The organism is Pseudochrobactrum sp. Wa41.01b-1, from assembly GCF_019464455.1.
In the GTDB taxonomy this organism is placed as follows: Bacteria; Pseudomonadota; Alphaproteobacteria; order Rhizobiales; family Rhizobiaceae; genus Pseudochrobactrum; species Pseudochrobactrum saccharolyticum.
The window spans coordinates 2,350,336-2,408,006 of sequence record NZ_CP080493.1 but is presented as its reverse complement, the minus strand read 5'-3'; the positions used below and the strand labels follow the sequence as shown (position 1 = coordinate 2,408,006).

General features: G+C 50.5%; 47 protein-coding genes, 1 tRNA gene and 1 other annotated feature (1 of these 49 running past the window's edge). Of the genes, 22 read left to right on the top strand and 26 right to left on the bottom strand.

What is annotated here, in order from left to right:
- Window positions 1–388: the 3' portion of an aconitate hydratase AcnA gene (gene acnA, locus K1X45_RS11255; RefSeq protein ID WP_370627033.1), read on the top strand. Its footprint begins 2,303 nt before the window's first position; only the last 388 of its 2,691 coding nucleotides appear in the window; its start codon lies off the left edge, out of view; its stop codon occupies window positions 386–388.
- 282 nt (window positions 389–670) lie between these two features.
- Window positions 671–3,346, top strand: a complete 2,676-nt coding sequence (locus K1X45_RS11250) for an autotransporter outer membrane beta-barrel domain-containing protein (RefSeq protein WP_220158855.1) — start codon at window positions 671–673, stop codon at window positions 3,344–3,346.
- A 66-nt stretch (window positions 3,347–3,412) separates the two neighbouring features.
- Here the strand turns inward: K1X45_RS11250 and K1X45_RS11245 are convergent, their stop codons facing one another.
- The 3 genes from K1X45_RS11245 to K1X45_RS11235 form a co-directional block, all read right to left on the bottom strand.
- The gene (locus K1X45_RS11245) at window positions 3,413–4,144 is read right to left on the bottom strand and encodes a Bax inhibitor-1/YccA family protein (RefSeq protein ID WP_075654041.1); all 732 of its coding nucleotides are present in this window, start codon (window positions 4,142–4,144) and stop codon (window positions 3,413–3,415) included.
- A gap of 209 nt (window positions 4,145–4,353) precedes the next feature.
- Window positions 4,354–6,948 carry an ABC transporter permease gene (locus K1X45_RS11240; protein ID WP_255560398.1) on the bottom strand — a complete coding sequence of 865 codons (2,595 nt, stop codon included), beginning with the start codon at window positions 6,946–6,948 and terminating at the stop codon, window positions 4,354–4,356.
- Window positions 6,945–7,682, bottom strand: coding sequence for an ABC transporter ATP-binding protein (locus tag K1X45_RS11235; protein WP_220160474.1), 738 nt, complete (start codon window positions 7,680–7,682; stop codon window positions 6,945–6,947). Before K1X45_RS11235 ends, K1X45_RS11240 begins: the two co-directional genes overlap by 4 nt.
- A gap of 188 nt (window positions 7,683–7,870) precedes the next feature.
- On the opposite strand from K1X45_RS11235, the gene K1X45_RS11230 reads away from it, so the two are divergent.
- Both K1X45_RS11230 and thpR read left to right on the top strand, forming a co-directional pair.
- Window positions 7,871–8,536 (top strand): arylesterase, encoded by a 666-nt coding sequence (locus tag K1X45_RS11230; RefSeq protein WP_213596100.1) that lies wholly within the window; start codon window positions 7,871–7,873, stop codon window positions 8,534–8,536.
- A 302-nt stretch (window positions 8,537–8,838) separates the two neighbouring features.
- A complete protein-coding gene (gene thpR, locus K1X45_RS11225) occupies window positions 8,839–9,459 on the top strand; it encodes an RNA 2',3'-cyclic phosphodiesterase (protein ID WP_116086219.1) in 621 nt (206 codons plus the stop codon).
- Between the two features lie 135 nt (window positions 9,460–9,594).
- Here the strand turns inward: thpR and K1X45_RS11220 are convergent, their stop codons facing one another.
- The gene (locus tag K1X45_RS11220) at window positions 9,595–10,083 is read right to left on the bottom strand and encodes a low molecular weight protein-tyrosine-phosphatase (RefSeq protein WP_220158854.1); all 489 of its coding nucleotides are present in this window, start codon (window positions 10,081–10,083) and stop codon (window positions 9,595–9,597) included.
- A gap of 239 nt (window positions 10,084–10,322) precedes the next feature.
- On the opposite strand from K1X45_RS11220, the gene K1X45_RS11215 reads away from it, so the two are divergent.
- The 6 genes from K1X45_RS11215 to K1X45_RS11190 all read left to right on the top strand — a co-directional run bounded on the left by K1X45_RS11215 (window position 10,323) and on the right by K1X45_RS11190 (window position 14,606).
- On the top strand, window positions 10,323–10,616 hold the full coding sequence (locus K1X45_RS11215) for a 4a-hydroxytetrahydrobiopterin dehydratase (RefSeq protein ID WP_022710202.1): 294 nt from the start codon (window positions 10,323–10,325) through the stop codon (window positions 10,614–10,616).
- Window positions 10,617–10,698: 82 nt separating this feature from the next.
- Window positions 10,699–11,091 carry a YkvA family protein gene (locus K1X45_RS11210; protein ID WP_022710203.1) on the top strand — a complete coding sequence of 131 codons (393 nt, stop codon included), beginning with the start codon at window positions 10,699–10,701 and terminating at the stop codon, window positions 11,089–11,091.
- A 278-nt stretch (window positions 11,092–11,369) separates the two neighbouring features.
- Window positions 11,370–11,873, top strand: coding sequence for an invasion associated locus B family protein (locus K1X45_RS11205; RefSeq protein ID WP_022710204.1), 504 nt, complete (start codon window positions 11,370–11,372; stop codon window positions 11,871–11,873).
- A gap of 326 nt (window positions 11,874–12,199) precedes the next feature.
- Window positions 12,200–13,438, top strand: a complete 1,239-nt coding sequence (gene rlmN / locus K1X45_RS11200; RefSeq protein ID WP_116086213.1) for a 23S rRNA (adenine(2503)-C(2))-methyltransferase RlmN — start codon at window positions 12,200–12,202, stop codon at window positions 13,436–13,438.
- A gap of 196 nt (window positions 13,439–13,634) precedes the next feature.
- Window positions 13,635–14,078, top strand: a complete 444-nt coding sequence (locus K1X45_RS11195; protein WP_220158853.1) for a hypothetical protein — start codon at window positions 13,635–13,637, stop codon at window positions 14,076–14,078.
- A 57-nt stretch (window positions 14,079–14,135) separates the two neighbouring features.
- Window positions 14,136–14,606, top strand: a complete 471-nt coding sequence (locus tag K1X45_RS11190; protein WP_220158852.1) for a hypothetical protein — start codon at window positions 14,136–14,138, stop codon at window positions 14,604–14,606.
- Between the two features lie 64 nt (window positions 14,607–14,670).
- Here K1X45_RS11190 and K1X45_RS11185 read toward each other — a convergent pair whose 3' ends face one another.
- Window positions 14,671–15,330, bottom strand: coding sequence for a LysE family translocator (locus tag K1X45_RS11185; protein ID WP_220158851.1), 660 nt, complete (start codon window positions 15,328–15,330; stop codon window positions 14,671–14,673).
- A 219-nt stretch (window positions 15,331–15,549) separates the two neighbouring features.
- Between K1X45_RS11185 and K1X45_RS11180 the strand changes: the two genes are divergently transcribed.
- A complete protein-coding gene (locus K1X45_RS11180) occupies window positions 15,550–16,770 on the top strand; it encodes an argininosuccinate synthase (protein WP_116087138.1) in 1,221 nt (406 codons plus the stop codon).
- A 212-nt stretch (window positions 16,771–16,982) separates the two neighbouring features.
- Here K1X45_RS11180 and K1X45_RS11175 read toward each other — a convergent pair whose 3' ends face one another.
- The 8 genes from K1X45_RS11175 to K1X45_RS11140 form a co-directional block, all read right to left on the bottom strand.
- Window positions 16,983–17,642: a hemolysin III family protein gene (locus tag K1X45_RS11175; protein ID WP_022710209.1), complete on the bottom strand. Its 660-nt coding sequence runs from the start codon at window positions 17,640–17,642 to the stop codon at window positions 16,983–16,985.
- Window positions 17,643–17,829: 187 nt separating this feature from the next.
- Window positions 17,830–18,861, bottom strand: coding sequence for a lytic transglycosylase domain-containing protein (locus K1X45_RS11170; protein WP_220158850.1), 1,032 nt, complete (start codon window positions 18,859–18,861; stop codon window positions 17,830–17,832).
- Window positions 18,861–19,049 carry a hypothetical protein gene (locus K1X45_RS11165; protein WP_028233459.1) on the bottom strand — a complete coding sequence of 63 codons (189 nt, stop codon included), beginning with the start codon at window positions 19,047–19,049 and terminating at the stop codon, window positions 18,861–18,863. The genes K1X45_RS11170 and K1X45_RS11165 overlap by 1 nt, the downstream gene beginning before the upstream one ends.
- A 234-nt stretch (window positions 19,050–19,283) precedes the next feature.
- Complete coding sequence (locus K1X45_RS11160) at window positions 19,284–19,976, bottom strand: fumarylacetoacetate hydrolase family protein (RefSeq protein WP_220158849.1); 693 nt, start codon at window positions 19,974–19,976, stop codon at window positions 19,284–19,286.
- Between the two features lie 66 nt (window positions 19,977–20,042).
- Window positions 20,043–20,687: a nucleoside/nucleotide kinase family protein gene (locus tag K1X45_RS11155; RefSeq protein ID WP_220158848.1), complete on the bottom strand. Its 645-nt coding sequence runs from the start codon at window positions 20,685–20,687 to the stop codon at window positions 20,043–20,045.
- A complete protein-coding gene (locus tag K1X45_RS11150; RefSeq protein ID WP_022710214.1) occupies window positions 20,684–21,472 on the bottom strand; it encodes an ATP-binding cassette domain-containing protein in 789 nt (262 codons plus the stop codon). The genes K1X45_RS11155 and K1X45_RS11150 overlap by 4 nt, the downstream gene beginning before the upstream one ends.
- Window positions 21,469–22,566, bottom strand: a complete 1,098-nt coding sequence (locus K1X45_RS11145; protein ID WP_220158847.1) for an ABC transporter permease — start codon at window positions 22,564–22,566, stop codon at window positions 21,469–21,471. The genes K1X45_RS11150 and K1X45_RS11145 overlap by 4 nt, the downstream gene beginning before the upstream one ends.
- Before the next feature lie 82 nt (window positions 22,567–22,648).
- Window positions 22,649–23,671 carry a substrate-binding domain-containing protein gene (locus tag K1X45_RS11140; RefSeq protein ID WP_220158846.1) on the bottom strand — a complete coding sequence of 341 codons (1,023 nt, stop codon included), beginning with the start codon at window positions 23,669–23,671 and terminating at the stop codon, window positions 22,649–22,651.
- Window positions 23,672–23,981: 310 nt separating this feature from the next.
- Between K1X45_RS11140 and K1X45_RS11135 the strand changes: the two genes are divergently transcribed.
- Together K1X45_RS11135 and K1X45_RS11130 are read left to right on the top strand one after the other, a co-directional pair.
- Window positions 23,982–25,241 (top strand): ROK family transcriptional regulator, encoded by a 1,260-nt coding sequence (locus K1X45_RS11135; protein WP_220158845.1) that lies wholly within the window; start codon window positions 23,982–23,984, stop codon window positions 25,239–25,241.
- A gap of 159 nt (window positions 25,242–25,400) precedes the next feature.
- Window positions 25,401–27,032, top strand: coding sequence for an alpha-D-glucose phosphate-specific phosphoglucomutase (locus K1X45_RS11130; protein ID WP_220158844.1), 1,632 nt, complete (start codon window positions 25,401–25,403; stop codon window positions 27,030–27,032).
- A gap of 49 nt (window positions 27,033–27,081) precedes the next feature.
- On the opposite strand, the gene K1X45_RS11125 is transcribed toward K1X45_RS11130, so the two are convergent.
- Window positions 27,082–28,239, bottom strand: a complete 1,158-nt coding sequence (locus K1X45_RS11125) for an Mrp/NBP35 family ATP-binding protein (protein WP_151158745.1) — start codon at window positions 28,237–28,239, stop codon at window positions 27,082–27,084.
- A 251-nt stretch (window positions 28,240–28,490) separates the two neighbouring features.
- On the opposite strand from K1X45_RS11125, the gene K1X45_RS11120 reads away from it, so the two are divergent.
- The 4 genes from K1X45_RS11120 to K1X45_RS11105 all read left to right on the top strand — a co-directional run bounded on the left by K1X45_RS11120 (window position 28,491) and on the right by K1X45_RS11105 (window position 31,408).
- Window positions 28,491–28,922, top strand: a complete 432-nt coding sequence (locus tag K1X45_RS11120) for a hypothetical protein (protein ID WP_220158843.1) — start codon at window positions 28,491–28,493, stop codon at window positions 28,920–28,922.
- A 119-nt stretch (window positions 28,923–29,041) separates the two neighbouring features.
- Entirely contained in the window at window positions 29,042–30,043 is a 1,002-nt protein-coding gene (locus tag K1X45_RS11115) for a DUF1775 domain-containing protein (RefSeq protein ID WP_220158842.1), read from the top strand.
- 560 nt (window positions 30,044–30,603) lie between these two features.
- Complete coding sequence (locus K1X45_RS11110) at window positions 30,604–31,110, top strand: hypothetical protein (protein WP_220158841.1); 507 nt, start codon at window positions 30,604–30,606, stop codon at window positions 31,108–31,110.
- Between the two features lie 103 nt (window positions 31,111–31,213).
- Window positions 31,214–31,408, top strand: coding sequence for a hypothetical protein (locus tag K1X45_RS11105; protein WP_022710224.1), 195 nt, complete (start codon window positions 31,214–31,216; stop codon window positions 31,406–31,408).
- Window positions 31,409–31,598: 190 nt separating this feature from the next.
- Here K1X45_RS11105 and K1X45_RS11100 read toward each other — a convergent pair whose 3' ends face one another.
- From K1X45_RS11100 to K1X45_RS11055, 10 genes are all read right to left on the bottom strand, one after another.
- Entirely contained in the window at window positions 31,599–32,312 is a 714-nt protein-coding gene (locus tag K1X45_RS11100) for a L,D-transpeptidase (protein WP_022710225.1), read from the bottom strand.
- 191 nt (window positions 32,313–32,503) lie between these two features.
- Complete coding sequence (locus K1X45_RS11095; protein ID WP_370627032.1) at window positions 32,504–37,273, bottom strand: translocation/assembly module TamB domain-containing protein; 4,770 nt, start codon at window positions 37,271–37,273, stop codon at window positions 32,504–32,506.
- Window positions 37,270–39,165, bottom strand: coding sequence for an autotransporter assembly complex family protein (locus tag K1X45_RS11090; protein ID WP_220158840.1), 1,896 nt, complete (start codon window positions 39,163–39,165; stop codon window positions 37,270–37,272). The genes K1X45_RS11095 and K1X45_RS11090 overlap by 4 nt, the downstream gene beginning before the upstream one ends.
- 559 nt (window positions 39,166–39,724) lie before the next feature.
- Window positions 39,725–40,243 carry an SH3 domain-containing protein gene (locus tag K1X45_RS11085; RefSeq protein WP_220158839.1) on the bottom strand — a complete coding sequence of 173 codons (519 nt, stop codon included), beginning with the start codon at window positions 40,241–40,243 and terminating at the stop codon, window positions 39,725–39,727.
- Between the two features lie 213 nt (window positions 40,244–40,456).
- Window positions 40,457–40,810: a cytochrome o ubiquinol oxidase subunit IV gene (gene cyoD, locus K1X45_RS11080; RefSeq protein WP_022710229.1), complete on the bottom strand. Its 354-nt coding sequence runs from the start codon at window positions 40,808–40,810 to the stop codon at window positions 40,457–40,459.
- A complete protein-coding gene (gene cyoC / locus K1X45_RS11075; protein ID WP_220158838.1) occupies window positions 40,807–41,433 on the bottom strand; it encodes a cytochrome o ubiquinol oxidase subunit III in 627 nt (208 codons plus the stop codon). Before cyoC ends, cyoD begins: the two co-directional genes overlap by 4 nt.
- Window positions 41,430–43,415 carry a cytochrome o ubiquinol oxidase subunit I gene (gene cyoB / locus K1X45_RS11070; protein ID WP_022710231.1) on the bottom strand — a complete coding sequence of 662 codons (1,986 nt, stop codon included), beginning with the start codon at window positions 43,413–43,415 and terminating at the stop codon, window positions 41,430–41,432. The genes cyoC and cyoB overlap by 4 nt, the downstream gene beginning before the upstream one ends.
- A gap of 76 nt (window positions 43,416–43,491) precedes the next feature.
- A complete protein-coding gene (gene cyoA / locus K1X45_RS11065) occupies window positions 43,492–44,436 on the bottom strand; it encodes a ubiquinol oxidase subunit II (protein ID WP_022710232.1) in 945 nt (314 codons plus the stop codon).
- A gap of 896 nt (window positions 44,437–45,332) precedes the next feature.
- Window positions 45,333–45,551 (bottom strand): hypothetical protein, encoded by a 219-nt coding sequence (locus K1X45_RS11060; protein ID WP_022710234.1) that lies wholly within the window; start codon window positions 45,549–45,551, stop codon window positions 45,333–45,335.
- 281 nt (window positions 45,552–45,832) lie between these two features.
- Entirely contained in the window at window positions 45,833–49,105 is a 3,273-nt protein-coding gene (locus K1X45_RS11055) for a DNA translocase FtsK (protein WP_370627031.1), read from the bottom strand.
- Between the two features lie 531 nt (window positions 49,106–49,636).
- Here K1X45_RS11055 and K1X45_RS11050 point away from each other — a divergent pair.
- Complete coding sequence (locus K1X45_RS11050) at window positions 49,637–51,286, top strand: FMN-binding glutamate synthase family protein (RefSeq protein ID WP_116087131.1); 1,650 nt, start codon at window positions 49,637–49,639, stop codon at window positions 51,284–51,286.
- 44 nt (window positions 51,287–51,330) lie between these two features.
- On the opposite strand, the gene K1X45_RS11045 is transcribed toward K1X45_RS11050, so the two are convergent.
- The gene (locus K1X45_RS11045; RefSeq protein ID WP_220158837.1) at window positions 51,331–52,596 is read right to left on the bottom strand and encodes an NAD(P)/FAD-dependent oxidoreductase; all 1,266 of its coding nucleotides are present in this window, start codon (window positions 52,594–52,596) and stop codon (window positions 51,331–51,333) included.
- A 151-nt stretch (window positions 52,597–52,747) separates the two neighbouring features.
- Between K1X45_RS11045 and K1X45_RS11040 the strand changes: the two genes are divergently transcribed.
- On the top strand, window positions 52,748–52,960 hold the full coding sequence (locus tag K1X45_RS11040) for a hypothetical protein (protein ID WP_028233464.1): 213 nt from the start codon (window positions 52,748–52,750) through the stop codon (window positions 52,958–52,960).
- 153 nt (window positions 52,961–53,113) lie between these two features.
- On the opposite strand, the gene K1X45_RS11035 is transcribed toward K1X45_RS11040, so the two are convergent.
- A tRNA-Ala gene (locus K1X45_RS11035) sits at window positions 53,114–53,189 on the bottom strand.
- Window positions 53,190–53,239: 50 nt separating this feature from the next.
- Here K1X45_RS11035 and K1X45_RS11030 point away from each other — a divergent pair.
- From K1X45_RS11030 to K1X45_RS11020, 3 genes are all read left to right on the top strand, one after another.
- On the top strand, window positions 53,240–54,520 hold the full coding sequence (locus K1X45_RS11030) for a tyrosine-type recombinase/integrase (RefSeq protein ID WP_220158836.1): 1,281 nt from the start codon (window positions 53,240–53,242) through the stop codon (window positions 54,518–54,520).
- A 745-nt stretch (window positions 54,521–55,265) separates the two neighbouring features.
- Entirely contained in the window at window positions 55,266–55,937 is a 672-nt protein-coding gene (locus K1X45_RS11025; RefSeq protein ID WP_220158835.1) for a hypothetical protein, read from the top strand.
- Between the two features lie 43 nt (window positions 55,938–55,980).
- Window positions 55,981–56,036: a sequence feature (sul1 is cis-regulatory element that is thought to sense ions involved in sulfur or methionine metabolism; They are found in Alphaproteobacteria), on the top strand.
- 60 nt (window positions 56,037–56,096) lie between these two features.
- Window positions 56,097–57,584: a SulP family inorganic anion transporter gene (locus K1X45_RS11020; RefSeq protein ID WP_220158834.1), complete on the top strand. Its 1,488-nt coding sequence runs from the start codon at window positions 56,097–56,099 to the stop codon at window positions 57,582–57,584.
- Window positions 57,585–57,671: the final 87 nt, after the last annotated feature.

Below are 57,671 nucleotides of genomic sequence, written 5' to 3'. Positions count from 1 at the left end.
GGTTGTGTTTGCCGGCGTTGAATATGGTAACGGCTCGTCCCGTGACTGGGCTGCCAAGGGCACCAACCTGCTCGGCGTTAAAGCGGTGATCTCACAGTCTTTCGAGCGTATTCACCGTTCCAACCTCGTTGGTATGGGCATTGTGCCATTTGTGTTTGAAGAAGGCACAAGCTGGCAGTCCCTCGGCCTGAAGGGTGACGAAGTGGTGACCATTGAAGGTCTGGCAGACATTCGTCCTCGCCAGAAGACCAATGCAACCATCACTTTCGCTGACGGTTCAGTGAAGCAGGTTCCGCTGATCTGCCGTATCGATACGCTGGATGAGCTGGACTACATGAAGAATGGCGGCATTCTGCAGACCGTTCTGCGTGATTTGGCCAAAGCCTGATAGCTAGAGCATTTCACAGTCAAGTTGGATCAACTTGACGTCGAGATAATGCGACAGACTAAGGAATCTAGAGCGAACACTGCGATCTAACATGAACGCAAACCGTTCTAAGCGCTTATTATGAATAAAAACGCCGCTGAATTTCTTCAGCGGCGTTTTGCTATAAAAGTCACAGCGTAGATTTATAAACGTTAAATTATCATATAAATTAAAATCTTGTTAAATATAACAGCTGATATGAGTAAACATTAAACATATCAATTAAGAACCAAGGAGATAATCATGGTTCTTAAATCAAATAAATATTACGCATTAATTTTATCTACAACGATATTATATTCCCAACCAAGTATTTTACATGCAGCAGAATACACTTGGAGCGGAACAGTTAACACAAACTGGTTTGAGACACGTAACTGGGCGAAAGGCAACGGGGCCGAGGTCAATGGCATACCAGGAGAGGCCGACAGGGTAATATTTAGTAAATCTGCTATTTTCGACCCATCAATTACATCTGGTAATAACACCACAATAAATCAATTAAGTTTTGGTGCAACAACCAGCACAGACTCTCCAAAGTTAAATATTGATGGAGGAACACTCAATGTAATAGAATTTGTTCTGCTTGAAAAAGCAGAAACTGGAAATACAATAAGCATTTCCAGTAACGGAAAACTTTCAATCGGCGGAAACTTAAATCATGGATACAATCCAGGTCCAACTAAGATTGTACTGCAATCTGGCGCAAGTTTAATCCAAACCAACACAAATTCCATATTTTCAACAGGTGAAGATTACGCATCCTCATTGCAAATTTTTGCGAAAGATTCAGGAACTCAGGCAACCCTTGGCCAAACAACCTTCGCAAATAAAGGCTTTACGAGTCTACATATCACTGAGGGCGCTCAAATTTTTACTGAAAATTTGACTTTAGCCAAAATTCAAAACTCCGATTTTGAAGCAACAATATCGGATGCAGACAGCAAATTATTATCACGTGATAATATTATCTTAGCTGAAGGTGGTGACGCCACAATCACCCTTCTAAACAATGCAACATTGCAAACGGCCAATAAGATTATTATCGCCCAAAAACCTGGCTCAAAAGGAACAATTAACATTGGTAGCAACACCCAGTCAGGCGGTCAATTTATTGCCAATTCAATAGAAACAGGAGAGGGGATAGCGTTAATAAATTTCTTCAACACAAATGGAGTGTACAATTTAAATAGCAACATTACAGGAAGAGGGGAAATATACGCATTTAACAACTCCTACATACATACCGGATCACAACAAAATATATTAACCATTGAGAATAAAATATTTCTACGAGACACATCGACACTATCAGGATTTGTAAATATTTCAGATATCTCTAGTGATGCAACTTTATCACCAGGTGACAGCTCAAATTTTTTTGAAATGAAAATCAATGGAAGTTATATTGGCAATGAAAACAGTAAAATTGTTATTGATGTAAATTTAGGTGATGACTACTCCTTCACTGACAAAATAAATATTACCGGAATTACATTAGGCTCATCAGCTATAATAGTACAAAATAAATATGGAAACGGCGCCCCCACTGTCAACGGCATTCAGATCATCGAAGTAGACGGACAATCGGATGCTACAATGTTTCTGGGTAATCCCGATTACACCACACCCGATGAAAAAGATGCCATTATAGCCGGCGCTTATGCCTATACGCTCGAAAAAGGCCTCCCCTCAACAGATGATGGCAACTGGTATTTACGTAGTACAAATACTTCCCCGCCATCACCACCATCCCCTCCAACGCCACCATCACCTCCTGTTCCACCAGGCCCGCCAGTGCCTCCAGGGCCACCTGTACCACCCGCTCCGCCTACTCCACCTGTACCACCAGCACCTCCGGGGCCAAATCCGGATCCGCGCTATCAACCGGGTGTGCCGCTTTACAACAATAATGCAGAAAGCATGCGAAGCATCAATCAGACTTTGATGTCATCGCTCTATACCCGCGCCGGAAACCGTTACTGGAGTGGTGCAGGAGCCTATCATATTGCCCAAGGCGATGGCCCAGGGCTTGGCTATCGGCCACCTGAAGCCGGTACAGTTGTCACGGATACAGGGCTGTTCTGGATACGCACAGAGGCCGGTCAGGAAAATTACAGCTCGCAATCATCAACCATTGCCAGCAAATACCGCCAGAATTACTGGCTGGTACAAGCGGGTCTCGACAGCCAGCTGCGTGAAACCGAGAGCGGTCGTCTGATCGGGAGCGGCTGGGTGCATTATATTGATGCCAAAAGCAGAAGCTATTCACGCTATGGCGATGGCGATATCAACACGCAGGCCTATGGTTTCGGCGGCGCTTTGACATGGTATGGCGACAATGGTTTTTATGTCGATGCTCAGACACAGGTCAGCTGGTACAAGACCGACCTGTATTCTGATCTGACACGAAAGAACCATGTCTCCGATCATAATAATACCGGTTATGGTTTTGGCATCGAAGTCGGAAAACGCATCCAGTATAATGATTTCTGGTCGTTCACGCCGCAGGCACAACTGACCTATTCCGGCCTGAACCTGAAAGATTATACGGATTTCTACGATGCCAGAGTCCATCATTCCAATGAGAATGATGTGCTGGGTCGAATTGGTCTGGCAACGAACTATGAGAATGCATGGCAGGATGCTGCCGGTTTCACCCGAAAACTGGATCTTTACGGCATGGTTGGTGTGCAGCAAAACTTCACAGGAAATTCCAATCTTATCCTTGTCTCCGGCACACCTTTCTATACCGGCGGACAAGCACGCACACAGCTGCAATTAACGCTGAGTTCGACCTATAGCTGGAATGACGGCAAATATGCTGTCTTCGGCACAGTTGAAACCAGCGGCGCCACGAAGAATATCAGTGACAATTACAGTCTCTCCGGCAATCTCGGATTTAAGATACGCTGGTAGAACCACAAAGAAAAAGGGCAGCCTTACAGCTGCCCTTTCTGATTTCAAAACCTGAAACCTTCAGCACTATTCACGGTTACCCAGGAAGTTGAGCAGGAACATGAACATGTTGATGAAGTCGAGGTAAAGACGCAGTGCGCCCATTACAATCTTACGACCCATCGCATCGGATGCATCACCTTCGTAATACATTTCCTTGATCTGCTGGGTGTCATAGGCGGTAAGACCGGCAAAGATCAGAACACCAAGAACCGATACTGCAAACTGCAGAGCAGAAGAGCCGAGGAAGATGTTAACCACGGAGGCAATGATAAGGCCGAACAGACCCATCATCAGGAACGAGCCCATTGCCGACAGGTCACGCTTGGTGGTGTAGCCGTAAAGCGACAGGGCACCAAAAGAGGCTGCGGTAATGAAGAACGTACGCACGATGCTCTCGCCGGTAAAGACGAGGAAGATCGAGGACAGCGACAGACCAACCAAACCGGCATAAACCCAGAATGTCAGCTGCGCGGTTGCAACGCTCATGCGCTCAATGCGGAAGCTCAGGAAAAATACGGCAGCCAATGGAGCAAGCATTACGACCCATTTCAGCGGGCTGCCATACATAAGTTGTGCGAAGGCCGGATTGTTCATGGCGAGATAGGATGTGCCGAGTGCGGCCAGACCGGTTACGGCCAGACCAATCGCCATCATATTATAAACGCCAAGCATGTATGAGCGCAGTCCCTGATCGACGGCTGCGTCTGCGCGCGCCCCGACCGGGCTCTGCGCCTGTACATTACGAAAATCTACCATAATATTCCTCTTGCCTTGTTCCGTCCGGTGTCGGGGGCGCTCCCCAGGCGCCGCTGGCGGAACCCCAGCATGCCTGCCTGATATAATGGTTATTTTGCATGTTCAAAACAAGACCAAACAACCCTTTACCAGTAAAAAAGCTTTGTTTTTAGAATCTTTTACGCTTCATCCTGTTTCTCTCAGCACGATAAAACAGAGTATCTAAGCCTTTATAATTCCCGTAAAACACTCCCTGCCTTCTGCCCAAGCACCCGCCATGTACCGGCAAGACCAAAACCGACAGTCAGAACCAGCGCCGCCAGCACTGTGAAAAAGGCCACGTCCGGCAGCATCCGCATCTGCAAATTCATCAGCTTTACCACCACAAACCATGCAGCCAGACCGCCCGCCCCAAGGGCAAAAACGGCCGTTGCCAAGCCAAGCAGCGCATATTCATAGACAAAAGCGCGGATCAGCGTGAGGCGTGTGGCACCCAATGTTTTCAGCACCACCGCATCATGCTGTCTGGCACGATTACCTGCCGCCAGTGCTCCGGCCAGCACCAGAATTGCCGCCAGCAAGCCAACCGATGCAGCCCAGCGAATAGCCACCGCCAGCTGGCTGATCAGGTCATTGGCCACTTCAATCGCATCTTTAACCCGCACAGATGTGACCGCAGGGAAAGTCTGCGTTACCGTGCGCAACACATTGGCTTCCTGCTCCGGTACCGCATTGGCATCGGTCAGTGTCGCCAGCCATGAATGCGGTGCGCCTGCAAAAGTATTCGGCGAGAATACCATGACGAAATTGATCGCCAGAGTTTCCCACTGCACCTGACGGAAATTGGCTATCTTCGCAGTAATATTGCGGCCAAGTACATTGACCGTCACCGTATCACCGATTTTAAGCCCGAGTTCTTTCGCCTCTTTGGCCGCAAAAGATACCAGCGGCTCACCGCTGTAATCCGCTGGCCACCACTCACCTTGTGTCATTGTGGAATTTTCCGGCAGATTTTTCGCATAAGTAATACCGCGATCTCCGCGCAGCACCCATGCACCCTGCGGCGGCACAGTCACCTTATCAACATCGGTGCCGTTCAAAGCCACTATGCGTCCGCGCAACATCGCTGCACTGACGACTTTGCCTTGCCTAGCTGTTTTCGCCAACAGATCGCGGAAGCCATCAATTTCCGTATTTTGAATATCGACAAAGAAGAAATTCGGCGCATGGGCAGGCAGGCTCTGGGTGATCTGACGGCGCAGATTACCATCAACCAGAGCCAGCGCCACCACCAAAGTCAGGCCAAGACCGAGCGAGAGCACAACGGACGGCGTCAACGCACCCGGACGGTGAATATTGCCCACTGCCAGCCGCAAAGCCGGAGAGCGGAACCGCGGCGCTTTACGCGCCAGCATCCGCAACGCGTATGAGACCCCGCGCAAAATAATAAACGCAGCAACCGCTCCCACGATAAACACACCGGCAATGCGCTGATCTTCAACAAAAAACAGCACCAGCCCGATCAATATCAGCAGCAGAAGTCCGGCAGTCAGCATATAGAGCAGCGGCGGCCAGCCGCTTTGGTCAAAACCTTTTTGGCGGAACAAAGCTGTTGCCGGAATTGTCCGTGCCCGCCCCAAAGGCAGAAGGGCAAAGATCAGCGTGGTAATCAATCCGAAAGCTGTCGCCAGTAACAGCGCTTGCGGGTAGAGTTTGAGCCCGCCGCTGGCCGGCAGATAAGATGACAGGCCATAGATCGCAGCGGCGCTGAGCCCCAGTGACAGTACCAGACCAATGACAATTCCGATCAACGCAATAGCCACGATCTGAAACAGATAGATCAGCACCACGAAATCAGCAGATGCGCCCAACGATTTAAAGGTCGCAATAACAGGTCGTTTGCCGTCGAGAAAACTACGCACGGCATTGGCAACACCGACACCGCCGATAATCAGTGATGTGAGGCCGACAAGGGTGAGAAATTGCGAGAACCGCTCAATATTGGCAGATAAAGCCGGTGCCGCATTATTACGGTTGCGGATATTCCACCCCGCTTCAGGGAAATTTTTCTCCGCCGCAGCTTCCAGCGCTGCCAGACGTGTATCCTGTGCCCCCGCCTGCGCTGTATCCGGCAAAGCGATTTTATAAATATAATTGACCAGACTGCCGGGCTGAATAAGACCGGACGCCCGCAGAGCTTCATCAGATGTCAAAAAACGCGGTGCCAAGGCCATGCCGGAGCCCAGCATATCCGGCTCACTCTCGATAATCGCCCGCAACGTAAACTTTGCCGAACCGAGCATGATCTGGTCGCCGAGCTTCAGCCCCAGACGATCCAGCAAAAGCTGCGGCACAGCCGCGCCATAGGCCCCGTCCTGCAATGCAAAACGCTCTGAAACCGCCAAATCCGGTTTCAGCTTCAATGTGCCATAGAGCGGATAGGCGCTATCGACGGCCTTCACTTCAACCAGCGCCTGATCGGAACCATCTGTCATGCGCACCATTGAACGCATAGTGATATTCTCAGACACCGTGCCTTGCGCGTTCAAAAACTGCCGTTCCTGCTCCGTCACCTCACGCTGATTGAGCATAAAGCTGACATCACCGCCGAGGATGGCCTGTCCTTCAACTGCCAGACCATCGGCAATAGAACGGGCAACGGAATTCACTCCGCCAATGGCAGCAACACCAAGCGCGATACAACCGAGAAAAATATAAAAGCCGGTCAAACCGCCACGCATTTCACGCAATGCAAAGCGCAGCGCCAGTGCGAAAGACGGCTTCGTTGCAACTTTACCTGTCATCCCTGTCGTGCCCGCCGTCATTGCGCGGCTTCCGCCTGAACGGTTTCTTCATGCGTATGGCTCTTGCCAGACACGGGATCTGAATGAATACGACCGGAGCGCACCTGAATTTCCCGTCCGCAACGGGCAGCCAGCAACGGATCATGCGTCACCAGCACCATTGTCAGCCCGTATTCTTCTTGTTTGGAGAAAAGCAGATCAGCAATCTGGTTACCGGTTTCACTGTCAAGATTTCCGGTCGGCTCGTCGGCAATCAGAATAGCCGGTCGCGGTGCCAAGGCACGGGCAATCGCCACACGCTGCTGCTCACCACCGGAAAGTGCCGCCGGATAATGCGACAGACGATGGCCAAGCCCGACTGATTTCAAAGCCTGTTCGGCAACGGCAAATGCATCATCGCGCCCCGCCAGCTCCAGCGGTACCGCCACATTTTCCAGTGCTGTCATATTGGGGATCAAGTGAAAGGACTGAAAAACAATGCCTATATTGCGCCCGCGAAAGGCGGCGGCCTGATCTTCACTCATCCGGTCGATCCGTTCGCCGCTGATCAGCACCTGTCCGCTATCGACCTTTTCGAGCCCTGCCAGCACCATCAGCAAAGTAGACTTACCGGAGCCGGACGGTCCGACAATACCAACGGATTCACCGCTTTGTATTTGCAGGGAAATATCATTGAGAACATGGACGCGGGCGGCATTGCTGCCCAGTGTGAGATCAATATTTTCAAGCATAATACCGGATTGTAGAGGCTGCATGGTCACGTCATTTCCCTGATAAATGGCGGAAGCCTGAAAGGCATAATCTTGTCTATTTGGGGTCAGAGAGTGCGAATGTACAGGGCAGCGCGTGAAATACTGCCTGAAGTCATCGTCAATTTGGCTCTTGCAAGCCACAGAATATTCGCCATATGCAAATAAGAAAATTCAGACAGGATCAAAAACCAATGGCATTGCGGTTCATACATCTTACAGGCATGGCTTTGCTGCTAGGTTTGTCTTTGGCTGTCTCATTACCCGCAAAGGCACAGGAAAGCGCTGCAGATACGGTGCAGATTGTGGGCTTTGGTGACAGCTTGATGGCCGGATATCAGCTGGCGCAGACCGACGGTTTTACCGCCCAATTGCAGACAGCACTCAGTGAAGCCGGTTATAAAACCGCAGTTGCCAATGCCGGTGTTTCCGGCGACACCACCAGCGGCGGTCTGGCTCGCCTCGACTGGTCTGTGCCGGATGAAGCGCAACTGGTTATTCTGGAGCTTGGTGCGAATGATGCCCTGCGCGGCATTTCTCCTGAACTGACCGAGAAAAATCTCGACCACATGCTGGCGCGTTTAAAGGAACGCGGCATTCCGGTGTTACTCGCCGGTATGATTGCACCGCCGAATATGGGTGCCGATTATGCTGCCAAATTTAATCCGCTTTATCAGAAGCTCGCAGACAAATATCAGGTCAGACTTTACCCGTTCTTTCTTGACGGTGTGGCAGCCGACAAAAAACTGCTGCTGGAAGACGGAATGCATCCGAACCCGCAAGGTGTGAAGGTCATGGTTGCCAATATTCTGCCGGATGTGAAGGCCATGCTGGATCAGGAATCAATTGATCTCAACTGATCCTGTCAGGAAGATTATCAACAAGTGCGATTCATCTTCCTGACACAATCTGTATGATAGTTATTCAATCAGAAACACATGATCTGGTAAAAAGCCGCAAAACTTAACATGATCAGACAAAGTTTTGGGGCTTATCTCACAAAGCACTTGTGCAATGAGCAGATCGGTGGTTCGCTGTCAGTTAAGGCTTTACAAGCTGCTTCACTTGCAGGTTGAAGAGCCGCTCCAGATCAGACCGCAAGTCAATGGTGCTGGTTTGGAAAGAACCATATTTGAGACCATATCCCATTGAGGAGGATGCTATGCCGCGCCTTTTCACTGCCCTCGAAATCTCCCGGGATGCTGCCCTGTCACTCTCACTTTTGCGTGGCGGGCTTATCGGACCCAAAGGTTCTGTCCGCTGGATTGATCCGGAAAATTACCACATCACATTACGGTTTATCGGCGATGTCGAGGGTCATGTGGCCGATGAGATCGTTCACGCGCTTGACCGGATTGACCGGCCCGGCTTTACGCTGCAACTGACCGGCGTCGATGTGTTCGGCACCAAAAAACCGCATAGTATTTATGCCGGTGTTGCGCCGTCCCCTGAACTGCTGGCCTTGCAGGCAGAAATGGAACGGATCTGTCAGAGATTGCGGCTGCCGCCTGACCCGCGCAAATTTACCCCGCATGTCACACTGGCACGACTCAAAGGCCTGCCGGATATGCAGATTGCCCGTTATCTCTCGGAGCGGGGCAATTTCACCACGCTGCCGTTCAATGTCACCCGTTTTGTGCTGATGTCGTCGAAGGAATCCACCGGTGGCGGGCCTTATGTCACGGAAGAAGTGTGGCCGCTGCGCAAGCCTTCATTTAATGCGGGCTTTGAAGACGGAGCATCGCCTCTGCATTATCAGTTTCGTGCCGGTGCTGCAGAGTAATCTGCAGCATCCTGCTCAACAAAACGCTGCAGAGTAAGCTGCAGTACCATAATAGGCGAAGTGCTGCAGAGTGAGCAAAAAGCGGCAGAGTCATCTGCCGCTTTCTTATTAAGCCGTTTGTCGGCTAATGTCACATTATAACCTGTCGGCCAATGCCTCCGCCGCCTCCTGAACCATCCGGTAAACCCGCTCGAAATCAGCGGTACCGCCATAATACGGGTCAGGGATTTCTTCTCCGCGATCAGCGCTATTCCCCTCAAAACCGTCCCGTGCCACTGCGGTGAACAAGCCTGTCACCGCAGAACTGCCTGCTGGTGCAAGACGGTTGATTGTCATCAGATTATTCTGATCCATACCCAAAATCAGATCAAAGCGATTGAAATCCACAGCCCCAAGCTGGCGGCAGCGTTGTGCGGAAATATCAATTCCGTTTCTTGCCGCAACGGCAACAGAGCGCTCATCCGGAGCCTCTCCGGTGTGATACCCGTTGGTCCCTGCGGAATCGATCAGAAACTCCCGCTGCGGGAAGCGTTCCTGCAAAACGTTGCGCATAACACCCTCAGCCAGAGGAGAACGGCAAATATTACCAAGACAGATGAAAAGTATCGAAAATGGCTGCGACATACATTCCCCCCCGACATTCACACTATAAGACTTATAAGCAACGGATGCGGGCGTGTTTCAGCCTGTGCAATCATTGGATCAAGATTGGCACCCGATCAGAATTTGCTCTGATACAGCATCAATATAAAATGTGAAATGAACCGAAACTGTACAAAAAACAAGTTACGATAATTTAATCCGGTTTTATGCTAATATCCCCGTTCTAATATCCCTGTTTTTGACCGCCTCAGGAGTTTGCCATGTCCCGGACACCCCTCACCCGTGAAGAAATTTCAGCAGCCATGTCCGGCTTGTCCGGCTGGGAATTATCGGCAGATCACGGCTCAATCCGTAAAAACTTCAAATTCCGCGATTTCAATGCAGCCTTTGCCTTTATGACCCGTATTGCCATGGCCGCAGAAAAACTCGACCACCATCCGGAGTGGTCAAATACCTATAATAAGGTCGAAATTACCCTCACCACCCATTCGGCCAAAGGTCTGACAGCGCTGGATATGCGCATGGCGCAACTCATCAATGATTATGCTGGGTGATCCGTTTTCGGTACCGGCAACACTCCTGATATCTTGTAAAGGCGCTCAGGTCACACCATCTCTTTCCCAATGAGGATTTGCTATGGATGATGTCAAAATAGGTGAAATTTTGCAGCCGGGCTCAGAGCGCGAACAGGAAAGCCGTGCACAGCGTGTGCGCAAAAATTTCTGGAAGACCCTGAAAAAAACCGCAGGCAAAGTGCCTTTTACAGAAGATCTGGTCGCATCCTATTATTGCGCACTGGACACGAAAACACCTGCCCGTGTGCGTGCCACTTTGCTTGCCGCACTTGCTTATTTCGTGCTGCCTTTTGATTTTGTACCGGATCTTCTGGTCGGCATCGGCTTCACCGACGATATGGCTGTCTTAATGGCGGCGCTGGCCTCAGTACGCCGGCATATTACACCGGCGCATTATGCCGCCGCGCGGCAGTCATTAAGCCAGAACCCTGACGCGGAACCGCAGGAGCACTGACCTCTGTCCGTCTTCACAAATCGCTGATTTCAAAGAATACAGAATCAAAAAACCTGAGAACAAACTATCGCCGTTTTCCTGATGCTGAAGTCACGCATAAGGGCAAGTGAGTGAGAATTTCTGCATATTCTTCAGAAAAACCTCTCTTTTGCCTCAAAACTTCACGGTTTGGTAACCCAGATTAAGTCAAATTAAGACAAACAAACGGGACGTGCCTTAAACAGCATGTTTCCCGGATTTTGAGTTTGAAGCAAAACGAAAGAGAACCGGTAGGACCTATGCTTGGAAAATCGATCGTCGCGGCTTCTGTGTTCACAATGGCTATGGCAGGCAGTGCGCTTGCCCAGTCGCCGAGCCAGATCAGCCAATTCAACGCCTGGGGCGCATACAGCTATCAGTCGGGCAACGGTAAAGTATGTTATGTCCTGTCCGTCCCGACCCAGAAGCAGCCTGCATCTGTAGACCACGGAGATAATTTCTTCCTCGTCAGCCAGAAGCCAGGCCAGAACGTATCTTTTGAGCCGCAATTTATGGCCGGTTATGAATTGCAGGCCAATTCTAAAGTGACCGTCACCATCGGCAATGCGCGCTTTAATATGTTCACCAATGGTAAATCCGGCTGGATGGAAAATGCCGCAGAAGAACCAAAGCTGATTGCTGCCATGCGCGGCGGTGCGGATATGGTTGTAAATGCTGCATCAAAGCGTGGCACAAAAACCACCTATACCTATTCCCTGAAGGGCATTTCCGCAGCGCTCGCTGCAATTCAGAAATGCCGCTAAAGCGGGCTGGTCAGAAATGCCACAAAAGCAGGCTGGCCAGAAACACTGCTAAAGCAGGCAAAATCTGAAAAGTTTAAAAGCCGGATTTATGTCCGGCTTTTTTGCATTCCGGCGGTGCATACAAAAAGTCGCAAATCATAACCCTTGATAAAAGCGTGACGCAGCGCCATTTCCGTGCTATGAGGCCGCACTTCAGGGTATTCTTGCGGATCTCATCGCGAAAAACGCCCCCATTAAATCATGCAACAATGCCGCTTTATCAGTTTCCAATCAGGGCTTTTGTCCTTCTGATGCGGCTATGCAATTGTGAGCCTTAAGTAAAACCGATGTCTATTTCTTATGACCTTACCACGCCTCAGACCCGTGATGCACTGGCCGCCAATGCCCGTGCAATGCTGGCACCAAAGCCGACACTGATCGGTCTTTCCCGTGAGGAACTGGGTGAGGCCTTGCTGGAAATCGGCATTCCGGCCAAACAGATCAAAATGCGCGTCGCGCAGCTCTGGCATTGGCTCTATGTGCGCGGTGTTTCAGACTTTGCCGATATGGCGAATATCTCCAAAGACCTGCGCAGCGCTTTGACTGAGCATTTCACCATTGCCCGTCCGGAGGTTGTGGAAGAACAGATTTCCACCGATGGTACACGCAAATGGCTGTTCCGTTTTCCGCCGCGTGGCGCGGGACGTCCGGTTGAAATCGAATGTGTTTACATTCCTGAAGAAGGCCGCGGCACGCTGTGTATTTCCTCTCAGGTCGGCTGCACCCTCACCTGCTCTTTCTGCCATACCGGCACACAGAAGCTGGTACGCAATCTGACTTCAGAAGAAATCCTCTCGCAACTGCTCACTGCCCGTGACCGTCTCGGCGACTTCCCTGAAACCAACACACCGGATGGTGCGATTGTGCCTGCGGAAGGCCGCAAGATCACCAATATCGTGATGATGGGTATGGGCGAGCCGCTCTATAATTTTGAAGAAGTGAAAAAGGCACTGCTGATTGCCTCGGATGGTGATGGTCTGTCGCTGTCCAAGCGCCGTATCACACTCTCTACTTCCGGTGTTGTGCCGGAAATCTACCGCACCGGCGAAGAAATCGGCGTAATGCTGGCTATTTCGCTCCATGCCGTGCGCGATGATCTGCGTGACATGCTGGTGCCGATCAATAAGAAATACCCGCTGGAAGAGCTGATCAAAGCCTGCCGTGCCTATCCGGGTCTGTCCAATGCCAAGCGCATCACCTTTGAATATGTGATGCTCAAAGACGTCAATGATAGTCTGGAAGATGCCAAGAAACTGGTGCAGCTGCTCAAAGGTATTCCGGCTAAAATCAATCTTATTCCGTTCAATCCGTGGCCGGGCACCAATTACCAATGCTCCGATTGGGAACAGATTGAACGCTTTGCCGATTATGTGAATGCAGCGGGCTATGCCTCGCCGATCCGCACACCGCGCGGCCGCGATATTCTCGCCGCCTGCGGTCAGCTGAAATCGGAATCCGAACGGATGCGTAAAACTGATCGTCTGGCGCTGGAAGCTATGATGATCGCCAATCACGGTGAAGATTAAACGGCACCCTACCTATTCAATACATCCCGAAAAACAATTCCAGAGTGGACTTGATAGAACAAACTATTAATCACTCTGGAAGTATATAGTTACATGCATAATTTTACGCTGCGATGCAATGTAAATCTAATATTAGTTAATTAAAGTAACCTTGCACTAAAAAATTCCGCTTATTTCCATGTAAAACGGATGCAAAATGATCACCATAACGAATTTAACTGCACGTATTTTCGTAATACTTACAGGATATTTTCTTGCCGTATCTGCTGCAGTTGGCTCATTAGGATTTATAAATGTTATCTTTATAAACCCTTCTATGGGAGGGAATAATATTTTAGGACTTTTAGGAATTGCATTAATTTCAGTATTTTACAGCTACGTTACTTGGCCATATACAATTCTTCCAGCATTGCTTATTGTCGTTCTTGGAGAATTATTCTCAAGAAGAGATAAATTATTTTACATTTTAGCTGCAATTACTATGAACCTGTTTCTTTATGCAGCTTACTCAGATTCTGGAAATCAAGGCGGTAGTATAATCGCCATTTTAGCAAAAATTTTATTCAGTGGTTTTATTGGTGGCCTAACATACTGGATGATTGCAGGTCGATGGACAAATATTCCATCACAACGAGAGTAAAATAATACACTATAATTTAAAGAAACAACCTTCAATTCAATCAAAGATACATTCAACATGGATAAAAGCCTGCAACTGATCGGCCGGTTCACAGTCATCATCTTTGGCTATGGCTGTGCTGTTCTGGTTGCGGGTCTTTTTCTGAATATTATGCTGATCTCCACCACCGGCATGCTGCCGGATATCATCAATGATGGTTTTGAATATGGCTTCGGCGCGGGACTATTCGTTGCCACGCCATTCATGGCGATGATTATCGGTTATCTCGCCTTCTGGCCTGCACTTGCAGCTATTGCCATCGGTGAATATTTCAACAAACGCGACAGCCTGTTTTACAGTCTCTGTGGTTTGGCAGCCGGCATTATTCTCTTCGTGACAGGTTTTCAGCCCGATGTGAAAAATACTGACGAAGCCATGATGATGATGAGCTGCGCAGCCGCAGGAATTATCGGCGGTTTTACCTATTGGCTGATAGCCGGACGCTGGAGCAATCTGGTTTCCGGCAAAGAAACACCGGAAACCAAATAATTTTTCTTTTCACGCATGTCTTTATCCCAAAACCGGCATCCGCTTTTGGGAGACATACTATAAATTATTTGCCTTCAGCCAGCAGAATTTTCAGCGCAAAAACTGAGAACACACCCGCAAAAACATAATCCACCCAGCGTGTGACCGTCGGATTTTTCTTCAGGAGTCCGGCAAATTTATCTGCCGCCAAAATCATCGGCACCACTACCGGCAGGCTGAGCGGGATGAAAGACAGGCCGAGGAAAAACAGTTTCCCCGGTGCATGCGGATCATGCGCTGTCACGAATTGCGGCAGGAAGGTCATGTTGAACAGAATGATCTTCGGGTTGAGCAGGTTAATCCCTAAGCCCGTCGCCCAATTCTGAAACAGCGTATGTTTTTTGCCGCTGCTTTTTTCCGGCGAAAAGGCAGAACCTTTACGCAGCGCCTGAATAGCCAAAAACACCAGATATCCGGCACCAACAACTTTCAGCACCCAGAAGGCACTTGGTGACGCAATAATCAGCGCAGACAAACCAATCGCCACCATTGTGGTATGGATGACGATGCCGCTGGAAGCGCCCGCAAGACAGGCAAAACCTGCTGCCTTCCCTTCAGATAAGGCACGACCAACAAACAGTGTCATATCCGGGCCCGGTGTGATCGACAGGATAAATGTCGCAATAGCGAACTGAACCAGAACCGGCCAGTCCGGAATAAAAGTCAGAGAATTTAAGAATGACATGCATGCGCCCCGAAGCGGTTAAGTTTGGCCAAACTAACGCAGAATTTGTTTCTGCGGAACCGGATTTACACGGGCATATCTAAAATTTAACAATCTCACGACTGTGCCATTAAGACGGCTTGCTTCACACTATTGAGATGATAAAAGAAATATCAGAATTTCATCGCTGCAAAGCGAAAAACACTCAGATGCCGTACCGGCTCGTACTGGATGCATAAAATGAACAACTGGAAAGACGTTAAAAAAGTCGTGCTCGCTTATTCCGGCGGTCTCGATACTTCTATCATTCTGAAATGGCTGCAGACCGAGCTCGGTGCTGAGGTTGTGACTTTCACTGCTGATCTCGGTCAGGGTGAAGAACTGGAACCGGCACGCAAAAAAGCTGAAATGCTCGGTATCAAAGAAATCTTCGTTGAAGATGTCCGTGAAGAATTCGTCCGCGATTTCGTTTTCCCGATGTTCCGCGCCAATGCAGTTTATGAAGGCGTTTACCTGCTCGGCACCTCGATTGCCCGTCCGCTGATCTCCAAACACCTCATCGAAATCGCCAAGAAAACCGGCGCGGATGCGATTGCTCATGGTGCAACCGGCAAGGGTAACGATCAGGTTCGTTTCGAACTATCAGCCTATGCACTGAATCCGGATATCAAGATTATCGCTCCTTGGCGCGACTGGTCGTTCAAGAGCCGTACAGACCTGCTCGATTTTGCTGAAAAGCACCAGATTCCTGTGGCAAAAGACAAGATGGGCGAAGCACCGTTCTCGGTTGACGCCAATCTGCTGCACTCTTCCTCGGAAGGTAAAGTACTGGAAGATCCGGCTGTTGAAGCGCCTGAATATGTGCATATGCGCACAATTTCACCGGAAGCTGCACCGGACAAGCCAACCATCATTAAAGTCGGCTTTGAGCGCGGTGATGCGGTTTCGATCAACGGCGTGCGCATGTCGCCTGCAACCCTGCTGGCTGCACTCAATGACTATGGCCGCGACAATGGTATCGGTCGTCTTGACCTCGTTGAAAACCGTTTCGTTGGCATGAAGTCCCGCGGCGTTTATGAAACACCGGGCGGCACTATCCTGCTGGCAGCACACCGCGCGATTGAAAGCATTACGCTGGATCGCGGCGCAGCGCATCTGAAGGATGAACTGATGCCACGCTATGCGGAGCTGATCTATTACGGCTTCTGGTTCTCGCCGGAACGCGAAATGCTGCAGGCTGCAATCGACCACAGCCAGCGTCACGTTGAAGGTGAAGTGACACTGAAGCTCTATAAGGGCAACGTGATTGTAACCGGCCGTGAAAGCGACAAGTCGCTTTATTCCGACAAGCTGGTGACATTTGAAGATGATCACGGGGCTTATGACCAGAAAGATGCTGCGGGCTTTATCAAGCTTAATGCACTGCGTCTGCGTACACTGGCAGCCCGCAACCGCGGCTAATCAGTTCAAGCACGAGAAAATAAAAACAGCCGGAGCAATCCGGCTGTTTTTTTTGTCTTGTTCAGATTAAAAGCGCGGCGTTGGATTTTGGTTATGGCGTGGCGAAAATGGTGATTTTCGAGAACCGGAGCGGAATGTACTTTAAGGTACATGAGCACCGGATCGGAGGAAATTACCATTTGCAGACCGCCAGAGCCGAAATCCTAAGAAATCTAGTGGACGGCGAGAAAGACAGCACTGTAATGGAGCGCCGCTCCCGCCACGACAAAGCCGTGCCAGATTGCATTCTGGAAGCGCAGGCGTTCCCAAACGTGGAAAATAACGCCGAGTGAATAAATAATCCCGCCGGCGGCGATCAGTACTACCACTTGCAGGGGCAGGAATTGCAACAGCTGATCATAGATCAACACACCGCTCCAGCCGAGCGCCAGATAGAGCAGGATTGCTAAGCGGTCAAAACGGCCGGGCATTGTCAGCTTCAGTGCAATACCACAAAACGCGATCAACCAGACTAAACCCAAATGCCAGCCAGCCCCCTCGCCCATTTTCATGATGAAGGGCGTATAGGTTCCGGCAATCAGCACATAAATCATGGAGTGATCGAAGCGGCGCAAAAACTGCTTCACCGGTGAGACCGGCCAGATATTATAAATTGCAGAAATCGTCAGGGCAGCCACGAGGCTCAGCACATAGATCAGCGCGGAAATATAAATCACCGGTGAAATCTGCCCTGCAAAATACCACAGCATCACGGCTGCGCCGCCAACGGCCATGGCCACACCCACAACATGGACGATGCCATCCGCCCATAATTCCGCCTTGTCATAGAGACGTGCAACGGAGGCTTCGGCCTTTTGTAAAATCTGGTTCATGGTGCCGCCTGCACAATTTCGGGGTGATGATAAAAAGCGAGGTCAAAATGAGTATGCGTCAGAATGATTATAGATTCATGACGACAAAATGACCTGCCTGTAAAATTACCAGATCAGAGCTGCAGACAATAAAAAACCGCCTGCTTCATTAGAAAACAGGCGGTTTTAAAACTTGCAAAATTTCAGATCAGCGGGTGCTGAAATCCCGTCTGTTCGGCTGCACACGCGATGTTTTTGCAGATTTAGCAACAGACTGCGTGACCATAGGATCGGTTTGCGCCACATCAACAGCATTGCCGGTTGCTGCGGCTGTCACAGCCTTTGCGGCTTCTGTAGCTTTGCCCGGCTCAATAAAAGCGGTGCGGATGGAGTTCGGGCCTTTACGCAGACCGGTTTCTTCCAGCAGACCTTTGCGCTTGGCATCATAATAATAACCGCGGGCATAGAATTTCACGGCCTGCGTTTCATTGCCACCGGCAACTTTATAGGCACCGGCCAGATATTTCACCGCATAACGCAGATTGGTATTGGCATTGAGCAGTCCCTGCGGGCTGCCATCATAGCCCATACCGCGTGCGGTAGCATGACTGATCTGCATCAGGCCGAAATACGGACCATTACGGGCAACAGGATTATAACGGCTTTCGCGCTGCACCACGCGGTGCACCAGACGCTCCGGCACCTGATAGGCTGCCGCATATTGGCCGATAAGATTATGCAGTTCCGGCTTGCTGTCTGCCGCGATCTCAGCGCGCTGCTCGACCAGATGGTTCGCAGTGCCGGATTTGGTAACGCCGGTATATTTCACTTCGCCCGGTGTATTATGTGCACCGGTTGCCAGAGATGGTGTTGCTGTTGCAATCAAAGCCTCTGTTGCGGTCTGACGGAATGCCGGTGTCGGCACGGAAGCCGGCAAAACCGGATCGCCTGCTTCTGTCACGGTCAGAGCGGCGACCTGTGCAGCATTGCCTTTTTCTGCCGCATAGGCAGAAGCTGCGATTGTGGCACCTTTTGCGCTGCCATCAGGATTAGCGTCGATAGAAGCAGCCTCTGCAGGCGCTCCGACGGCTGTCGCCATATCAGCCACGGCAACATCAACAGCCTGAGTTGTTGCCGAACTGGCAGCAGTTTTTGAATTATTGGTGGTGGTACAGGCCGACAAGGCCACAACACCGGAGAGCAGAACAGCAGAACGGAGAGCCAGAGCTGAAAATCGCATCAGGCACCCGTTTCGTTGTTGAGACGTTTTTCGAGTTCAACCAGATCTTCCGGCAATGGCAGACCACTGGCTCTCATCGCATTGAGCTTCTCACGAATGGACTCAGCCAGTTCATGCATGTCTTCCGGCTGGTTGACCATCTGCTCAAACAGTAAAGCGATTTCCGCCTTGATCTCTTCGAATGCCATCGGGCGATCCTTTTCGTTGTCTTCGTTTGCAGGCAGAACGAACCGCCGCCCGACAAACGTAAGAAGCCACACAGCAGAATGCATTGATTAAACGCAACCGGAAACTGTATCGCTCATGCAGTAGAAATCGTCATAGAATCCCGAAGATTGAGGATTCCATCTCATGGTTGATGAAATATTTACAGAGATTCCGCCCGTGAGACCAGCCGTAAAATGCAATCCGCGCCAAAAGGGTCAGACAACTTTTGTTGTCAGATGTCCGATAGCGTCAACGCTGCCCTCCAGAATATCGCCCCGCGCAACAGCGCCGACACCCGCAGGCGTGCCGGTAAAGATCAGATCTCCGGCCTGTAATTCATAGAGTGTGGAAAGAATTGCAATGGTTTCCGGCACTGACCAGACCAGCTGATTGATGTCGCCTTTTTGGACAGTTTTACCATTAATTTTCAGCCAGATAGCCCCATCCTGCGGATGACCGATACGGCTTGCAGGTACCAATGCAGAACAAGGAGCGGAATGTTCAAACGCCTTGCCCGTTTCCCATGGCCGTCCTTGTTTTTTGGCCTGCCCCTGCATGTCGCGCCGTGTCATATCCAGCCCGACAGCATAACCGTAAATATGGCTGTGCGCCTCGGTTGCCGGAATATTTTTTCCGCCTTTATGAAGGGCAACAACCAGCTCAATTTCATGATGCACGTCATTGGACAGCGGCGGATAGGGAAAATTACCGCCATCTGTCACCAGATTATCCGGATTTTTCTGGAAGAAAAATGGTGGTTCACGATCCGGATCATGACCCATTTCCCGCGCATGGTCTGCATAATTACGACCGACGCAATAAATACGGCGAACGGGAAAGCGCTGATCGCTCCCCTCAATCGGCAAGGTTACCGGCGGCTGGGCAGGAAAGATCAGCGTATCAGACATGGGCATTCTCTTACTGGTAAATTCTGGCTGTTAAATTCTGAATTTGCCCGAGCCTACAGGAAAGTTTCAATCCTGCAAGATAAAGTCTGCCTTACGGGACTGTTCTGTCACGGTTTGCGCATTGGGAATATCATTGGCAAGTGCGCGCGTTCTGGCTGCTTCATAATCCGCGCCATGATCCAGCCAGCGTTGAATAAGACGCTGTTCCAGAACCGGAAGCGGCACTTGCAAGAAAATGCTCAGATCAAAATATTGGCGCAAATCGCACCAGACCGGCTGATCCAGCAGCAGATAATTACCCTCGACCAGTAAAATCTGATGCTGCGCTGTGACCACGGCAGCACCCGCCCGCGCCAGATCCATTGAGCGGTCAAAAACCGGAATCGCAATATCACCGGTTTCCGTTTTCAAACGGGACAGAAGCGCCCGAAAACCATCCGCATCAAAACTATGCGGTGCGCCTTTACGCGCCCTGTAACCACGCGCATCCAGAATGGCATTATCATAATGAAACCCGTCCATCGGCACGACAACAGATGGCTGAGCAGCGGATAAAGCATTGATCTCCTGACACAATGCCTCCGCCAGCGTGGATTTTCCCGCAGCAGGCGCCCCGGCAATTGCAACAATCAGACGATTTCGTCCCTCTGCCCGCGCCAGAATTTCCGCAGCCAGCGTTTCACGCTTTATCACAGGTGTTTCAGGCATCATGCAGCCAGCATCTCATCAGTCGGGGTCAATGCGCCGGTCATCAGCGCCACAGCATCAGACATAGAACATTGACGGGGATTGATCACCGCCAGTCGTTTGCCCAGCCGGTGCACATGCACACGATCCGCCACTTCAAATACATGGGGCATATTATGGGAGATCAGTACAATCGGCAGGCCACGTGATTTCACTTCCTGAATGAGATCGAGCACGCGACGGGATTCTTTAACCCCTAATGCGGCTGTCGGCTCATCCATAATCACCACTTTGGAGCCAAAAGCCGCCGCACGTGCCACCGCCACACCCTGACGCTGACCGCCGGAAAGTGTTTCCACCGCTTGCGAAATATTCTGAATGGTCATCAGTCCGAGTTCTGAAAGCTTATCGCGGGCGATCTGCTCCATTTTCTTATGATCGAGCTGGCGAAACACGCTGCCCATCAGTCCGGGTTTGCGCAATTCGCGCCCCAGAAACATATTATTGGCAATCGACAATGCGGGCGACAAAGCCAGATTTTGATAAACAGTTTCAATGCCTGCTGCCCGCGCGGCGATCGGTGAACGGAAGCTCACCGGTTGGCCGTCGAGGAAAATCTCGCCTTCATCCGGCTGGATTGCACCGGACAGCGCCTTAATCAGCGAAGACTTTCCTGCACCGTTATCGCCGATAACCGCCAAAACTTCACCCGGATAGAGATCGAAATCCGCATGATCCAGCGCCGTAACACGGCCATAGCGTTTGACGAGGCCTTTTGCCGATAAAACCGGCTGAACTGACTGTTTCATGCCGCAGCCTTTCTGATCCACTGGTCAATTGCGACCGCAACGATAATCAGGACACCAATCAGCAGATAGGTCCATTGCGGATCGGTTCCCCACAGGCGCAGTCCCAGCGAAAACACGCCGACAATCAAGGCACCGAATAATGTACCGAGAATGGAACCGCGACCACCGAACAGGGAAATCCCCCCGATCACCACAGCCGTAATGGATTCAATATTCGCAAACTGCCCCGCCGTCGGTGAGACCGAACCAAGGCGCCCGATCATCGCCCATCCTGCCAGTGCACAGATCAGACCGGCCAGAATATAGACAGACATCAGGACCGGTTTGACACGTACGCCGGAAAGCTGAGCCGCCTCGGGATCATCACCAATCGCATAAACATGCCGCCCCCATGCCGTATGATTGAGCACATACCAGAGAACCAGAACCAGCAGCACCATGGCAATCACACCATAGGTAAAGACCGCACCGCCGAAGCGGATATTATTTCCGAAAAACTGCAATATCGGCGCTTTTTCGGTAATTTCCTGCGCACGGATGGTTTCATTGGCGGAATAGAGAAAATTGGTCGCCAGCACGATCTGCCACATACCAAGCGTGACGATGAAAGGCGGCAATTTCCAATAGGCCACGAACCAGCCATTGAAAAAACCGCATAAAGCGCCGACAGCAAAACCGCACAGGATGGATAATTCCGGCGGCAGACCATAACGGAAAGTAAACTGCCCCATCACCACCGAAGACAGCACCATAATGGCACCGACGGACAGATCAATACCGGCCGTCAAAATGACAAGTGTCTGCGCGGAAGCAATGATGCCGGTAATGGCAACCTGCTGCAAAATAAGTGTCAGCGCAAAGGCCGAGAAAAATTTGGATCCGACCAGAACAGCAAAAATCGCCAGTGACATCACCAACACGATCAACGGCACTGCTGCCGGATTGTGATGCAGGATCACACGTATTCTGTAGAGCAGACTGCGATCCTCATTCTCAAAACTGGCAACGCCGGAAGCGCTGTACACCAGAACCTTTTCAAAATCCTGCGGGGTGCGCTTGACTTCCGTTTCATGATTTTGCGTGGTTTCTGTCATAGGTGCTTCCGGTTGCTGCAGCCTGAAAAGGAACCGGCATGAAGATCACGCCGGTTGATTTCTTAATATAAAAGCACGGGGATCACCCCCAGCACTTCTCCAGACCTTCTTTGGTGTCGATGGATTCAACACCCTCAACCGGCTGGTCGGTTACCAGCATCACACCGGTATCAACAAAGGTTTTGCCATCTGTCGGCTTCGGCTTTTCACCGGTATCAGCAAATTTCTTAATTGCCTCAATGCCAAGTGTTGCCATCTGCATCGGATATTGCTGCGCTGTTGCGCCGATCACGCCGTCAGCCACATTTTTTACACCCGGACAGCCGCCATCAATGGAAACAATCATCACATCTTTTTCACGGCCAACAGCTTTCAGAGCCTCATAGGCACCGGCAGCAGCAGGTTCATTAATGGTATGTACCACATTGATATTCGGGTCTTTTTGCAGAAGGTTTTCCATCGCGCGGCGGCCGCCTTCTTCATTGCCGTCGGTCAGATCGCGACCAGCAATACGCGGATCATCCTCATCGCCGAGCACATCTTTATTCTTCGGATCAATACCGAAACCTGTGGCAAAGCCCTGATCGCGCAGCACGTCAACACTCGGCTGCATGGCGGTAAGGTTCAGGAAAGCGACTCTGGCATCTTTGGCTTTATCACCCAGACGCCCTGCAGCCCATTTGCCGACCAGTTCACCGGCCAGAAAATTGTCTGTCGCAAAAGTTGCATCCGCAGCATCAGCCGGTTCCAGCGGCGTATCCAGTGCGATCACCAGCATACCGGCATCACGCGCCTGTTTCAGTACAGGAACAATGCCTTTAGTGTCGGAAGCGGTGATGAGAATACCTTTTGCACCATCGGCAATACAGGTTTCCACCGCTGCAATCTGGCTTTCTGTATCGCCGTCAATTTTACCCGCATAGGATTTCAGATTGATGCCAAGTTCCTTGGATTTGGCAGTCGCGCCTTCTTTGATTTTTACAAAGAACGGATTGGTATCTGTTTTGGTAATCACGCAAGCCGTCACTTCAGCCGCCTGCGCTCCCGCACCCGCAACGCCCAATGCCAGAAGGGCAAAAGCAGAGGTAAGAATAGTTTTTCTCATGAACTCCTCCCAGAGTCATTTTTCTACGATCAGTTCAACACCGAACTGCGTAGCTGAACCAGCCAAATCAATTGTCTCAGGCGCCCTCTTCCGCCGCCTCTGCGCTGCGATTTCATGAAAGAGCAAATTTATTGCCACCAGAAATATGTGCAAGCGCGATCATGGAAACACGGGTTTTCAGTCCTGTCAATTAATAAATCCACTTGATTTATTAATTCGCTATGTCAGTCTAAGATCAGCGTCATGACAAAAACTGTCTGCGCAGGCTTTACTTCAAAAATAATTCTCTTATTCCAGCTCTTTATCCCGAATGCTCCTTACAGGACACCCGATGCACTATCCGCAAGGCGCCCCTATTGACCCTGCCACAACCAGCCGCGGCTCTGACCAGACCGGCATGCGTGCCTATAATGAAAGGCTGATCCTTTCCGTTGTGCGCCGTCACGGCGCTATGCCACGGGCAGATATTGCCAGACTAACCGGCCTGTCAGCGCAAACCGTGTCCGTCATCATCCGCAATCTTGAGCAGGACGGATTATTGCTCAGCGGTGAGAAACAGCGCGGACGTGTCGGCCAGCCAAGCCAGCCGATGATGCTCAATCCTGACGGCGTGTTTTCCTTTGGCCTGAAGATCGGGCGTCGCAGTGCAGAACTGGTTCTGGTTGATTTTACCGGCACGATCCGCGCGCGTATGCACCAGACCTATCTGTGGCCAGTGCCGGACAATATTCTGCATTTCACGCTTTCGGCTATTGAGCAATTCACGGCGCAGCTCACGCCTTTCCAGCAAAGCCGCATCGCCGGTCTCGGCATTGCCATGCCGTTTGAACTCTGGAACTGGGTTGAGGAAGTCGGCGCACCACCTGCGGATTTGCAGGCCTGGCAAAGTACCGATATTTGCGAAGCATTGAGTCTGAAACTGCCTTTTCCCGTTCTGATCCAGAATGATGCCACCGCCGCCTGCGGCGCGGAACTGACCTTCGGTTCAGGGCCGGACTATGCGGATTATGTCTATTTTTTCATCGGCTCATTTATCGGCGGCGGCGTTGTCCTCAACAATACGCTTTATGCCGGACGCAGCGGCAATGCCGGCGCACTGGGTTCCATGCCGATGGGCAACGGTTTCGTCACCACAGCAGGCCAGATCAGCCGTCCTGCCCAGCTGATTGATACCGCATCTCTGTTCATATTGGAGCGCAGTCTCAAACAGCAGAATATAGACACGGCTCCGCTTTGGGCGGCACCGGATAATTGGGAAATTTTCAACCCTGTGCTTGATGAATGGGTATTGCTGACCGCGCGCAGCCTTGCCCATGCCATTTCATCGGCCGCCAGCGTGATTGATTTTCCTGCTGCCATTATTGACGGCTGGATGCCGGAAAATTTACGCGCCAAGATTGTTGAAACTACACGCAATGAAATCGGCAGGCTTAATTTACAGGGAATCATCCCGCCGGTGATTGAAGAAGGCACAGTTGGTGTTCATGCCAAAGCACTGGGGGCAGCGCGGCTGCCAATCTTCAGCCGCTATCTCTTTGATCAAAATGTTCTTTTTAAACACATACAATAAACCCGTCTTACCAAAGTTGAACAATAAACCGCTATTTGTGTGAAATCATTTACTTCGACTTCACAGGACTGCCTATAATATCCGTCATGAATGCAACTTGTTCATTCCACATGCATTTATCTTTTGCGAGAGCCGTTATTGTCAGGACAAAGCCAGATCATGACTTTTAAAACTATCAGCACCACAGCTTTTACAGATCAGAAGCCGGGCACTTCGGGCTTGCGCAAAAAAGTGACTGTCTTTGCTCAGGAACATTATGCGGAGAACTTCATCCAGTCGATCTTTGACAGTCTGGAAGATTTTCAGGGCAAGACACTCGTGCTCGGCGGTGACGGACGTTATCTCAACCGCAAGGTCATCCAGAGCACCATCAAAATTGCTGCTGCGAATGGTTTTGGCCGCATTCTGGTCGGTCTTGGCGGCATTACCTCGACGCCTGCGGCTTCCAATCTCATCCGCAAGAATAAAGCCTTTGGCGGTATTATTCTCTCTGCCAGCCATAATGCCGGCGGACCGCAGGGTGATTTCGGCATCAAATTCAATATCAGCAATGGCGGTCCCGCTCCGGAAAAACTGACCGAAGCGATGTTCGCCAATTCTAAAACCATCACATCCTATAAGATTGCCGATTGCGCCGATATCGACATTGATACGCTCGGCTCGCATCAGATCGGCGATACGGTGGTGGAAATCATTGATCCGGTGAAAGATTACGCCGCCTTGATGGAAAGCCTGTTCGATTTTCAGGCGATCCGCCCCCTGCTGCAATCCGGTTTCACCATGCGTTTTGACGCCATGCATGCCGTGACCGGCCCTTATGCCAAAGAGATTTTTGAAAACCGGCTCGGCGCAAAAGCGGGCAGCGTTTTCAATGCCGTGCCTTTGGAAGATTTTGGCGGCCATCATCCTGATCCGAATATCGTCTATGCCCATGAGCTTTATGAAGAGCTGATGTCGGCCAATGCGCCGGATTTCGGTGCAGCATCGGATGGTGACGGTGACCGCAATCTGATTATCGGTAAGGGCATGTATATTGCCCCGTCGGATTCTCTGGCAGTTCTCGCCGCTAACGCGCATCTGGCTCCGGCCTATAGCAAAGGCATTGCCGGTATTGCCCGCTCCATGCCGACCAGTTGTGCCGCAGACCGCGTGGCGGAAAAACTGAAGATCGGCATGCATGAAACACCGACCGGCTGGAAGTTCTTCGGCAATCTGCTGGATACCGGTCTTGTCACTATTTGCGGTGAGGAAAGTGCGGGAACCGGCTCTGACCACGTGCGTGAAAAAGACGGGTTGTGGGCTGTGCTGCTATGGCTGAACATTCTGGCAGTGCGCAAACAATCTGTCGCCGAGATTATGCATGAGCACTGGCAGACCTATGGCCGCAATTATTACTCACGTCACGATTATGAAGAAGTCGCCTCGGATGGTGCCAATGCGCTGATGGATGCATTGCGCGCCAAATTGCCTGATCTCAAAGGCAAGACCGTGCAGGGCATGGTTGTGGAAGCAGCCGATGATTTTGCCTATCATGATCCGGTCGATCACTCAGTGAGCAAGCATCAGGGCATCCGCATTCTTTTTGCCGGCGGTTCCCGTCTTGTGGTGCGTCTGTCCGGCACCGGCACCGCCGGTGCAACCATCCGCATCTATCTGGAACGCTATGAGGCTGACAGCAGCAAGCATGATCTGGAAACCCAGACTGCTCTGACCCCGCTGATTGCAGCTGCTGCGGAACTCACGGAGATCACGCATTATACCGGCCGCGAAAAACCAAGCGTCATTACCTGACCCAACAAAAAAGGCCTGCAATGCAGGCCTTTTTCAATTTCATCATCTGTTATTCAAAAACGATCTTCGGTGCTGCGCGGGATGAACCGCCGCTCACCTGCGCCCAGGCTTTTTCAGCAATTTCACGATAAATTTGCGCATGCGGGCTGTCCGGCTCTTTCACCGTGATCGGCATACCCGCATCGGACAATTCGCGGATTTGCATATCCAGCGGCACTGCGCCGAGGAAAGGTACATTGAGCCGCTCAGCTTCGCGCTGCGCTCCGCCATGACCGAAAATATCATAACGCTTGCCGGTATCCGGCGCGATGAAATAGCTCATATTCTCAACAATACCGAGCAGCGGCACATTAACTTTGGCAAACATATTCAGCCCTTTACGGGCATCGATCAGCGCCAGATCCTGCGGGGTGGAAACGATCACCGCACCGGCCAGCGGCACCTGCTGCGCCATGGTCAGCTGGGCATCGCCGGTGCCCGGAGGCATATCGACAACCATCACATCGAGATTGCCCCACTCCACTTCACGCATCATCTGATTAAGCGCCGACATTACCATCGGGCCGCGCCAGATCATCGGGGTTTCTTCTTCCACCAGAAAGCCCATCGACATGACTTTGAGGCCGTAATTGCTCATCGGCTTCATGATGCGGCCATTGACCGTTTCCGGACGACCGGAAATACCGAGAAGGCGCGGCATTGACGGCCCGTAAATATCGGCATCAAGAATACCGACTTTCAGCCCCAGTGCCTGAAGCCCGAGCGCAATATTCACCGAAGTCGTGGATTTACCGACACCACCTTTGCCGGAAGCAACGGCGATAATCTTGCCAACACCCGGAATGCCCGGCTTTGCCTGCGGCTGCGGTGCTGCATGAGTATGTGCAGCGGGACGCGCCTGAGCAGCGGGCTGAGGGCGGCTTGGCGGAGGCGCATCATCGCTGGTACGGCCGCCTTTGCGCTCTGCGGTCAGTGTGACCAGCGCACCGGCAACACCCGGAATCTCTTTCACCAGTTTTTCCGCCCGCAGACGCAGCGGTTCCATCGCCTGCGCACGGTCAGACGGCACGGTAATGGAGAAAAACACTTTATTATCAGCGATAAAAATATCGGACACCAGTCCAAGGCTGACAATATCACCTTCGAAATCCGGTCCAGTGACCTGTTTCAGCTGAGCCAGCACCACATCTTTGGTGACCTGTGACATGCCTCATACCCCGTCGAATAATCTGTTCACCATTGCCGGCACAGTATTTTATCCTGCGACCGGCATTTCATGCATCATCGTTAAATGATTTTGCGTCTGAGAGAAAGTTATCTTCACCCCTTTCCGCGCAAACCTCTGTGACATCGTGAGGCAGAGGGAGATCCGGCATCATTATTACAGAGGAAAGCTCTTTCCTTCCGCAAAGCACCGCGCTAAAAAGCGGAAAGCGCAGTTATATATAGTTCAGGGTGATGGTTCAGACACACAAAAACAAGCTGGTTTTAATACGCATCCTGTGCGTATTGGCACTTGTTTTGCTGTCTTTTGCCCATAGACCGGTGGATGTCAGCGCCCCCCTGCTGCAAATGACCACCAAAAGCGGCACCTCCGCTGAACCGGTTTTCATCCGTTATGAAACAATGCCCGATGGCAGTATTGTTTCGATCTGCGTTTCCGAAAACAACGCCGCCTCTGACCAGCATCATAAAAATCATAATATGATGGTTGATTGCGAGGCCTGCCGTATCTCGGCGGCTTTTGCACTGGTTACACCACCTGCAGCCGGTGGTCCGGTTGTTGCCAAAGATACAGGCAACAGCGTCAGACGCACGGCCAAAGTTCTGCCCCGCTCTCGACCTTATCCGCCCGCCGCCCCGCCGCAGGCGCCACCTTTCCTTGCCTGATACAGGTCTGCGCATTCTCGCAATGCCGCAGGAAATATCAGTCATGCGCTTTAAGCGCCTTCATGCTTTCTGCCTGCAATTTGCAGCTGGAAAGCAGGATATTCGCAAGGAATAAATTTATGAAAACCATTTTCACACCACTCTGTGTTGCCAGCCTTCTTCTCGGCACTGCCGGTCTGGCACAGGCACATGTGTCACTTGAAACAGCTCAGGCTAATGCAGGAAGCGGCTATAAAGCCGTCCTCAAAATCCCGCATGGCTGTGAAGGTGCCGCGACCACACAGATCAATGTCAAAATTCCGGAAGGTTTCATTGCCGCACAGCCGCAGATGAAAGCCGGATGGGATATTGAAACTGTTAAATCCGACTATCAGCACAGTTATAAAGTGCACGGCAAAGACGTGAAAAACGGCGTGACCGAAGTGATCTGGAAAGGCGGCAAACTGCCGGGCGATTTCTATGATGAATTCTCGGTTGTCGGCAAACTCGCAGCCTTCGACAAGGATACAACATTGTCCTTCCCGACCGTACAGACCTGCGAAAACGGCAAAACCGAAAACTGGACAGATATCGCAGCAGAAGACCAGAACCCGCATGATCTGAAAAACCCTGCGCCGCAATTGCTCGTGGCGGCTGCCACAAAACAGGCAAGCCATGACGGCCACGGTGCGCATGGTGGCAATAGCGCCGAGGTGGTAACAGCCGGTGATCTGGAGCTCTCCGAAGCTCATAGCATCGCGACAATCCCGAATGCCCGCGTTGCAGGCGGCTATATTGTCATTACCAATAAGGGCAAAGAAGATGACCGCCTGATCGGCGGCACCACAGATGCAGCCGGAAAAGTTGAAATTCATGAAATGTCGATGAAAGACAATGTCATGAAAATGCGCAAACTGAGCGAACCTCTGGCAATTCCCGCCGGTCAAACCGTGCAATTGGCACCAACCGGCTTCCACATCATGTTTATGGATCTGGCCAAGCCGTTCAAAGAAGGTGAAACAGTCAATGTTGTTCTGGAATTTGAAAAAGCCGGAAAGGTTAATTTACCGTTTCACGTGAATCCATCCAAGGGTTCTTCCGGTAATGCTGGCGGCAAGGCCAATGACCATAGCCATCACTAATTTCTGTTTCTCCGAAGCCGTATCGGTTCGGAGATAAAAGACTAAGGCGGAGCGCCGGTCATATCGGCGCTTCGCATTGTGATTCTGGAACCGCTCCTTTTGGCCTGTCCTGTTTACAGGCTTCTGCATGAGGCGGGACGTCGCAGAGCTTAAAAATCCGGCCGGAATGTCGTTCAATCCGGCCGGCTGCGACAATCACGCAAAACATATACGGATTCATATAGATAGCATTGCATTTTAGAATAAAAACATGAGTAAAATACTCTGGAATTATTCTAAGCTATTGAAATAAGAACACTTTTCTAAATAAATGCTGAAAATTAGGTTTGACAACCGACCGTTTTCACCGGCATATTCCCGCTGTCAGAGCTTTCAGGAGGGATACTTCCGGCTCGTGGCAATAAATTCAACCTTTGATGTTTGGGCCTTGAACCCGCTCTATTGGAGGACCTCATGTTTGGTCAGGCACTTTACCGCCCAAGGGCGGTACTATCGTCGCGCCCTCAGCCGCGACGCATATTCATCGCTCCTTCGCGTCCGTTACAGATCGGATGCCGCCCATGAATATGCAGGTCAGAAATCTCTTTGAAACATCCAGTCATTATTTCGAGCGGCAGGCTGAAAAGCTGGTGCTTGAAGGCTATCGCCACTGGACATCCGGCTTCGAAACCGGATCGGTTATTCCGTGGGAAATGGCCTGGACGATTTACACTCAGGAGCTCGGCCTCGATAAAGCCAAGCTCGCGCTGGCCGAACTCTCCCATTTCATCCGCACCCTGCATTTTTGTGCAGCTTGTCAGCTCAAGGCCTTTCCTTATGGTTCGATGCATATCTGCCGTGAAGAATGCCTGCTGATGGGACTGATCTCCGCCTTGCAAAACGGTGACGATACAACCCGTGATGCCTGTCTGGATGCTCTGGTGACCGGCAGCCGTGTCGCGGAAGTTAAAAAAGCCGCGCAGGATTATGCACAGGTCATGGCAGAGCTCAATCAGGTGCTGCTGCCTATTCCTCATTACGCCGTTGCCTGTGTTTTATCACCGGCAGGGCACAAAACCTTTCACTGATATGAAGAGCTGAAACCTCTTTCATAACTTTACCATGATTTTAGCCCAGTGACTGCGAGCGAAGCGCTCCGGATCCGCGGGCAAAACCGACAGGACGAATACAATGAATGCAAAAACTGAAAAGCGCTTGGGTATTATGGCTGCGCTCCTGCTTACCGCAGCAATGTTTGTGGCGCCTAATCCGATCCAGCAACAGCAGAATTTTCATTTTCTCAGCATGACTGAAGAAGCCGTCAAAGATGTACCGGCTCTGATTGTTGTTGCGCAAAACCATCAGACCGGTTCAGCTATCCGCTAACAACACTCGTTTGAGCTATCACATTTAATCATTTTTTATCACTGTCCTCCCAAGACAGCAAAAAGCCGCGCTAAAGCATTTTCAGCAAAAGTGGAAACCGGTTTTGCATATGAAAATGCGTAAAATAAATAGCCGGAGCATTTAAAAAATGCTCCGGCTCAGCGCGGCTTTTATTTTCAAATAGTTTTAATCAGGCCTGCACAACAATCGGCGCTTTGCCCTGCACGCGATCATAAAGATCAATAATATCCTGATTCATCAGACGTACGCAGCCGGAAGACATAGCCTGCCCGATCGACCACCATTCCGGATTGCCATGGATACGATAGCCGGTATCAACGCCGTCACGGAAAATATAAAGTGCACGTGCGCCAAGCGGATTGGCTGGTCCCGGCTCCTGACCATTACGGTATTTTTCCAGTTCCGGCTGGCGTTTGATCATTTCCGGTGGTGGTGTCCAGCGCGGCCATTGCTTCTTATATTGCACATTGGCGCGGCCTGACCATTCAAAACCTGCACGTCCGACACCGATGCCATAACGCATGGCCTCGCCGCCCTGCAGCACCAGATACAAATATCGCTCGTTCAGGCGCACAACAATGGTGCCCGGTGCCTCACCAGTCGGATCCGGCACGATCTGGCGGCGGAACTGTTTCGGTACTTTCTCATAAGGAATGGCAGGCAAGGAGTAACCGTTCTCATGAACGGCCGCATACATCACTTCATTACTGGTGACACCTTTATCAACGCTGATCTGCGGGCGCATCACACTGCCGGTCGAAGACATATCAATATCCGGCTGAAAAGCCGACATATCCAGCGACTGGGTACAGCCGGCCAGACCAAAGGCACCGGCGCCGGTCAGAAAAATGCGACGGTTCAGAATTTCACCCTGCTTTGCCATGATAAATCCGTATCTTCAAAACCTTTTCAGAGGTCGGATTGTGCGCCCGCATGGTTGAAAAATCATTAAATTCACCTGATCTTCATTTACCATAAACAATCGCCACACATTAAAAATGCAGTAAAAAGCAAAAAACCGGCACAAATTTGTGCCGGTTTTTCAATTCGATCAGTATCCGCATCTCTGCCGGATCAGTAATCTTTTTCGTAGAATACGCCCAGACCGGAATCACCATTCGTACCGACAGAGCCTTTGGCTTTGAGATCCCGCGTAATATCCAGATTGATCGTGCCTTTGGTGCCATTGGAACCGCTGGCTTCCACACCGAGATAAATATTATCGCGGATATAGCTGCCTGCACGAACCGCTGCATTGCCCTTGCTGTCGGTGACAACATCCAGATCATCCAGCCCTACGCCCTGACGCAATGCACCCAGCAGATTGGCGTTTTTACCACCCGCCAGTTCAGCGGCCGCAGCGGCAAGCTGTGCAATCTGGAAAGGAGACAGTTCCGAGATTGAGCGTTTGAAGATCAAACGCGCCAGAACTTCATCCTGCGGCAATTCCGGCTCCGAGGAGAATTTGATATCCGGATTATCCACCGTGCCCTGCACCGTCACCAGCACGATGATATCGCCGCCGTCACTGCGGGCAACGAAATAGAGCTGCGGGTTCATATCTCCGATCAGGGTCACACGGCCTTCATCAAAGGTTACACGCTGGGTCAAAATATCCAGACGGCCACGCAGCAGTTCAAAACCACCGACCGGACGCACATTGGTTACAGGGCCTGTCAGACGGACAGCACCGCCCAGTTCCGTATCCAGACCGCGACCACGCACGAAAATCTGGTTCGGCGCAATCACGCGCACATCCAGTTGCGGCACGGTCGGACGGGATGTCGGCACCGGTGCGGAACCCTTGGCACGGGTTTCTACCTTGGCACGTTGCAACGTCATCAGCACTGAAGCCGGTGTATTGACGTGGCGCACATCAATATTGGCACCGCCGCCGCCAAAACTTTCCGGCACGGTAATTTCTGCGCGTTCAATCTCGATCTTACCGGCAATCAGCGGATCGCGCATTAACGGACCGGTAATGGTCAGGCCGCCATTAATGGTCGCAACCACCATGGAACCATCCGCATAACGTGCCTTATCAAAATTGATACGCAAATCGGCAGGGAAATTCTGCGCGGCATTGATTGAAATCGTGCCATCCGCATTGATTGAACCACCGGTCGACAAAGCTGCGCTTGCATTGCGCAGGCGGATTGTCTGCCCTTCCATGCTGCCATTGATGGTAATATTGTTGAGGCGGATATTGGTTTCCGGATCAACCATCTGCGCGCCGCTTGTCGAGAACATGCCGCGGATTTGCGGATTGTCGAAACCACCGCTGACATTGGCGGTCAAAGCCAGTGTACCGGTTGCCTGTGCGCCACGATCCGACAGAAAACGATTGGCAAGCGCCAGCGGTATCTGCCCTGTCACATCAATACCCAAACCGCTGCCAGACAAAGGCACACGCCCCTGCGCGGTCACGCTGAGATTTTGCGGGCCATCAACAGACAGCGAGCTGATATTGACGGTCTTATCACCATAACGACCGGCAGCTTTCAGATTCAAAGGCGCAAGCCCGTTTTCAGCCAGCGGTTTGGCGCTCAGCGCGCGTCCGTTCAGATTGAACTCGGCGGCAGGATTGGTCAGAGCACCGGTGACTTTTGCAGTGCCGGTAACATTACCGCCCAGATTCTGATCCTTCACCACGCCATTGAGCAGAGCCAGCGGCAAATTGGCCAGTTCGACATTCACATCCAGCGCACCGGCAGATTTATCCGTGCCCAGCGGCACAAAACCATTCACACGGGTATCAAGACCATTACCGCCGGTGATCCGGCTGTCCACTTTCAGACGGTTCTGGCTCGACGTGCCTTTAGCTGTCGCATTCAAGGCACCGATACCCAGTTCACGCGTCTGGCGGGCAATCACATCGCGTGCATTAATGTCAAAACTGACATCAGGCTGGTTGCGCGAACCGGTAACCTTAGCCTGACCATTGATCAGACCGCCAAGCCCCAAATCCGGCTGGATGCTGTTTGCCACATTCAGCGGCAGATTATCCAGCTTCACATCCAGATTGAAACGATCAGCCAAAGCACCATTAAGGCTCAGACGACCTTCTCCCACCTGCATGATGATATTGTTAAAGGTAACATCGCTGCCTTTCAGCGCCAGAGATGCCGGTTGTGCCAGTCTGGTCAGCATTGAGCCCTGACGCAGCTCCGCACTGCTAAGCGACAACAACAAACCACCGTCCTGCGGCTCCAATGCGCCGTTGACTTTAACTTTGGTGCCGATCTTCAGATCAGTCGCAGCCTGAAAAACCGTTTTGCTGCCTTCAGACTGAGCCGTTGCATCAACGGTATTGATTTCAAATGTACCAGCGCGGATCGACTGTGCTTTCACAGTGCCGTCAACAACAGGAACATTAAACAAGTCGGCAAGCGTCGCATTAATATCCGCCTGCCCGATCACATTGCCTTCAACATTCAGATTACGGATATCTGCTTTGACCGCAGCATTCTGACGGTCATTTTCATAAGACAGATCAATATCCGCATTGATGCTACCGGTTGCTTTAGCAAGGAAAAGAGCGGCAGCAGTTGAGACATCCGACGCATCCACTTTCAGGCGACCGGCGAGCAGGTTTTTGTCCGCAATATTCAGATCACCGCTGACACGGGTTCCGCCTGCAACAAAATTCAGGTCGCTCAGGCGTTTGCCCTGCTCGTCCAGCGCAATTTTACCGGCAAGATCGAGCTTCTCACCACCCAAAAAGGCACTGCCGCTGAAACCACCGCTCAAAGACGGAGCAAGCTTCGGATCTGAGCCGTCCAGCACAGCATTGAAGTCGAGCAGACCATCATTCAGTTTGCGCCCTTCCAGCGAACCGGAAGGCACAGATGCGCGGGCAGCCAGAGCAATCCGGTTTTCTGTTCCGCGTGCACTGGCTTTTAGCGACAATGGTCCCGTTGCCTTATCGGACAGATCGGCAATATCACCAATCTCAACGCCCAGATCAAAATCGGCATCTTTGCTGGAGAATGAGCCATTGGCAGTGATTGCATTTGCATCATTACCAATGCGGAAACCACGGGCGGAAAAACCGTTTTCAGAACGTGCCAGACCACCGCTCAAAGTGGAGCGGCCATTGATAATACGGTCAGCAATGTCCTCACCGGTTTTAATATTCTCTGCTGTGCCATCCAGCGTCAGGTCAAATCCGCCGGTGAGAAGCGCAACAGTACCGGTTGCTTTCAGATCAAGACTGCCGGCAAGCGAGCGGTCTGCCAGTGCCGAGAACGGCATGAGGCTGTTGGCCTGCAAAACAATATCACCGGTATAAATGAATTTATCAATTGCACCCTTTAAGGCAGCGCTCAGACCGTTACCGGTGAGCTGCAATTTTTCAAGCTGCACAGGAGAACCGGCACGCCATTGCCCCAACACGGCCAGATCAAAACGATCACCCAGCACCTGAGCAACCTCAGGCTGCCTGGCATTAATCCCTGTTACATTCCCTGTAATATTGAAACCGACATGGCGGTTTTGTGCGTCCTGCAGATTTTCTGCCGCGCCGCCCATATCCAGCACGGTCTGCTGTGCGGAGAAATCACCGGCCTGCAGGCCTTCAACCTGCAGCTTGCCTGTCCAGTCTGCGGATTGGCGGTCGCCGTAATCCAGTGTCAGACGCGCAGACGCCAGAGAGGTCTGGCCACCGCTGACCGGCAAAAGCACACGGCCTTTTTCCTGATCGGCAATCAGTGCATCCAGATTCAGACGTGTGAGAAAGCCGTCATTGGCAGTTTCGGCCTTGGCCTGTACCTGCAAAGCGGCATTGGAAAGATTGAAATTATCCAGACGGAAACCGCCGCCATCTTTGATCAGACCATTGGCTGCAAGACTTGAGGTTGCGCCAAAGAAATCACGGAATTTTTCCGGAATAAGAGCAGCAATCGGGCCTTTAACATCCGCATTAAACACGCGGCCGGTAACAGTGCCGTCCGCATTGCGGTTCAGGGTCAGAAGTCCGGTCAGAATGCGCTGGCTGTCCGCATCAAGTGTCAGGTCAACTTTCAGATCATCAAGCTTGCCTGCGCCGGTCAGAGCCAGCTCAACAGGCGGCTTGCCTGCAATATTCAGAAGATTGGCGGCAATACCATTGGCAGGCTCGGAAAGACGCATATCCAGATCAAGTTTCTGATCGGCATTGGCATAATTCGCCTTCAGCTTCATCGTGCCGCCCGGGCCATCCAGACGCTGCATGTCGAACAGCGACTCCAGCGAACCGTCCTGAAGGGTCAGATTGCCTTTCAGCGCCACTTCCGATGCCAGACCAAAGACCGGCTGGCCAAATTTCAGACGCTCAATATTCAACTCACCCAGCAAAACCGCCAGCGGCAGTTCCGGCAAAGCAAAGCCACCGGCTTCCGGTGAAGGCAGCCCCTCATCCGGCAGCGGTGTGCGGATAAATTCAACTTCCTTGGCCGAGAGTGTATCCACGCTCAAACGGCCGCGCAGAAGTGCCAGACGGCTCCAGACAAGCTGAGCATCTTTAATACGCAGCCAGATGCCTTCGCGGTCAGCAACCGTGATAGCGCCGACTTTTGCCTCGGACGACAGAACGCCTTCAATACCGGTAATGCTGATCTTGCGGTTCGGGCCCGACAGTTTTTCTTCAACAAAAGACAGGAAATAGGACTTTTCTTCTTCGGCTTCCTGCGTGGAAACAGGATTGTCCGCCTGCGCTGTCTGCGTGCCTGAACCCGCAGGATTGCTCTGGCCGGTAGCAGGCGTCGTTACGCTGTCCGCCCCCTGAGGCAGCAGCGATGCCCCGATATAAATACCGAGCGGCAGAATGATAAAGAAAGTGGCTACGAAAGCGAGAAAACGGTTCAAAACGCCTGTCCTATGCCGACATAGAATGCAAAACTTGAGTCACCGGCCTTGCGGTTAAGCGGCACGGCAACATCGAAACGGATCGGTCCGAGGCTCGTATCATAACGCAAGCCCGCACCTGCGCCCAAACGCAGATTCTCCGCAAAATCAGGGTAGGATTCCTCCCCGACATATCCTCCGTCTACAAACCCGACCACACCGATACTATCGGTAACTTTTGTGCGAACCTCACCGGACATTTCCATCAACGAACGCCCGCCGATCACCACATCCCCCGGCTTATTCACCCCGATGCTGCGATAAGCATAACCACGGACAGAACCGCCGCCACCGGCAAAGAAGACTTTATCCGGCGGCAGATCGCTCATATCGGCACCGACAATCGACCCGACTTTAACACGACCGGCCAGCACAACGCGTTTATCTTCACCAAAGCCGTAATAGCCACGGCCTTCTGCGGTAAATTTGGTCGAGAAACTGCCGTTTTTGAGCTCGTAGAACGGCTCAACCACGCCCTCGGCATAATAACCGGATGTGGCATTGGTCTTGTTATCGCGCTTATCCAGCAAAATGCCGCCCAGCATCCCCACAGTGAAGAACTGGCGTTTGCCGTAATAATCATCCTCAAACTGCGCACGAGACACATTGGCAAACAAACGTCCGCTCAGATCTTCATTGAAGATATGCGTAAAGCCTGCCTGTCCGCCGACCGATGTCTCGGTATAATTATCCAGAACCTCACGCTTACGGGTCAGAGACGAAACGAAATCCGTATCCGGTGTGAACACGCCCGGTTTGGTGAAGGATGTACCCAGCACATAGGTAAAGTTCTTCGGATCATAGGAATTATCCTGCGAACCGCCGATACCGCTGACTTTGGCATCAAAGCGCAGGCGCTCCGCCTTGCCGAACAGATTGCGATGCATCCAGAAGGCTTCCACCCCTGCACCATCCAGCGTGGAATAACTCGCACCAAGACCGAAGCGGCGCGGTTTACGTTCCTGCACGATGAGATCCATCGGCAAAATACCGTCGCGGTTGATTTCCTGTGCTTCCTGAATCGATGTCGAGCGGAAAACATCCAGCCGCGCCAAACGGCGACGTGCACGCTCAATATCATCCGGATCATATTCCTGACCCGGTTTCAGATCTGTCATATAGGCAACGAATTCCGGATTCATGCGGGCTGTGCCCTGCACTTTGACAGGACCGTAATGGGCAACACGTCCCGGTTCCAGCGTGATATCCGCATTCAGCACATTGCCTTCATGATCGGCAACAATATCCTCACGCGTAACTTTCGCCTTGGCATAACCCTGCTGACGCCATGCCTCAACAGCAAGACGCTCTGCCTTCAGGATTGTACCGGATTTGGCAATTTCACCGCTTTTGAAACCGGCCTTTTCAGGCGACTGCACCTGATCGCGGCGGTCATCTGTCGGCGGTGCAAGTTCATTAATGCTGGCGCGGGCAAACAGGAATTGCGGGCCCGGATCAACATTGATGACAATTTTGGATGTATCCGGCAATTGTGTATCCGGCGGCAGGTTTGCAGCTTCGCGGCCATCAACCAGAATACTGATGGTGCCGCCATAACGGCCTTCACCATATAGCGCCATCAGAATACGGCGGTAATCACCACGTGCTTTGGCCAGCAATCCGCCGGAGCCGGAAGCCGCTTTTTCTTCATCAGCCACAAGCCGTGAAGCGCCTTTAACCAGATCTTCCACATCGGCTGCTGAGCCGTCTTTATTGGTGCGGGTGCCGCCGGAAGTGACTTCAACGCTGTAGCGTTTTGGTTCGGCAATGACATCATCGGCTTCTTCAGCCTTGTCTTTACCCCAAAGTTTAATGCCAAAGAGCTCAAAAGCATGCGCAGGCGATGCCGCCATAACCGGCAGCAGCGCAGTGAACAGCAGGAGGGTGCTGACTTTACGGATTGGAGCTCTCCTTAATTTATTACCTGCATATCATCCCGTTCAACGGGGTCAATATGCATATTCCTCGGCATAGCCCGCTCCACCCATCGCGCGATGCCTAACAATCAAACTAGCGGAGAGTATAATCCAAAAGCTTACACTGCTTTTTTAAAATTTATGCTTAACAAAATATTAATTTGTATTTTCCTTTACCTAAAGAAAAACTTAATTTGTGGCTTTCAATCAAATATGAATTTTGAATATTTAATCTTAAGAAAGAAACAAAAACGAAAATCACAGAGGCACAAATCCATAAAACATTGAAAATATTTGCCTTTTAAAACACAGCCGCACAGGGCAATTTAAAACCGACATGAAAGATTGTTCCGGAAAGCATTTGTCATACGGATTGCAACACGTTCCAAGAAAATGCGCATTGGTTAAAATACAGCCACCTCCCTTAAAGAGTCCTGCCACGGAACCACGTTTTCCATAACAGGGAATCGCCTTGCAGAATCTGCCTTATCAGATCCTATCTGCGCCATCCTCCGCGCGGAAAATGCACAGGCCCCACACCCCATCGGGGGTTCCAGCCCTGCCGGCCAAAAGGACGAGGATTATAGCGTGGCCCATAAGGCCGGTAGCCCAGACGATACCAAGGCCGGTAATAAGGCGGGTGCCAGCCCGTGTAATAAGGTTGATAATACGGAGCATAAAACGGATCATCATAAAAACCTGATCCGATATTCAGCCCGAAAGTGACTTGCGGCTGCGTATTATAGACCGGTGCAGCATTATAGCCCTGATAGGATTGGGATAAATAACGGCCGCTTATCCAGCCTATCCCCCAACTGCTTCTGATCTGACACCAGCTGCCGCGGCAGCTCTCAATATGCACCGCCGCTCCGCGTGGCAAAGCTGCAATCCGCGCATAGTTTGTGCCCGGCCCCTGCCGTAAATTGACAGTACCCGAAACAGTAGCGACCTGCGCCTGCACAATGCCGGTTCCTATCAGCAGCATTAGCCCTGAAATTATTGAAATAATCTTCATCGAAATCACCAAATTAAAATTGAAAAAATTTAAATGAATGCAAATTTTAAATGACGCGCTTTGAGAAGATCAAAATAATGAAAGAATAAGGACTGTAATTTGAGACAGGTTACCCATGCATCTCAATATAAAATGCATAAAAAAACGGCGCTGCCAAAGCAGCGCCGTTCATTGTTATTCCCGTGAGTGAGACAGGCTCACCCATATTGCACCTTATGGCAGCGCGCGCGCGGCCTCAGGGCTGACTTCCATCATATTGATGGCCAGATGGTTCATGATCCACAGCGAGCCGATCAGAACAATCGCCAAAATCAGCACGGTGAAGAGCAGAGCCAGCAATGTCCAGCCGCCCTCGGATTTGGAATCCATGTGCAGGAAGTAAACCAGATGAACAATCATCTGTACCGCACCGAAAACCATAATAATGGCAACGGTTGTGGTGGTGTCAAAATACTGCCCCATCACCACACCGAAAGGTACGGCTGTGAGGATGACGGCCAGAATGAAACCGATGATATAATTCTTGGTTTCGCTGGCTGATGCTTCAGTTTTATGCGCGGAACTCATGCCTGAACTCCCATCAGATAAACAATCGAGAATACACCGATCCAGACAACATCAAGGAAGTGCCAGAACAGGCTGAGGCACATCAGACGGGTCTGGTTGGCTTCTGTCAGACCGGAACGCAGAACCTGCGCAACCAGAACCAGAATCCAGATCAGACCGAACAGAATGTGCAGACCGTGCGTACCGACCAGCACAAAGAAGGCGGACAGGAATGCAGAACGGCCAGGACCGGCACCGATTTCGATCAGGTGATGGAATTCATAGATTTCCATCGCCAGAAAGGCTGCGCCGAGCAGGAATGTTACGGCAATCCAGCCAAGCATGGCGGATTGTTTTTTACGAGACATCGCGATCATCGCGAAGCCATAGGTCAGGCTGGAGAACAGCAGCAGAGCGGTTTCCACAGCAATGAAGTTCAGATCGAACAGTTCCCAGCCGGTCGGTCCTCCCGCGTATGAACGCGAGAGAACTGCGAAGGTAGCAAACAGACCCGAGAAGATGACACAGTCACTCATCAGGTAGATCCAGAAGCCGATCAGTGTCGTGCCGCGGGAATCGTGGTGCTCGTGATCTTCGTCATGCCCGTGGGCGTGATCGTTAGCGTGCGTTACAGCGGCACTCATGGCTTAACTCCCAAAGACTGCAGCTTGAGCGTATGCTCATCTTCGATGCGCTGCACTTCTTCCGCAGTGACATAGTAGTCGCGGTTATTGTTGAAGGAATGGATGATGCTGATCGCGATGATGGCCAGAGTAGCGGCAATTGCCAGCCACCAGATATGCCATACACCGGCAAAACCAAGCGCGATACAAACCATACCGATGATGAAACCGGTGCCGGTATTACGCGGCATGTGGATCGGCTTGAACTTGTCGGTTTTACGCTTCACGCCACGCTTCTTCATATCCCAGTAAGCATCAACGTCCTGAACACGCGGTGTTTCAGAGAAGTTGTAGAACGGAGCAGGAGAAGCCACAGACCATTCCAGCGTACGGCCGTTTTCCCACGGATCACCGGTGTGGTCACGCAGTGCTTCGCGGTTGCGGATGGAAACCAGCACCTGAATGATCTGACAAGCAATACCAACCAGAATGATTGCAGCACCGATAGCGGCAATAATCAGGTAAATCTGCCATGCCGGATTTTCAGTGTGGTTGATACGGCGGGTCATACCCATGAAGCCCAGAATATAGAGCGGCATGAAGGCAAGAATGAAACCGGTCAGCCAGCACCAGAATGCGCGTTTGCCCCAGGTTTCATCGAGACGGAAACCGAATGCTTTCGGGAACCAGTAGATGAAGCCGGCAAAACAACCGAACAGCACGCCGGAGATAATCACGTTATGGAAGTGCGCGATCAGGAATACGGAATTGTGCAGTACAAAGTCCGCAGGCGGAATTGCAAGCATAACGCCGGTCATACCACCGACCACAAAGGTACACATGAAGCCGACAGTCCACAGAACCGGCGTTTCCATACGCACGCGGCCTTTATACATCGTGAACAGCCAGTTGAAGATTTTCGCCCCTGTCGGGATCGAAATAATCATCGTCGCCACGCCGAAGAAGGCGTTAACGGAGGCACCGCCACCCATTGTAAAGAAGTGGTGAGCCCAGACGAGGAAGGCCAGAACGGTAATGGCAACGGTCGCATAGACCATTGAAGTATAGCCGAACAGACGCTTGGCAGAGAAAGTCGCGATAACTTCCGAGAACACACCAAAGCAAGGCAGAACCAGAATATAAACTTCCGGATGACCCCAGATCCAGATGAGGTTGATATACATCATCGGATTGCCGCCGAAATCATTGGTGAAGAAATGCATACCAAGATAACGGTCAAGCTGCAGAAGCGACAGGGTAACTGTCAGGATCGGGAAAGCTGCAACGATCAGAATGTTCGAGCAGAGTGCGGTCCATGTGAAAACCGGAACCTGCATCATTGTCATGCCGGGAGCGCGCATTTTGATGATGGTTGCGATAAGGTTCACACCGGAGAGCAGCGTACCCATACCGGAAATCTGCAAAGCCCAGAGGTAATAATCAACACCGACACCGGGGCTGTATTCCAGACCGGACAGCGGCGGATAAGCCAGCCAGCCTGTACGGGCGAATTCACCGACGCCGAGCGAGATGTTTACCAGAATAGCACCGGCAACAGTCAGCCAGAAGCTCAGGGAGTTCAGGTAAGGGAACGCAACGTCGCGGGCACCGATCTGCAGCGGAACTGCAAAGTTCATCAGACCAACGATAAACGGCATAGCCACGAAGAAGATCATGATCACGCCGTGGGCAGTGAAGATCTGGTCATAGTGGTGCGGAGGCAGGAAGCCTTCATTGGCGCCGGAGGCCATAGCCTGCTGGGCGCGCATCATCACGGCATCGGAGAAGCCGCGGAACAGCATCACCAGCGCCAGAATGATATACATGATACCAACGCGCTTATGATCGACAGTTGTCAGCCAGTCACGCCACAATACGCCCCATTTACCGAAATAGGTAATGGCTGCGAACAGAGACAAACCGCCGAGTACAACGGCACTTAAAGTGACCACAAGTATCGGTTCGTGAAGCGGAATATCCGCCAGGGTAAGTTTTCCGAACATTTCTCTACACTTTTAATGGCAAAACCATTGGCCATAATCTGCCAATGGTCTGCCTGCCTAAAGTCACGAAATCCCGTCAGTTAGACGCAGGTTCCGCAGGCGATTCTTTTTTCACAGAGGATGTGATGAATGGTGAAAGCTTCTGTACGCTGCCGCCGCCATGGCTGACACACGGGGTCTTGCCATCCACACAACGACCGATAACAGCACTGAACAGACCAGGCTCAGTTGAGGCATAATGCGTAACCGGATGCTTCTCTGTCGGCTGATCCAGCTCGATATAACCGGCACGGTTCAGCGCTTTGTCAGAGGTGCGGACTTCGGAAACCCATTTTTCAAAGTCGGCTTCGTTTTTCACATGGGTTGTGAAACGCATCTGCGCAAAACCGTCACCGCTATAGTTCGCGGAGATACCTTCATAAGCACCGATTTCATTGCCGATAAGGTGCAGCTTGGTCTGCATGCCAGGCATTGCATAAACCTGACCGCCCAGTGCCGGAATGAAGAAGGAGTTCATCGTGTGACCGGAGGTGATGCGGAAGTTCAGCGGACGATCAACCGGTACGACCAGTTCATTCACCGAGGCAATCCCCTGCTCCGGATAGATGAACAGCCATTTCCAGTTCATAGCCACAACTTCAACCTGAACCGGCTTTGCCGCATGTTCCAGCGGGCGGTACGGATCCAGTTCATGGGTCTTAATCCAGGTCACATAACCAAGAATGAGAATGACGATGCACGGAATAATCCAGACAGCGGCTTCAATCTTGTTTGAGTGATGCCAGTCCGGCAGATATTCATTATCTTTGTTGGCGCGATATTTATTCGCGAAATACAAGGTCGCGATAATGACCGGCACAACAATCAGCGACATGATGACTGTCGCGAAAACAATCAGGTCGCGTTCTTTAATGCCGACTTCGCCTTTAGGAAACAGCACAACCTGCTGACACCCTGCCAGTATAGCCGTCAGCATCAGAACCGCACCGATACCTGCCGACCGGAATAATCTGTGTTTCATTTAATTTTTCCGTCTTGAATGCGCCCGGGACAGGCCACATATCAACATTCACCAAGATATTTCAGGCTCATGAATAAGCTCAAAAACATCTTAACTGCTTTGAAATGCTGTATTATTTCTTATCTGACATTGTTTCAGACTAAGAAGAACATACAGTAGTTTCGGTAAATTCTGAAATTCATAAACAAAAAAGCGCCGTATTTCAACACCGGCGCCTATACGCACATATTTCAGAAAACCCGGCCGGAGCAATTTCATCTCTCAAAAAAGATAAAAGCTGCTCCCATCAGACCGGAATATCGAATGTCTGAACCCATAATTGACGGGCATATCAGACCGATTCACTCCGGCATCCAGAACTTTTGCGGTTTCTATAAGCAGGAAAGCATCTAACAGCAAGATGAATCTCGGTCACGTTTCCGCGTCCGGAGCAAAAACTATCCGGCAGGCATAAGACGGCACATGAAACAGGGAAATCAGGAAACAGCTGCAAAGGTCAAAAGCATTTCACAGTCAAGAGGGATCAGCTTGACGGCAGTGATAATGCGACCAAATAAAAGATCCAGAACATGTCACGGAAAAGCGGGCACCGGTTTTCCGATAACGACATGCGTAAAACAAGGAGACAGAGCGAGCGATATGATGCAATCCGGACGTCAATCGCTTCAGGCAAAGAAGCTTTAGAAAATGAAAAAGGCCGGGATGTCCCGACCTTCCATGAAACGCCTCAACCAATGCCAGTACATCCGTGGTCAATAGTCAGGCGAATTTCTTAAACTTTATTTATGTATAGGCCCCGATTATTTCAAGAGCATGACAGATTTACGTTATCTTTGTGTCATCTATCTTGCTTTTGCATCCTGCTGTTCCGGCATAAGCACAGCCTGACAGCCGGATTATGCTACAGCGCGATCCTGATACAGTTCCTGTTCTCTTTCCTCTTCCTGCGCAATATAGGCATAAACCTCATCCATACATTGCTGCAGCATATCAAGATCAACAGGCCCCATGCGGCTGAGATAAATATCCATCTCGGAAGCAGGCACACCACGCTTAATCATTTCGACAATCGCCTGTACGACTATGGTTTTCTGATCAAATCTGTAGCGCTGCATACCCCACCTCACGCATCTCAGGGTTCTCCTCCCCTTTATGCACCCATATGGTTAATATGACGTGAAGATGGCACATTTAACAACAGCAAATAACTGTCATTTTTTAACAAGAACTCCGCAAAATGATATTTCTGCGCAATAAAAACGATCTGTATTACATTATAAAATTATAACTTACATATATCTAATAACTTAAAAACAAAAACTGCCCGCCGGTATATTTTACAGCGGGCAGTATTCATATTTTTATTTGCTGAAAGACAGCAGATCAGCTTAACGAATTACATACCGTCATTCTGACCGATGATCTCGCGCTTACCGACATGATTGGCGGCGCCGACAAGACCTTCCTGCTCCATACGCTCCACCAGAGATGCAGCACGGTTATAACCGATCGACAGGCGGCGCTGGATATAGGATGTCGAGCATTTCTTATCCCGCAACACCACTTTGACAGCCTTTTCGTAGAGATCATCGCCATCATCAGATGCCATATCGCTCTTGTCAAAGACCGCGCTGTCATCCTCAACCGCTTCCGTGTCTTCTTCATCAGCAGTTACGGTTGCCAGATAATCAGGACGCCCCTGTTCTTTCAGGTGATTGACGACCTTTTCGACTTCCTCATCCGATACGAAAGGACCATGGACGCGGACAATGCGGCCGCCACCGGCCATATGCAGCATATCGCCCTGACCGAGCAGTTGCTCAGCACCCTGCTCACCGAGAATGGTACGGCTGTCAATCTTCGACGTGACCTGGAAGGAAATACGGGTCGGGAAGTTCGCCTTGATCGTACCGGTGATCACATCAACAGAAGGTCGCTGTGTCGCCATGATCAGGTGAATACCGGCCGCACGCGCCATCTGCGCCAGACGCTGGATCGCACCTTCGATTTCCTTACCGGCAACCATCATCAGATCGGCCATTTCATCGACGATAACGACGATGTAAGGCATTGGCGTCAGATCCATTTCCTGTTCTTCATACAGGATTTCACCGGTCGCCTTGTCAAAGCCAGCCTGAACGGTACAGGTAACAGTCTCACCTTTTTCACGCGCTGCAGCTGCACGGGCATTATAGCCGTCAATATTACGCACACCGAGACGCGACATCTTGCGATAGCGCTCTTCCATTTCGCGCACGGTCCATTTCAGTGCCACGACGGCCTTTTTCGGATCGGTTACGACAGGAGTGAGCAGATGCGGAATACCGTCATAGATCGACAGTTCCAGCATTTTCGGATCGATCATGATCAGGCGGCATTCTTCCGGCTTCAGACGGTAGAGCAACGACAGGATCATGGTGTTGATTGCCACCGACTTACCGGAACCGGTCGTACCGGCCACCAGCAGATGCGGCATCTTCGCAAGCTCAGCAATTACCGGCTCCCCGCCGATGGTTTTGCCAAGGCAGAGCGCCAAACGGCAATTGGTGCGCTCGAAAGCAGGCGATTCAATCAGCTCGCGAAAATACACGGTTTCGCGGATCGAATTCGGCAATTCAATACCGATCACATTACGCCCCGGCACCACTGCAACACGGGCAGAGAGTGCCGACATGGAGCGAGCGATATCATCAGCCAGACCAATCACGCGCGAGGATTTAACACCCGGGGCCGGTTCAAATTCATAGAGGGTGACAACCGGACCCGGACGCACATGGATGATTTCACCACGCACACCGAAATCTTCCAGAATGCTTTCCAGCAAACCAGCGCTGCGTTCCAGCATTTCCTGCGAAATAATCGCACCGTCTTTATAAACAGGCTCCTGCAACAAAGCACGAGGCGGATATTCATAACCTTCACCGGACATTACAGTTCCGGTTTCAATAGCGGTCGGCGAGAAAATCGACAAGTTGATCGAGGCCGACGGATTGCGTGGCGCAGGAGCGGCAGCGAATGTTACCGGTGCAACAGTTGGTGCGACAGGTGTTTCTTCCTGTTCCGCCACAGTTTCCTGCACCAGATCACAATCTTCCACCACAGTTTCAGCAATTGGTTCAGCAACTATTTCAGCTGGCATTTCTGCAAGCGGCTCGGCAGCAACGGCCACAGCTTCTTCTGCTGCCGGTACGGACACTGCATTCAGCGGCGGCTGCATATTCAATGCCTGTGTGGCAATTGAATAGACCGGCATCTGATAGCCGGACAGGCCAAAACTAAAGGATGGCAGGAACGGATTGCTGACAGTCTGTGCAGGCTCTGCCACAGCGGCAACAGTTTCTGCAAGCTCAGCCACGGCTTCCGCAACCGGTGCCGGTGTTTCAGCTTCCATCTCGACTGCGGTTTCCACAACAGTTTCCGCTACGGTTTCAGCAATCTGTGCTTCTTCATGCACTGGTCGCCATTCAACAGTACGGAACATGCTCAGAATTGATTTTTCTTCCGCAACCGGTGCTGCTTCTGCAACAGGCATCACGGCTACAGGTGCCAATACAGGTGCGGAAATTTCTGCCGGTTCTGTCACTGTCTCAACAACAGCTTCCGCAGCAGGGGTGATTTCCGGCAATCCGGCAAATTCCCAGAAGGCAAAATCAGACAAATGGCTCAGCTGCAAACCGCCCTGCTCTGTCTCAGTAACCGGAGCAACAGGTTCAGCAAGCACAGGCTGCTGAGGCTCAGGCAGATGCGAAACCACAGCATTAACCACTTCGGCTTCCGGCACGATTGAGACCACCGGTGTCGGCACGGTACCGGCCAGAGGTGTCGCAGCTTCAACATGCGGCGCAACCGGAACGGCAGGCAAGCGCAAACGTGCAGCAACAATCATGCTTGAAGGCCCGCGCAAAACCGGCGCAGTACGAACAGGCTGGCCAGCCACAGGAGCGGCGGTGGCAGGCTGCATGACAGGTGCTGCGACCGCTTCTTTCTGCACAGGGGCAGATGGCTGTACTTCTTCTTCCGCACCGAATTCTTCAATCAGCTTGGCGCGCAAACGCTGCAATTCATTTTCAGGTGTGCGGGTAAAACGTACATTCTCGGCCAAAGCAAAAGCATTCTTCCAGACCTTTTCGCCGGAGCCGAATTGCTCACGTACAGACAAGCCCTGATAGGCCACATGCGGATTAGGCACGGTCATCGTCGGATTGGCCGGTTTCGGATGTGCCGGAGCAGATACGGCCTGCGGCGCGGCAGGCACAGCTGCTGCAACAGGTTCCTGCGCAGCAGGCTGCGCGACCGCAGTCTGCTCTTCTGCCTTTGCGGATCTGTCCTGATCCATCCAATGCTTAACCGCAAAATTGTTGCTCATCTGCTTACTCCTAAGCGGGTATGACGGGGTAACGGGCACAGGGGCGGCAGTCGATGCTGCCGGTGCGACTTCTGTCACAACCGCCGGAGCATAGCTGAGAGGGGCAACGGAGATTAATTCCGCCACCTCTGATTCTGTAACGACATGTTCCGCTTGCGGCTGTGATACGGGTGCAGGAGCGCCAGAAGCAGATTGTTCCGGCCTCTGTATTTCCTGCGGCTGGGATACCGGTTCACGCATGTCAGCGGAAACCGCAAAGCGGTCAGTCGTTGCAATGGAGAAATTGGATCGGGGAATACGCATGGACCTGAAAAACCAAAAAATACGCTACTGAGTTCTGTCCACAAAGTAATAAAAAATGAAGGTTAATAAGTTCCTTCCAAATCGCATTTGTGATCGGCCGGAAAAGACGAAAATCAGCTATCTCTCTTGCGTGAAATGTTAAATTTATAAAATATTTTCAAATATATAGCGGATGAGTAACGCAGGATTTCGATGCGCAACAATATTTCTGCACTGCCTTCACACACGTAAACCACAAGCAAAGGCACAGCAGTCAGCCATTATGAGCCGGCCGGCAAAATTTGCAGCTTCTCACTGCAGCCGATTATGGGAGAAAATACTCCGCAAAGACCGGTGTTAAGCAGAAAGCAGCTCTGTTTTCCGCTTAATCACAATGAATTGCTCAAATTTTACCTCAAATCCCCGCACATCAAAGCAATAATCCCTCTCGCAATCGCTGAACGGGTGGGCTAAGGAGACGCCAATCGACCGGTTAAGCGACTCTTTTTCAAAAAGCGGCTCATTCCGGCTCATATAAAGATGGTGACAATCATGCTCTCTTATCAGCGTTATGCAGTTCTCACTTGTGTTGCGCTCCTGACCATTGCCTCTTTTATCGGGGCAGTCTTTTACAGCGAATGGCTCCTTATCATCACTGCCGTCTCAAGCTCTCTGCTTGGGCTGGGCGTCTATGATATTTTTCAGTCCAAACACGCAATTCTGCGCAATTACCCGATCATCGGGCATATGCGCTTTATTCTCGAAAGTATCCGTCCGGAACTACGCCAGTATATTATTGAAGGCGACCGCGATGAAGAACCGTTCAGCCGTGAAATCCGCGGACTGGTTTATCAGCGCGCCAAAGGCGTTGAGGACAAACGTCCGTTCGGTACAATCGAAAATGTCTATAGTTCCGGCTATGCATGGCTGACCCATTCTGCTGTTCCTATGGTGATTAAGGATACGGATTTCCGTGTCCGTATCGGCGGTTCTGCCTGCAAACAGCCTTATGATGCCAGCCTGTATAATATTTCGGCCATGAGCTTCGGCGCGCTTTCTGCCAATGCCATTCTTGCTTTGAACAAAGGCGCGAAAATTGGTGGTTTTGCCCATGATACCGGCGAAGGCAGTATCAGCCGTTACCACCGCGAAGGCGGCGGCGATCTGATCTATCAGGTTGCATCCGGCTATTTTGGCTGCCGTAATGATGACGGTACATTCTCACCGGAAAAATTTGCAGTTCAGGCCGCTGATCCTCAGGTCAAAATGATTGAGCTGAAAATCAGTCAGGGCGCAAAACCCGGTCATGGCGGTATGCTGCCAGCCAAAAAGATCTCACCGGAGATTGCCGAAGCACGCGGCATTCCGATGGGCAAGGATTGCATCTCACCGCCTGCGCATAATACTTTCTCCACGCCGATCGGCATGATGAAATTTATCGGCCAGCTGCGTGAACTCTCCGGCGGCAAGCCTGTCGGCTTCAAGCTTTGTATCGGTCACCGTCGTGAATTCATGTCGATGGTCAAGGCCATGCTGAAAACCGGTATTTATCCTGATTTCATCGTCGTTGACGGTAAAGAAGGCGGCACCGGCGCGGCTCCGCTGGAATTTGCCAACCGTGTTGGTATGCCAATGCTTGAAGGTCTGACCTTTGTGCATAATACGCTGCGCGGTGCAGGCATCCGTCACGAGATTAAAATCGGTGCGGCCGGTAAAATCGTCTCTGCCTTTGATATTGCCCGTACTTTTGCTCTGGGCGCTGACTGGTGTAATTCGGCACGCGGCTTCATGTTTGCTGTCGGCTGCATTCAGGCACAGTCCTGCCACACCAATACCTGCCCTGTCGGTATTGCCACGCAGGATCCGTTACGCCAGCGTGCGATCGATGTCGGCGACAAGAGCAACCGTGTTGCACGTTTCCACCGCAATACGATGCATGCTCTGGGTGAGCTTGCCGGTGCGGCTGGTCTCAGTGACCCGCGTGACTTCATGCCTTATCATTTCATGTTCCGCCAAAAGGACAATGAATTCCTCGACGGTAATGAAGTCTATCCGTATCTGCCAAACGGCTTTCTGGTCTCCGGCCCTGAGATTGAAGAGCTCTCCGACTGGTACAGCCGTTGGGATCGCGCTTCTGCTGAAACTTTTGCGCCGCCGGAAATCCCGCATGGACCGTTTATGCGCCGTAAAATCGCTGCCTGATATTAAAAATCCCGCCAAACGGCGGGATTTTTAATGCCGAAATATCAGGTATCAGGATCACGCATGGTTTCCTTTTGCGTGATGAGACGAGCGCTTTGTAATCCGCTCAGATAAATCCAGAGCCAACTCCACGCGACTGCAAGTCGTGAACGTGTTCCGATCAGAAAATAGATATGGGCAAGACCCCATATCCACCACGCCAGAATGCCTTTCAGCTTGAATTTTCCGAATTCGATAACAGCAACTTTACGGCCGATTGTCGCCAGATTGCCCTGATGACGATATGTGAAAGCTTCAGGCGCAGGCGTACCTTTCAGCATGGCACGAATGCATTTTGCAACAAAGCTGCCCTGTTGTTTGGCAGCGGGAGCAATGCCGGGCACGGATTGATCCTCCCCCCATTTGACCGAGGCCGTATCACCGATCACAAAAATTGACGGATCATCCGCAAGCCGCAAATCCTTGGTGACTACCACCCTGCCCGCACGATCCGATTCTGCTCCAAGCCATTGAGCAGCAGGCGATGCCTGCACACCGGCCGCCCAGACGATTGTGCGACAGGCAATCGGCTCCTCACCGATTGTGATACCACTCTCATCACAGGCTGTGACCGGCACGCCGGTACGAACGGTGACACCGAGCTTTGTCAGGGCATTGCGGACATAATCGGATAGATCTTCACTGAAGCTCGGCAAAACGCGCGCTCCGGCCTCAACCAGCAGAACTTTCGCCTGACGTGTATCAATACGGCGAAACTCGCGCGGCAGCGTGTGATGGGCAAGTTCTGCAATCATACCGGCCATTTCAACACCTGTCGGCCCTGCACCGATCACAGCGAATGTCAGTAATGCTTCACGCTTGGCCGGATCTGCCTCCAGTTCCGCCTGCTCAAAAGCCAGCAACATGCGCCTGCGAATTGTCGTTGCATCTTCCAGTGTTTTCAGACCCGGCGCAAAGGCTTCCCATTTATCTTTACCGAAATAGGCGTGGCGTGCACCCGTTGCCAGAACCACTATGTCATAAGGCAATTCAGCACTGTTACGCAGGCGCACTGTTTTTTGAATACGGTCAATACCAACGACCTCATCAAGCAGAGTTGTCACTTCCGGTCGATCACGGAAAAGATGCCGGATGGGCCATGCTATTTCAGATGTTGCAAGCACGGTGGTTGCAACCTGATAGAGCAAAGGCTGGAAAAGATGATGATTGCGGCGATCCACCAAAGTAATGTCAATATCAGCATTTTTCAGCCCGTGAACGACCTGCAGGCCTGCAAAACCCGCACCAATAACCACAAGCTTCTTTTTCATAACGCATCCCGTTCTGCATGAGATCTGTTCGGCTGAAAACATACCACCTATTTTGCCACTATGCTGCATTAACCGTGCCTAAGGCATAGCTTAATGAGCAGGAAGTTCCTAAAAGCAGGTCTGAGCAACAAGGATGGATGAAAGCAAACCAATGAATTTGAGCCTTTTTAAGAATCTATGCAAAGACGGTAAATTCAAAGAAGCACTTGCCCTGGCAACAACCGGCTACGAGGACGACAGGCTTGCTCCTACCCGTTTCTCCATGGACAAGAAAACCGGAAACCCAATCTTCTACCGAGGCAACAAGCGCGTAGAACTGAACGCAGACAATGAATGGCAAATCTCAAAGAACCTGAACTTCTGATGAAGCCTGATCCTAATCAGAAGGCGTTCATTTTACTGACAGCCAGTTGGCTCCTTTTCAGACAAGGTAGAACCCTTAATCGGAATATGGAGAATCAAACAGAGAATCTTTTTCAAGACATTGTTTTATAGGATAAAATGTTTTGTGATTTTTTGGTGGAGCCAAGCGGGATCGAACCGCTGACCTCTTGCATGCCATGCAAGCGCTCTCCCAGCTGAGCTATGGCCCCATTACCGATCATGTTCTTAGTCGCAACAATTGGTCGGAACTTGGTCGGAAATGTCAAAAAAATCCCCCCGTTACATTGAACTCAGAGGACTGAAATATTGGTTCAGACGCGATATCCCCGTCCGTTTACAATCTTTATTCAACAATAGAACTGCGCATTTAATTAATCTTCAAACTGGCGACATCCAAATCGCCCGTAAGAGACGTGATCAAACTCTCAATTATATAGTTTCTCTTTATGACACGCTGGAAGCTTCTGAGGGTTTATTAGCTGCAACCCCAAACTTCGCCCCTTTAATGAACGAATGGTATTCGCCACCAAAAAAATCAATAACTGTCTCGTCATGCCCACCACGACTACGCACATCTGATATCAAGCCAAACAATCTCATTAAAATCGATCAGCACCTTGAAGCATATTTATGTGAAGCAAAATTAGCTCCCAAAACAGCAATGGAAAGAAGTCACCTTATCCGAAAGTTTGGTGAATGGGCAGGATTGAAGCATCTATCCTTGAGCCAAGTGGATAGGTTGACCGCCGGTCAATACTACACGCAACATATTAGTCCCCTGCATAAATCGACTGCGAAAAAGCATCTTGGTAGTGTCAAATTGTATTGGGATTATTTAATCAAACGCGGGCATGTTTCCGGACAAAACCCTTGGCAAGGACAAGCCATGCCTGACCGAGGTCGCAGAATAGAACGAAGCTCTCATCATAAAGAACGGCCTTTCACCGATGAAGAAATCCGCATTCTGCTATACTCACCATATCCGACACGTATGAAAGACATATATAAAACGCAGCTGTATGATGCCATGAGGATGTCCGCGCTTTCAGGGATGCGACTTGCAGAGGTTATAACCCTATGGGTGGAGGAATGCGTCCTTAACGATAACGGTCACAACTACTTCAATATTCAACAAGGTAAAACCAGCGCCGCAAAACGCACAGTACCAATACACCCTCAATTATTAGAAATAATACATAGACGGCAGCGCGGAAAAAAATCAAATGATTGGCTATTTCACGAATTGTCGAAAGAACGCGATCCAAGTGATATTTTCAGTAAGCGCTTCGCAGCATACCGCAACAAATTAAACATACGAGATAACGTGCAAAAACAACGTAGAAGTCTTGTAAATTTTCATTCATTCCGTCGCTGGTTCATCACCAAGGCAGAGCAAGCAGGCGTACAAGAAAACATCATTTCAGAGGTTGTTGGTCATACGGAGGGGCGAAAATCTATTGCTTTAAAAGTATATTCTGCGGGACCATCTGAATGCCAAAAGACTAATTGTGTGAATGTGATTAAGCTACCTTCAGAGTGAAGGTATGATGATACGATGAGACTAAGCACAGTTCCCCAGCATCAATCAACGCACCATAAATATCTGGTACATTTGACAAAATTCATCTATTAGGCTATAAATGATTCATCGTAGCTGAAACCTTTTCAGCAACTGTTGCCTGTATATTAATTCAAAAGGCAACATACAGCAAAGCGAACAATTTATTCCATGAACAACAGAGATTATAATCTCTGATATTTTGCATGCAGATACCTTAAAAAGTACTGATATGTGATAAATACATAGGAATGAATGAACAACGCATATTCTCTGGATTGTTGATAGAATATCTTGGGTGCATTCAATGCATGCTATGATTACGCCCGTCTCCAATAATCATTGCTGCTCGTTGTTCATCTTAGCGTTAGTTCATACTAACCTTATTATTGCATCATAAACTTAATACGCCTTCATTAATTGAAGCGTTCCGTTGCCTGATCACAACTTCCAAAGGCAACCAACAGCAAATCACACAAATCGATAAATAAAGATACAGAGGCACAACTTGTCACTGCGATCTATATCCGCATTCAAGAACACTGAAACAAAGTTTGTGAAGCGTTCTATTGGCAACAAGCCTAATCTCACATTTTTGTATCAATCTTTTAGCAGACCATGGTCACTAGAAGCTCTTGATACAATCCATATCTGAACACCGTTTTGATCTCAGTTGAGAGCAACGCGTATTAAAAGATATGGGAAAACAACAAATAAAATGAAAAACATGACTAAAGAACTTAGACAAGCCTATGATAAATTAACAATAGATACACTAGAAAATTACAAACTCTACCAGTTAGAGAATGATAGAAATATTAAAAATGGCGACCATACACTTTACTGGTTCACAATTAAACCTATTTCACCCAGAGGACGTTGGGACCGGTTTCAGTTGGATTTAAAGAAATATGTATGTCCATTTTATTACGATTTATGTGAAAGACTAAATGGTAAACACTGGAATAAGAAAAATAGAAAGCATCTAAAACCGTTTCTTTTTGCAGCTCCTGACTATGAAAATTCAAATAACCAAGGCCCATTAATAGTTAATGATTTCAACCATGTTCAAGGTCTAATTTGTATACGAAATGACCAAAAACATATTTTAAACAATCTTCTACGTAAGCATAATAACAACTATACCTATGTATATAAATTTGATAAAGTCAGAGAAATTACGATTGCCGAAGCTAATCATACAACAATGGATAACATTGGTTATAAAATCTATTTAAACAAAAACTCAAATCGAAAGTATGACAACATTAACAATTTTATTTATCTACCTTTCGATCAAAAATTTATTAAATCTATTAAAACTAGAAAACAATCCGTCGCAGCCATTGCAAAACATGGTAATAAATTATCATCAAATCACCTTGGTATTGATTGGTAAGCGATTGCAAATTACGTATAATTGGATATTTATGGGGTATTAACAAGGACTCGGTGCAATTCCGAGTGGCTCTTCTGGCCGCCTATCCGCCAGACAACACTGCAACGCAAATTTTAAAACCTGTTTTTCGGTTCGTTGCATCAGTGTGTAAAATTCCCAATGCTAAGATTAAAAGAATACCGCAATCAGTGGTTTTCAAACATTCGTGGCGATATCCTATCTGGTATCGTTGTTGCTCTCGCTCTTATTCCTGAAGCAATAGGGTTCTCCGTTATTGCAGGAGTAGACCCCAAAGTGGGTTTGTATGCCTCATTTGCCATTGCATGTGTGGCAGCTTTTACCGGTGGTCGGCCCGCAATGATTTCAGCGGCTACTGCTGCCACAGCTGTCGTCATGGTATCACTCGTCAAAGAACATGGACTGCAATATTTTTTCGCAGCCACAATCTTAATGGGCATTCTTCAGATACTTGCCGGAGCATTAAAGTTGGCGCGGGTAATGCGTTTTGTTTCCCGTTCCGTCATTACCGGCTTTGTAAATGCACTGGCCATTTTGATCTTTATGGCGCAGCTACCGGAACTGATCGATGTTCCGACACAAACCTACTGGATGATTGCAGCCGGACTGGGGATAATCTACCTTTTCCCTTATCTGACCCAAGCAATCCCCTCCCCTTTAATCGCAATTGTCGTACTGACGCTCATTGCATGGTCAACTGGTATGGAGTTACGCACAGTCGGTGATTTAGGGGAACTCCCTTCAGCATTTCCAATTTTCGCGTTGCCTCAAGTACCCCTCACCTTCGAAACTCTGCAGATCATATTCCCTTATTCCGTAACACTGGCAGCTATTGGCTTGCTTGAATCTTTGCTGACAGCTCAAATTGTTGATGACATGACTGATACGCCCAGCAATAAAAATCAGGAATGCTACGGGCAAGGAGCAAGTAATATAACTTCCGCACTTGTCGGCGGAATGGGCGGTTGCGCTATGATTGGTCAGTCTGTGATCAATGTATCATCAGGCGGTCGCGGCAGACTCTCAACATTTGTAGCAGGCGCGTTTCTTCTTTTCCTGATTGTTGTGCTTAACGATCTTGTGAAAATCATTCCCATGGCAGCACTTGTTGCAGTAATGATTATGGTTTCAATCGGAACATTTTCTTGGCGCTCTGTGCTTGATCTGAGACGCAATCCGCTGCCTTCTTCAGTCGTCATGATTGCTACAGTTGTAACAGTCATTACAACGCATGATTTGGCAAAAGGCGTCATCGTTGGAGTGCTGTTATCAGGCATATTCTTTGCCGGAAAAGTGGCTAAACTTTTTACTGTTTCCAAACAAAACGACGAGAGCACAAACACACTCACCTATAGGGTTGAAGGGCAGATTTTCTTCGCTTCAGCCGAGAGTTTTATCCATTCTTTCGATTTCAGCAGCACACACGCTCATATCGTGATTGATGTCAGCCGAGCGCATTTGTGGGACATAACTGCTGTTGGTGCTCTTGATAAAATCGTCTTAAAGCTCCGATCTTCCGGCGCACAGGTTGAAGTACGCGGTTTTAACCGTGCAAGCGCAGATATGATCGACAAGTTTGCTCTGCACAACAAAGCAGAACGACAAGCCGCCAGCAATTCACTTCACTAAAAACATTGCTGGCATGGCCTTCGACTATGCCAGCAATCCCCTCCGGTACGCTTCCTTAAAGCATTTATCATTTGTGTTGACACAGCA

Excerpts from the sequence above, each read along its gene's own strand:
- K1X45_RS11050 (WP_116087131.1), top strand. The coding sequence starts at position 49,637 with ATGCTCTCTTATCAGCGTTATGCAGTTCTCACTTGTGTTGCGCTCCTG.
- K1X45_RS11210 (WP_022710203.1), top strand. The coding sequence starts at position 10,699 with ATGGATGATGTCAAAATAGGTGAAATTTTGCAGCCGGGCTCAGAGCGC.
- K1X45_RS11030 (WP_220158836.1), top strand. The coding sequence starts at position 53,240 with ATGTCAAAAAAATCCCCCCGTTACATTGAACTCAGAGGACTGAAATAT.
- K1X45_RS11150 (WP_022710214.1), bottom strand. The coding sequence starts at position 21,472 with ATGAAACAGTCAGTTCAGCCGGTTTTATCGGCAAAAGGCCTCGTCAAA.
- K1X45_RS11100 (WP_022710225.1), bottom strand. The coding sequence starts at position 32,312 with ATGGCAAAGCAGGGTGAAATTCTGAACCGTCGCATTTTTCTGACCGGC.
- K1X45_RS11040 (WP_028233464.1), top strand. The coding sequence starts at position 52,748 with ATGAATTTGAGCCTTTTTAAGAATCTATGCAAAGACGGTAAATTCAAA.
- cyoB (WP_022710231.1), bottom strand. The coding sequence starts at position 43,415 with ATGTTCGGAAAACTTACCCTGGCGGATATTCCGCTTCACGAACCGATA.
- K1X45_RS11130 (WP_220158844.1), top strand. The coding sequence starts at position 25,401 with ATGACTTTTAAAACTATCAGCACCACAGCTTTTACAGATCAGAAGCCG.
- K1X45_RS11215 (WP_022710202.1), top strand. The coding sequence starts at position 10,323 with ATGTCCCGGACACCCCTCACCCGTGAAGAAATTTCAGCAGCCATGTCC.
- rlmN (WP_116086213.1), top strand. The coding sequence starts at position 12,200 with ATGTCTATTTCTTATGACCTTACCACGCCTCAGACCCGTGATGCACTG.
- cyoD (WP_022710229.1), bottom strand. The coding sequence starts at position 40,810 with ATGAGTTCCGCGCATAAAACTGAAGCATCAGCCAGCGAAACCAAGAAT.
- thpR (WP_116086219.1), top strand. The coding sequence starts at position 8,839 with ATGCCGCGCCTTTTCACTGCCCTCGAAATCTCCCGGGATGCTGCCCTG.
- K1X45_RS11160 (WP_220158849.1), bottom strand. The coding sequence starts at position 19,976 with ATGTCTGATACGCTGATCTTTCCTGCCCAGCCGCCGGTAACCTTGCCG.
- K1X45_RS11145 (WP_220158847.1), bottom strand. The coding sequence starts at position 22,566 with ATGACAGAAACCACGCAAAATCATGAAACGGAAGTCAAGCGCACCCCG.
- K1X45_RS11020 (WP_220158834.1), top strand. The coding sequence starts at position 56,097 with ATGCTAAGATTAAAAGAATACCGCAATCAGTGGTTTTCAAACATTCGT.
- K1X45_RS11180 (WP_116087138.1), top strand. The coding sequence starts at position 15,550 with ATGAACAACTGGAAAGACGTTAAAAAAGTCGTGCTCGCTTATTCCGGC.
- K1X45_RS11120 (WP_220158843.1), top strand. The coding sequence starts at position 28,491 with ATGGTTCAGACACACAAAAACAAGCTGGTTTTAATACGCATCCTGTGC.
- K1X45_RS11085 (WP_220158839.1), bottom strand. The coding sequence starts at position 40,243 with ATGAAGATTATTTCAATAATTTCAGGGCTAATGCTGCTGATAGGAACC.
- K1X45_RS11205 (WP_022710204.1), top strand. The coding sequence starts at position 11,370 with ATGCTTGGAAAATCGATCGTCGCGGCTTCTGTGTTCACAATGGCTATG.
- K1X45_RS11045 (WP_220158837.1), bottom strand. The coding sequence starts at position 52,596 with ATGAAAAAGAAGCTTGTGGTTATTGGTGCGGGTTTTGCAGGCCTGCAG.
- K1X45_RS11110 (WP_220158841.1), top strand. The coding sequence starts at position 30,604 with ATGAATATGCAGGTCAGAAATCTCTTTGAAACATCCAGTCATTATTTC.
- K1X45_RS11195 (WP_220158853.1), top strand. The coding sequence starts at position 13,635 with ATGATCACCATAACGAATTTAACTGCACGTATTTTCGTAATACTTACA.
- K1X45_RS11090 (WP_220158840.1), bottom strand. The coding sequence starts at position 39,165 with ATGGCGGCATCGCCTGCGCATGCTTTTGAGCTCTTTGGCATTAAACTT.
- K1X45_RS11125 (WP_151158745.1), bottom strand. The coding sequence starts at position 28,239 with ATGTCACAGGTCACCAAAGATGTGGTGCTGGCTCAGCTGAAACAGGTC.
- K1X45_RS11055 (WP_370627031.1), bottom strand. The coding sequence starts at position 49,105 with ATGCGTATTCCCCGATCCAATTTCTCCATTGCAACGACTGACCGCTTT.
- K1X45_RS11135 (WP_220158845.1), top strand. The coding sequence starts at position 23,982 with ATGCTCCTTACAGGACACCCGATGCACTATCCGCAAGGCGCCCCTATT.
- K1X45_RS11185 (WP_220158851.1), bottom strand. The coding sequence starts at position 15,330 with ATGTCATTCTTAAATTCTCTGACTTTTATTCCGGACTGGCCGGTTCTG.
- K1X45_RS11230 (WP_213596100.1), top strand. The coding sequence starts at position 7,871 with ATGGCATTGCGGTTCATACATCTTACAGGCATGGCTTTGCTGCTAGGT.
- K1X45_RS11250 (WP_220158855.1), top strand. The coding sequence starts at position 671 with ATGGTTCTTAAATCAAATAAATATTACGCATTAATTTTATCTACAACG.
- cyoA (WP_022710232.1), bottom strand. The coding sequence starts at position 44,436 with ATGAAACACAGATTATTCCGGTCGGCAGGTATCGGTGCGGTTCTGATG.
- K1X45_RS11025 (WP_220158835.1), top strand. The coding sequence starts at position 55,266 with ATGACTAAAGAACTTAGACAAGCCTATGATAAATTAACAATAGATACA.
- K1X45_RS11115 (WP_220158842.1), top strand. The coding sequence starts at position 29,042 with ATGAAAACCATTTTCACACCACTCTGTGTTGCCAGCCTTCTTCTCGGC.
- K1X45_RS11170 (WP_220158850.1), bottom strand. The coding sequence starts at position 18,861 with ATGCGATTTTCAGCTCTGGCTCTCCGTTCTGCTGTTCTGCTCTCCGGT.
- K1X45_RS11245 (WP_075654041.1), bottom strand. The coding sequence starts at position 4,144 with ATGGTAGATTTTCGTAATGTACAGGCGCAGAGCCCGGTCGGGGCGCGC.
- K1X45_RS11235 (WP_220160474.1), bottom strand. The coding sequence starts at position 7,682 with ATGCAGCCTCTACAATCCGGTATTATGCTTGAAAATATTGATCTCACA.
- cyoC (WP_220158838.1), bottom strand. The coding sequence starts at position 41,433 with ATGAGTGCCGCTGTAACGCACGCTAACGATCACGCCCACGGGCATGAC.
- K1X45_RS11190 (WP_220158852.1), top strand. The coding sequence starts at position 14,136 with ATGGATAAAAGCCTGCAACTGATCGGCCGGTTCACAGTCATCATCTTT.
- K1X45_RS11140 (WP_220158846.1), bottom strand. The coding sequence starts at position 23,671 with ATGAGAAAAACTATTCTTACCTCTGCTTTTGCCCTTCTGGCATTGGGC.
- K1X45_RS11105 (WP_022710224.1), top strand. The coding sequence starts at position 31,214 with ATGAATGCAAAAACTGAAAAGCGCTTGGGTATTATGGCTGCGCTCCTG.
- K1X45_RS11165 (WP_028233459.1), bottom strand. The coding sequence starts at position 19,049 with ATGGCATTCGAAGAGATCAAGGCGGAAATCGCTTTACTGTTTGAGCAG.
- K1X45_RS11060 (WP_022710234.1), bottom strand. The coding sequence starts at position 45,551 with ATGCAGCGCTACAGATTTGATCAGAAAACCATAGTCGTACAGGCGATT.
- K1X45_RS11220 (WP_220158854.1), bottom strand. The coding sequence starts at position 10,083 with ATGTCGCAGCCATTTTCGATACTTTTCATCTGTCTTGGTAATATTTGC.
- K1X45_RS11240 (WP_255560398.1), bottom strand. The coding sequence starts at position 6,948 with ATGACGGCGGGCACGACAGGGATGACAGGTAAAGTTGCAACGAAGCCG.
- K1X45_RS11175 (WP_022710209.1), bottom strand. The coding sequence starts at position 17,642 with ATGAACCAGATTTTACAAAAGGCCGAAGCCTCCGTTGCACGTCTCTAT.
- K1X45_RS11155 (WP_220158848.1), bottom strand. The coding sequence starts at position 20,687 with ATGATGCCTGAAACACCTGTGATAAAGCGTGAAACGCTGGCTGCGGAA.